The sequence below is a fragment of the Williamsia sp. DF01-3 genome, from assembly GCF_023051145.1.
Lineage (GTDB): Bacteria > Actinomycetota > Actinomycetes > Mycobacteriales > Mycobacteriaceae > Williamsia.
Genome location: NZ_JALKFS010000005.1, coordinates 1 through 57,340, shown reverse-complemented (window position 1 = coordinate 57,340; position 57,340 = coordinate 1). Strand labels below are relative to the sequence as shown.

The 57,340-nt window shown below is 64.8% G+C and carries 52 protein-coding genes and 4 pseudogenes (1 of these 56 cut by a window edge); 28 read left to right on the top strand and 28 right to left on the bottom strand.

Annotation, left to right across the window (positions count from 1 at the left end):
• The 3 genes from MVA47_RS02040 to MVA47_RS02030 form a co-directional block, all read right to left on the bottom strand.
• Window positions 1-412, bottom strand: partial view of an acryloyl-CoA reductase gene (locus tag MVA47_RS02040; protein ID WP_247206456.1) — the 5' portion only. Its footprint begins 611 nt before the window's first position; the window shows 412 of its 1,023 coding nt (coding positions 1-412); the start codon lies at window positions 410-412; its stop codon lies beyond the left edge, outside the window.
• A gap of 145 nt (window positions 413-557) precedes the next feature.
• On the bottom strand, window positions 558-1,517 hold the full coding sequence (locus MVA47_RS02035) for an alpha/beta hydrolase family protein (protein WP_247206455.1): 960 nt from the start codon (window positions 1,515-1,517) through the stop codon (window positions 558-560).
• Window positions 1,518-1,749: 232 nt separating this feature from the next.
• A complete protein-coding gene (locus tag MVA47_RS02030; protein ID WP_247206454.1) occupies window positions 1,750-2,103 on the bottom strand; it encodes a helix-turn-helix domain-containing protein in 354 nt (117 codons plus the stop codon).
• 89 nt (window positions 2,104-2,192) lie between these two features.
• Between MVA47_RS02030 and MVA47_RS02025 the strand changes: the two genes are divergently transcribed.
• Window positions 2,193-3,215: a zinc-binding alcohol dehydrogenase family protein gene (locus MVA47_RS02025; RefSeq protein WP_247206453.1), complete on the top strand. Its 1,023-nt coding sequence runs from the start codon at window positions 2,193-2,195 to the stop codon at window positions 3,213-3,215.
• Between the two features lie 84 nt (window positions 3,216-3,299).
• On the opposite strand, the gene MVA47_RS02020 is transcribed toward MVA47_RS02025, so the two are convergent.
• Window positions 3,300-4,751, bottom strand: coding sequence for an MFS transporter (locus MVA47_RS02020; protein WP_247206452.1), 1,452 nt, complete (start codon window positions 4,749-4,751; stop codon window positions 3,300-3,302).
• Window positions 4,752-5,112: 361 nt separating this feature from the next.
• Between MVA47_RS02020 and MVA47_RS02010 the strand changes: the two are divergent.
• Window positions 5,113-6,326 (top strand): annotated as a pseudogene (locus MVA47_RS02010) (alpha/beta fold hydrolase).
• Between the two features lie 46 nt (window positions 6,327-6,372).
• Here the strand turns inward: MVA47_RS02010 and MVA47_RS02005 are convergent.
• Both MVA47_RS02005 and MVA47_RS02000 read right to left on the bottom strand, forming a co-directional pair.
• A complete protein-coding gene (locus tag MVA47_RS02005) occupies window positions 6,373-7,308 on the bottom strand; it encodes a 3-oxoacyl-ACP reductase (RefSeq protein WP_247206449.1) in 936 nt (311 codons plus the stop codon).
• Between the two features lie 67 nt (window positions 7,309-7,375).
• The gene (locus tag MVA47_RS02000; protein ID WP_247206448.1) at window positions 7,376-7,882 is read right to left on the bottom strand and encodes a nuclear transport factor 2 family protein; all 507 of its coding nucleotides are present in this window, start codon (window positions 7,880-7,882) and stop codon (window positions 7,376-7,378) included.
• A gap of 164 nt (window positions 7,883-8,046) precedes the next feature.
• On the opposite strand from MVA47_RS02000, the pseudogene MVA47_RS01995 reads away from it, so the two are divergent.
• Window positions 8,047-8,939, top strand: a pseudogene (locus tag MVA47_RS01995) (IclR family transcriptional regulator).
• 34 nt (window positions 8,940-8,973) lie between these two features.
• Here MVA47_RS01995 and MVA47_RS01990 read toward each other — a convergent pair.
• Complete coding sequence (locus MVA47_RS01990; protein ID WP_247206447.1) at window positions 8,974-9,477, bottom strand: flavin reductase family protein; 504 nt, start codon at window positions 9,475-9,477, stop codon at window positions 8,974-8,976.
• Between the two features lie 183 nt (window positions 9,478-9,660).
• On the opposite strand from MVA47_RS01990, the gene MVA47_RS01985 reads away from it, so the two are divergent.
• Genes MVA47_RS01985 through bphC form a run of 7 tightly spaced genes read left to right on the top strand, consistent with a single transcriptional unit; the run spans window position 9,661 to window position 17,158 of the window.
• Window positions 9,661-10,530 carry an alpha/beta fold hydrolase gene (locus tag MVA47_RS01985; RefSeq protein ID WP_247206446.1) on the top strand — a complete coding sequence of 290 codons (870 nt, stop codon included), beginning with the start codon at window positions 9,661-9,663 and terminating at the stop codon, window positions 10,528-10,530.
• A gap of 2 nt (window positions 10,531-10,532) precedes the next feature.
• Window positions 10,533-12,236, top strand: a complete 1,704-nt coding sequence (locus tag MVA47_RS01980) for an FAD-binding protein (protein WP_247206445.1) — start codon at window positions 10,533-10,535, stop codon at window positions 12,234-12,236.
• On the top strand, window positions 12,236-13,021 hold the full coding sequence (locus tag MVA47_RS01975) for a 2-keto-4-pentenoate hydratase (protein WP_247206444.1): 786 nt from the start codon (window positions 12,236-12,238) through the stop codon (window positions 13,019-13,021). Before MVA47_RS01980 ends, MVA47_RS01975 begins: the two co-directional genes overlap by 1 nt.
• A gap of 10 nt (window positions 13,022-13,031) precedes the next feature.
• The gene (locus MVA47_RS01970; RefSeq protein WP_247206443.1) at window positions 13,032-13,982 is read left to right on the top strand and encodes an acetaldehyde dehydrogenase (acetylating); all 951 of its coding nucleotides are present in this window, start codon (window positions 13,032-13,034) and stop codon (window positions 13,980-13,982) included.
• Entirely contained in the window at window positions 13,966-14,994 is a 1,029-nt protein-coding gene (gene dmpG, locus MVA47_RS01965; protein ID WP_247206442.1) for a 4-hydroxy-2-oxovalerate aldolase, read from the top strand. The genes MVA47_RS01970 and dmpG overlap by 17 nt, the downstream gene beginning before the upstream one ends.
• Window positions 14,995-15,031: 37 nt before the next feature.
• The gene (locus tag MVA47_RS01960; protein ID WP_247206441.1) at window positions 15,032-16,210 is read left to right on the top strand and encodes an acyl-CoA dehydrogenase family protein; all 1,179 of its coding nucleotides are present in this window, start codon (window positions 15,032-15,034) and stop codon (window positions 16,208-16,210) included.
• 21 nt (window positions 16,211-16,231) lie between these two features.
• The gene (gene bphC, locus MVA47_RS01955; RefSeq protein WP_247206440.1) at window positions 16,232-17,158 is read left to right on the top strand and encodes a biphenyl-2,3-diol 1,2-dioxygenase; all 927 of its coding nucleotides are present in this window, start codon (window positions 16,232-16,234) and stop codon (window positions 17,156-17,158) included.
• A 103-nt stretch (window positions 17,159-17,261) separates the two neighbouring features.
• Here bphC and MVA47_RS01950 read toward each other — a convergent pair whose 3' ends face one another.
• From MVA47_RS01950 to MVA47_RS01940, 3 genes are read right to left on the bottom strand one after another with little or no spacing between them, the layout of a single operon-like run.
• Window positions 17,262-18,053: an SDR family oxidoreductase gene (locus MVA47_RS01950; RefSeq protein ID WP_247206439.1), complete on the bottom strand. Its 792-nt coding sequence runs from the start codon at window positions 18,051-18,053 to the stop codon at window positions 17,262-17,264.
• A 47-nt stretch (window positions 18,054-18,100) separates the two neighbouring features.
• Window positions 18,101-18,355: a hypothetical protein gene (locus MVA47_RS01945; RefSeq protein WP_247206438.1), complete on the bottom strand. Its 255-nt coding sequence runs from the start codon at window positions 18,353-18,355 to the stop codon at window positions 18,101-18,103.
• Complete coding sequence (locus MVA47_RS01940) at window positions 18,333-19,496, bottom strand: Rieske 2Fe-2S domain-containing protein (protein ID WP_247206437.1); 1,164 nt, start codon at window positions 19,494-19,496, stop codon at window positions 18,333-18,335. Before MVA47_RS01940 ends, MVA47_RS01945 begins: the two co-directional genes overlap by 23 nt.
• A gap of 174 nt (window positions 19,497-19,670) precedes the next feature.
• Between MVA47_RS01940 and hsaA the strand changes: the two genes are divergently transcribed.
• Window positions 19,671-20,837, top strand: a complete 1,167-nt coding sequence (gene hsaA, locus MVA47_RS01935; protein WP_247206436.1) for a 3-hydroxy-9,10-secoandrosta-1,3,5(10)-triene-9,17-dione monooxygenase oxygenase subunit — start codon at window positions 19,671-19,673, stop codon at window positions 20,835-20,837.
• A gap of 17 nt (window positions 20,838-20,854) precedes the next feature.
• Here hsaA and MVA47_RS01930 read toward each other — a convergent pair whose 3' ends face one another.
• A complete protein-coding gene (locus MVA47_RS01930; protein ID WP_247210532.1) occupies window positions 20,855-22,399 on the bottom strand; it encodes an FAD-dependent oxidoreductase in 1,545 nt (514 codons plus the stop codon).
• A gap of 160 nt (window positions 22,400-22,559) precedes the next feature.
• On the opposite strand from MVA47_RS01930, the gene MVA47_RS01925 reads away from it, so the two are divergent.
• The 6 genes and pseudogenes from MVA47_RS01925 to MVA47_RS01900 all read left to right on the top strand — a co-directional run.
• A complete protein-coding gene (locus tag MVA47_RS01925; protein ID WP_030165775.1) occupies window positions 22,560-23,174 on the top strand; it encodes a TetR/AcrR family transcriptional regulator in 615 nt (204 codons plus the stop codon).
• Between the two features lie 144 nt (window positions 23,175-23,318).
• On the top strand, window positions 23,319-24,482 hold the full coding sequence (locus MVA47_RS01920) for a steroid 3-ketoacyl-CoA thiolase (protein WP_247206435.1): 1,164 nt from the start codon (window positions 23,319-23,321) through the stop codon (window positions 24,480-24,482).
• Between the two features lie 52 nt (window positions 24,483-24,534).
• Window positions 24,535-26,724, top strand: a complete 2,190-nt coding sequence (locus MVA47_RS01915; protein ID WP_247206434.1) for an acyl-CoA dehydrogenase — start codon at window positions 24,535-24,537, stop codon at window positions 26,722-26,724.
• A 34-nt stretch (window positions 26,725-26,758) separates the two neighbouring features.
• Entirely contained in the window at window positions 26,759-27,628 is an 870-nt protein-coding gene (locus MVA47_RS01910; RefSeq protein WP_247206433.1) for a MaoC/PaaZ C-terminal domain-containing protein, read from the top strand.
• Window positions 27,625-28,269 carry a PaaI family thioesterase gene (locus MVA47_RS01905; RefSeq protein WP_247206432.1) on the top strand — a complete coding sequence of 215 codons (645 nt, stop codon included), beginning with the start codon at window positions 27,625-27,627 and terminating at the stop codon, window positions 28,267-28,269. Before MVA47_RS01910 ends, MVA47_RS01905 begins: the two co-directional genes overlap by 4 nt.
• A gap of 67 nt (window positions 28,270-28,336) precedes the next feature.
• Window positions 28,337-28,417 (top strand): annotated as a pseudogene (locus MVA47_RS01900) (oxidoreductase); the annotation flags it as partial.
• Between the two features lie 133 nt (window positions 28,418-28,550).
• On the opposite strand, the gene MVA47_RS01895 reads toward MVA47_RS01900, so the two are convergent.
• Window positions 28,551-30,212 carry a class I adenylate-forming enzyme family protein gene (locus tag MVA47_RS01895; protein WP_247206431.1) on the bottom strand — a complete coding sequence of 554 codons (1,662 nt, stop codon included), beginning with the start codon at window positions 30,210-30,212 and terminating at the stop codon, window positions 28,551-28,553.
• A 190-nt stretch (window positions 30,213-30,402) separates the two neighbouring features.
• On the opposite strand from MVA47_RS01895, the gene MVA47_RS01890 reads away from it, so the two are divergent.
• From MVA47_RS01890 to MVA47_RS01850, 9 genes and pseudogenes are all read left to right on the top strand, one after another.
• Entirely contained in the window at window positions 30,403-31,596 is a 1,194-nt protein-coding gene (locus tag MVA47_RS01890; protein WP_247206430.1) for an NADH:flavin oxidoreductase, read from the top strand.
• A gap of 83 nt (window positions 31,597-31,679) precedes the next feature.
• Window positions 31,680-33,306: pseudogene (locus MVA47_RS01885) on the top strand (AMP-binding protein).
• Window positions 33,307-33,358: 52 nt separating this feature from the next.
• Entirely contained in the window at window positions 33,359-34,525 is a 1,167-nt protein-coding gene (locus MVA47_RS01880) for an acyl-CoA dehydrogenase family protein (protein WP_247206429.1), read from the top strand.
• Window positions 34,522-35,457: a bifunctional MaoC family dehydratase N-terminal/OB-fold nucleic acid binding domain-containing protein gene (locus MVA47_RS01875; protein WP_247206428.1), complete on the top strand. Its 936-nt coding sequence runs from the start codon at window positions 34,522-34,524 to the stop codon at window positions 35,455-35,457. Before MVA47_RS01880 ends, MVA47_RS01875 begins: the two co-directional genes overlap by 4 nt.
• Entirely contained in the window at window positions 35,457-36,560 is a 1,104-nt protein-coding gene (locus MVA47_RS01870; protein WP_247206427.1) for an acyl-CoA dehydrogenase family protein, read from the top strand. The genes MVA47_RS01875 and MVA47_RS01870 overlap by 1 nt, the downstream gene beginning before the upstream one ends.
• Before the next feature lie 8 nt (window positions 36,561-36,568).
• Window positions 36,569-36,961: a MaoC family dehydratase gene (locus MVA47_RS01865; RefSeq protein WP_247210531.1), complete on the top strand. Its 393-nt coding sequence runs from the start codon at window positions 36,569-36,571 to the stop codon at window positions 36,959-36,961.
• The gene (locus tag MVA47_RS01860) at window positions 36,961-38,136 is read left to right on the top strand and encodes a lipid-transfer protein (RefSeq protein ID WP_247206426.1); all 1,176 of its coding nucleotides are present in this window, start codon (window positions 36,961-36,963) and stop codon (window positions 38,134-38,136) included. The genes MVA47_RS01865 and MVA47_RS01860 overlap by 1 nt, the downstream gene beginning before the upstream one ends.
• Window positions 38,136-38,972, top strand: coding sequence for a MaoC/PaaZ C-terminal domain-containing protein (locus MVA47_RS01855; RefSeq protein WP_247206425.1), 837 nt, complete (start codon window positions 38,136-38,138; stop codon window positions 38,970-38,972). Before MVA47_RS01860 ends, MVA47_RS01855 begins: the two co-directional genes overlap by 1 nt.
• An 80-nt stretch (window positions 38,973-39,052) precedes the next feature.
• A complete protein-coding gene (locus MVA47_RS01850) occupies window positions 39,053-40,108 on the top strand; it encodes a ferredoxin--NADP reductase (RefSeq protein ID WP_247206424.1) in 1,056 nt (351 codons plus the stop codon).
• Window positions 40,109-40,120: 12 nt separating this feature from the next.
• Here MVA47_RS01850 and MVA47_RS01845 read toward each other — a convergent pair whose 3' ends face one another.
• The 4 genes from MVA47_RS01845 to MVA47_RS01830 are packed head-to-tail and all read right to left on the bottom strand — an operon-like array spanning window position 40,121 to window position 43,446.
• Entirely contained in the window at window positions 40,121-40,960 is an 840-nt protein-coding gene (locus MVA47_RS01845) for a mycofactocin-coupled SDR family oxidoreductase (protein ID WP_247206423.1), read from the bottom strand.
• 46 nt (window positions 40,961-41,006) lie between these two features.
• On the bottom strand, window positions 41,007-41,750 hold the full coding sequence (locus MVA47_RS01840) for an SDR family NAD(P)-dependent oxidoreductase (protein ID WP_247206422.1): 744 nt from the start codon (window positions 41,748-41,750) through the stop codon (window positions 41,007-41,009).
• Window positions 41,751-41,752: 2 nt separating this feature from the next.
• A complete protein-coding gene (locus tag MVA47_RS01835) occupies window positions 41,753-42,628 on the bottom strand; it encodes a TIGR03619 family F420-dependent LLM class oxidoreductase (RefSeq protein WP_247206421.1) in 876 nt (291 codons plus the stop codon).
• A gap of 5 nt (window positions 42,629-42,633) precedes the next feature.
• Window positions 42,634-43,446: an SDR family oxidoreductase gene (locus MVA47_RS01830; protein ID WP_247210530.1), complete on the bottom strand. Its 813-nt coding sequence runs from the start codon at window positions 43,444-43,446 to the stop codon at window positions 42,634-42,636.
• Window positions 43,447-43,678: 232 nt separating this feature from the next.
• On the opposite strand from MVA47_RS01830, the gene MVA47_RS01825 reads away from it, so the two are divergent.
• Window positions 43,679-44,440 (top strand): SDR family NAD(P)-dependent oxidoreductase, encoded by a 762-nt coding sequence (locus MVA47_RS01825; protein WP_247206420.1) that lies wholly within the window; start codon window positions 43,679-43,681, stop codon window positions 44,438-44,440.
• Window positions 44,441-44,773: 333 nt separating this feature from the next.
• On the opposite strand, the gene MVA47_RS01820 is transcribed toward MVA47_RS01825, so the two are convergent.
• The 10 genes from MVA47_RS01820 to MVA47_RS01775 all read right to left on the bottom strand — a co-directional run bounded on the left by MVA47_RS01820 (window position 44,774) and on the right by MVA47_RS01775 (window position 54,690).
• Complete coding sequence (locus MVA47_RS01820; protein WP_247206419.1) at window positions 44,774-45,298, bottom strand: PaaI family thioesterase; 525 nt, start codon at window positions 45,296-45,298, stop codon at window positions 44,774-44,776.
• Complete coding sequence (locus MVA47_RS01815) at window positions 45,291-46,715, bottom strand: MFS transporter (protein ID WP_247206418.1); 1,425 nt, start codon at window positions 46,713-46,715, stop codon at window positions 45,291-45,293. Before MVA47_RS01815 ends, MVA47_RS01820 begins: the two co-directional genes overlap by 8 nt.
• Window positions 46,716-46,741: 26 nt before the next feature.
• A complete protein-coding gene (locus MVA47_RS01810) occupies window positions 46,742-47,857 on the bottom strand; it encodes a DNA alkylation repair protein (protein ID WP_247206417.1) in 1,116 nt (371 codons plus the stop codon).
• A gap of 44 nt (window positions 47,858-47,901) precedes the next feature.
• Window positions 47,902-49,779, bottom strand: a complete 1,878-nt coding sequence (locus MVA47_RS01805; RefSeq protein WP_247206416.1) for a propionyl-CoA synthetase — start codon at window positions 49,777-49,779, stop codon at window positions 47,902-47,904.
• Between the two features lie 51 nt (window positions 49,780-49,830).
• A complete protein-coding gene (locus MVA47_RS01800) occupies window positions 49,831-50,706 on the bottom strand; it encodes a metal ABC transporter permease (RefSeq protein WP_023954409.1) in 876 nt (291 codons plus the stop codon).
• On the bottom strand, window positions 50,703-51,410 hold the full coding sequence (locus tag MVA47_RS01795; protein WP_247206415.1) for a metal ABC transporter ATP-binding protein: 708 nt from the start codon (window positions 51,408-51,410) through the stop codon (window positions 50,703-50,705). Before MVA47_RS01795 ends, MVA47_RS01800 begins: the two co-directional genes overlap by 4 nt.
• A gap of 76 nt (window positions 51,411-51,486) precedes the next feature.
• A complete protein-coding gene (locus tag MVA47_RS01790; RefSeq protein ID WP_374474036.1) occupies window positions 51,487-52,416 on the bottom strand; it encodes a metal ABC transporter substrate-binding protein in 930 nt (309 codons plus the stop codon).
• Window positions 52,417-52,471: 55 nt separating this feature from the next.
• Window positions 52,472-53,281: an alpha/beta fold hydrolase gene (locus tag MVA47_RS01785; protein WP_247206414.1), complete on the bottom strand. Its 810-nt coding sequence runs from the start codon at window positions 53,279-53,281 to the stop codon at window positions 52,472-52,474.
• Window positions 53,282-53,294: 13 nt separating this feature from the next.
• On the bottom strand, window positions 53,295-53,720 hold the full coding sequence (locus tag MVA47_RS01780) for a hypothetical protein (protein ID WP_247206413.1): 426 nt from the start codon (window positions 53,718-53,720) through the stop codon (window positions 53,295-53,297).
• A gap of 61 nt (window positions 53,721-53,781) precedes the next feature.
• Window positions 53,782-54,690 carry a LysR family transcriptional regulator gene (locus MVA47_RS01775; RefSeq protein ID WP_247206412.1) on the bottom strand — a complete coding sequence of 303 codons (909 nt, stop codon included), beginning with the start codon at window positions 54,688-54,690 and terminating at the stop codon, window positions 53,782-53,784.
• Window positions 54,691-54,773: 83 nt separating this feature from the next.
• On the opposite strand from MVA47_RS01775, the gene MVA47_RS01770 reads away from it, so the two are divergent.
• Window positions 54,774-55,886: a TDT family transporter gene (locus MVA47_RS01770; RefSeq protein ID WP_247206411.1), complete on the top strand. Its 1,113-nt coding sequence runs from the start codon at window positions 54,774-54,776 to the stop codon at window positions 55,884-55,886.
• A 131-nt stretch (window positions 55,887-56,017) separates the two neighbouring features.
• Here MVA47_RS01770 and MVA47_RS26585 read toward each other — a convergent pair whose 3' ends face one another.
• Both MVA47_RS26585 and MVA47_RS01760 read right to left on the bottom strand, forming a co-directional pair.
• Window positions 56,018-56,533 (bottom strand): HNH endonuclease, encoded by a 516-nt coding sequence (locus MVA47_RS26585; protein WP_374474340.1) that lies wholly within the window; start codon window positions 56,531-56,533, stop codon window positions 56,018-56,020.
• A 13-nt stretch (window positions 56,534-56,546) separates the two neighbouring features.
• Window positions 56,547-57,248: a DUF222 domain-containing protein gene (locus MVA47_RS01760; RefSeq protein WP_281504609.1), complete on the bottom strand. Its 702-nt coding sequence runs from the start codon at window positions 57,246-57,248 to the stop codon at window positions 56,547-56,549.
• Window positions 57,249-57,340 lie beyond the last annotated feature (92 nt).

Genomic DNA, 57,340 nt, shown 5'->3' with positions numbered 1-57,340 from the left:
CGGCGGTCCCGATCGCGGCACCGTCGCGTGGCGAGAGTTCCCCGAGGGCAACCACCCAGTCGGCCGGAACGCGTGCGTACTCGGCGTAGCCGCCGTGGCGGCCGGTGCCGATTTCGTAGCCGTGGGCGAGAACCAGATCGCCGACCGCGAAGTCGGGTGACTTCGATTCCACGACCTCGCCGGTGAGGTCGATGCCGGGAACGATCGGATAGTCGCGTACCACACCGCCTTTCGGCGTCAGAGCGAGTGCGTCCTTGTAGTTGACACTGGAGTACAACACGCGGATGGTGACGTCTCCCGTATCCGCGGTGGGAGTGCCACCTTCGGGCAAGAACGATGCGTCCACGGTCTCGATCGCCGTCTCGATACCGTCGTCGGTCTGCCGCGCCACCAGGGCTGAGAACTGATCCATGAAGCGACGTTAACGCCACCGACGGCACGTCCGGACGACGGGGAGCCCGAACGTACTGAACCGAGACCTGGTCTCCTGAACACAGAACAACGACGTCGGCCGCGACCCAGGAAGCTGGGTCGCGGCCGACGAACTGGTGTGGGGGCTAAACGCCCAGCGAAGGAGCGAGCGTTCCGTACCAGGATTCCTTGAGGCGGTCCTCCCAGTGGGTCCACCAGTGCACACCCTCCGGCGTGATGTGGACCTGCGGGTTGACGCCGGCGACACGAAGGCTCGCGATGTAGAGCTGGCTGCTGATCGACGCCGCCGTCTCCAGCGGCACCATCTGGGAGAACTTGATCGGGTCGAATGACGGGCTCGCCGGGTTGAAGATCGGGTTTGTCCGAGGCGAACCCGCACCTGAGGACACGTATACACGTTTGCCACGCAGGTTTCCGGTGTGCAGCGAGGGATCGTTCGCCGTCCAGGCTCCGGCCGGCCACAGGCCCCACATGTTCACCGGGTTGCCGCCCATCTCGAGGACGGATGCGGCGATGCCTTGTGCAAACCCGGGGGTGCTGACCGTGGGGTAGCCGCTGTACGACGCGACGCCCCGGTAGAAGTTGGGGTGCTTGGAAGCAAGGTTCAATGCGGAGGTGCCGCTCATCGAGAGTCCGGCAATGGCGTTGCGGCGGTTGTCGCTGTTGAACGCCGACTTCAGGTAGGCGGGCAGCTCCCGGGTGAGGAAGGTTTCCCATTTCTGCCGGCCCAGGGTCGGGTCGTCGCGCTGCCAGTCGGTGTAGAAACTCCCGCCGCCGCCGAAGGGGATCGCCACATTCACGTTCTTGCCCGCGAAGAACTGCTGCACATCGGTCTCGATGAGCCAGCCGCTGTTGTTGTTGGGTGCACGCAAGCCGTCGAGCAGGTAGAGGGTGGCGTGGCTGCCACCGCCCGACGCGGGGAGAACGCGAACTGGGATGTTCTTGTTCATCGCGGCGGAGTAGACGTAGACCGTCTGAGGGGCTGCCGACGCAGTGCCGGGCGCCGCAGTCACCGAGACTGCCACTCCGGCCACAAGGGCAAGGGCTCCGGCGACGAACTTTCGCCAGGCGTGCTTTGCGCGCATCAGTTTCCTTTTGTACGTGGTGCCAGTGAATGGCCCGATCCGGACCGGTGCTCTCCCCGGTGCCGCATGCGGCCCGGCGGGGAAGGTAACAGCAAAATAACAGGGCCTTCCGCTGTGCGCACGCCTGGCATCGTCGCTGATGGCGTCGGCGATTGTGAGCTTTGCGAGCGACCTTGCATCACCTGCGGCGCTGTCGATTCCTAAGGCACGATTTACTGCCCGGAAGGGTCGATCACGATGTATGTGAGCCGAAATGTTCGAGGTTTTCTTCCACCCATGTCCGCAGGGATGCAAGCGGTTCACTGGCGCCGCGACCCAGATCGGTGAGCTCGTACTCGACGTGCAGGGGCACCTCGGGCAAAACGGTTCGGGTGAGGAAGCCACCGCTTTCCAGCCGGCGGAGCGCGGCGGTCAGCACCTTGGGACTGACGCCCTGCAGGCGCACCTTCAGTTCGCCGAACCGCAGGGGGCCGTCTTCGAGTGCCCCGATGATCAGCGCGCTCCACTTGTCTGCGAGCAGATCCAGAATCGGCCGGCACGGGCAGGTGGCTGAGTACACATCGCCATGGTCTCGTGTCGCGGTCATCGGAGCTCCTGTGCCTTTTCGCGGTCTGGTTACCAATGGATACTAGTATGCCTTGCGGGTAACTAGGGGGTATTGCATACCGTTGCCCCATGTCCACTACACAGTCGTTCGTCCCGTCCACATCCAGATCGGTCGCCACACTGTCGGCCGGCCCCATCGACGCCGCAGACTCTTTTGTCGAAGTCGACCTGCCGATCGGCGAAATCGGACCGCACGACCTCCTGGTCGCGGTGAAAGCGGTGTCCGTGAATCCGGTGGACGTGAAGCAGCGTGCCGGCAACCAAGAGCAGGGGGAGCCGAAGGTTCTCGGATACGACGCGGCCGGCACCGTGGTGGCCGTCGGCACCGACGTGACACTGTTCGCCGTAGGTGATGACGTGTTCTATGCGGGATCAATCGCGCGGCCCGGGACCAACACCGAGTGCCACGTTGTCGACGCGCGTGTTGTCGGCCGAAAGCCGTCGTCGCTGAGCTACGGGGACGCGGCGGCGTTGCCTCTTACGTCGATCACCGCGTGGGAGGCACTGTTCACCGAGATGCGTCTGACCACCGAATCCACCGGCACCTTGTTGGTGATGGGTGGCGCGGGTGGTGTCGGGTCGGTGATGATCCAGCTCGCGCGGGCTTTGACGGGCGTCAAAGTGCTCGCGACAGCGTCGCGGCCCGAGTCGGTGAAATGGGCCGAGGCCATGGGTGCGCACCACGTCATCAACCATCACCACTTGCGAGAGGAGGCGAAAGCTGTTGCACCGGAGGGGATCAACTGGATCTTCTCACCGTTCTCCGCGGGAAACGTCGAAACGTACGCCGAGATCATGGCTGTGAGAGGTGCTGTCGTGGCGATCGACGAGCCCGAGGGTCTGGACCTGCTACCGCTCAAGTCCAAGAGTCAATCGTGGCAGTGGGAGCTGATGTTCACCGTGCCCCTGCACGCGCCGGATGACCTCAGCCAGCACCACCTGCTCAACCGGGTTGCCGATCTGGTCGATCGTGGTGTCGTAAGAACCACTGCCACGCAGCATTTCTCGCCCCTGGACGCGCGGAACATCCGCGAGGCTCATCGTGCCGTCGAGAGTGGCAAGATGATCGGCAAAGTGGTGGTCGAGGCCTGACCCACAACCGATGATGTGCCCTTGTGGCGAAGATATCCCCAGGTGGGGTCCGCCAGAAGGGCACATCATCGGGATCAGATGGAGTCAGGCGTCGGCGTAGACCGTCCCGCGGCGGAGCATCAAGGTGAGGCCAACGGTCAATCCGGTGCCGACAAGGATCACGATGGCGACGGTGTTGAGCCCGCTGACGGTGGGCGCGACGCTACCGGCAACAGCGGACGACGCCAGGATGGTCGTGGCGATCGACGTGCCGACGCCCTGCCCGGCAGTGCGCACAACGGTGTTGAGACCGGTTGCCTCGCTGGTGTTCTCGACCGGAACCTCCTCCACGATCAGGTTCGGCAGGGCCGTGTAGGCAAACGATGTCGCGATGGACACGGTGACCACCATGACAAACATCCCGACCTTGGAATCGTGGAACATCATCAGCATCACGCCCGACACCCCGTACACCAGGCCGCCGATCAGGAGCGAGACCCGCGATCCCATGGTGCGCGTGATCCGGCCACTCAACGGGGTGAACGCGAACCCGAGGAGTGCTGCGACGAATGCCAGCAGTCCGGCGTCGGTCGGGGTCATGCCCAGGCCGAAGGGCGCGCTCGTGGGCGTCTGCAGCACGAGGGGAACGATCATGTTGCTGATACCGAAGGGACCGGCGGCCAGCGTCAGCGTCGCGAGCATCGTCAACGCGACCTTGCGGTGAGCCAGGAGTCGCACGTTTGCGATCGGATCGGTGACCCGCAACTCCCACACCACCCAGAGCGCCAGCACCACCGCACCACCGATGAGCAGGCCGAGTGTCTTGGCATCACTCCATCCCCAGGCGCCGGACTTGTTGATGGCAAGCAGGATTGCCGCGATTGCCGGGGCGAAGGCGATGGTGCCGAGGAAGTCCACCTTCTGGCTGGTACCGACCGGCCGGCGCCAGGGCAGCACGAACAGCACAAGCAGCAAGGTGAATGCGGCGTAGACGGCCGCGACGATGAAGATCATGTGCCAGCTGGCGTGATCGATCATCAAACCGGCAACGTAGGCGGACGCTGCGCCGGCGGCCACCGCCGTCCCGGAGATCAGGGCGACAGCCACCGGGACCTTCACATTGGGCAGGTGTTCGCGGGCCAAACCGATGCACAGCGGCAGGATGGCGCCGGCGACGCCCTGGATCGCACGGCCGATGATGATGGCACTGATGCTGTCGCCGAGGGCACTGATCAGTGACCCGATGGTGGCGGCGGCGAGGATGAACACCAGAACTCGCTCGCGCCCGTACATGTCGCCGAGCCGACCGCAGACGGCCGCAGAGGCCGCGGCGACCAGCAGAAAGGCTGTCACCGCCCAACCGACCGTCGCAGCGTCGCTGTTGAAGTCGGCGATGATGGTCGGGATCGCGGCGAACACCATCGAGGTCTCGAAAGCGCTGATGATCTCGACCAGGACCAGGATGCCGATGATCACCCCGGTGGAGCGTCGACGGTTGAAGCGTCCGCGTTCGGGCAACGGCTTTGCCGGTGCCGTCGGGTCGGGGATTGTTGTCATGGATGTCCTCCAGGTAGACGTGATCATGTGTGACGAACGCGGCTGTCGCCGACTGCGGCGTATAGGTCTGTGGCGCAGTACATGTGGATTCGATCGGGCGAAGACGGGCTGCCTCCGCCGCGGTGAGCCAAAAGCTACAGTGACGCAGCGCACACAAACTGCTCAGTCCCACTGGCCGGAATCGGATGTTGCTCGGCGCTACGAGTCGTCGCCGCGGCGGCTTGGAGGAGACAGATGAGTCGCCGAGCCGGGCGATGTGTGATGCGGGTACGTCCGATACAGGCAGGTCTCGCTCACCGGGACTGTTCTGATCCCAAAGGGTGGGCGCTGTCACAGTGCCTGCATGAAAAGAGGCGCACAAATGAGTGAAAACCCTGCCGCACGACATCGCCGGAAGGCGGTACCCGTCCGATGGTCGGCGCTGGCCGCCGCTGCAGTGGTCACCTCGGCAGTGGTTTCCTGCTCGTCCGGCACAGACGATGGAACGAAAGGTGATACGGCGCCGGTGAAAGCAGGCCGAGTTTTGTCCGCGGCCGTGGTCGGGGGACCGGTTGCTCTGCGAGATGCGGCCCAGACCACCTTGATCACGTACTCGTCGGAAGACGCGAGCGGGAACGCCATCGTGGTGTCCGGAACGGTTGCGGTACCGAGAACTCCCGCCCCGGCTGGGGTTACCCGGTGATCAGCTGGGCGCATGGAACCACCGGCGTGGCAGATGCGTGCGCACCGTCCGCGGCTTTCGAAGGCGGTCCGACCCAGGCTTATCTCACCGAAGTCGATGCCGCATTGAATGATTGGCTGAGCAAGGGCTTTGCCGTCGTTCGCACCGACTACGAAGGTCTGGGTACTCCGGGGGTCCATCCCTATGTCAACGCCGACTCGGAGGTGAACGCGCTCACCGACATCGTGCGGGCAGCACGTGACCTCGACCAGTCGATCGGCACAGACTGGTACGCGGTCGGCCACAGTCAAGGAGGCCAGGCCGCATTGTTCGCCGCCGCAAACGCTCCCGAACGTGCACCGGAGCTCGATCTGCGAGCTGCAGCGGCCATCGCGCCCGGGAGTGGACTCGATCGACTGCCGGAGTACTTCAAATCGGGTGTGCCCGGAATCGCTGCGGCACAGTCGTTTCTCCCGCTGATTCTCCTCGGTGCACAAGCAGCCGATCCGTCGATTCGTCCCGAGGACCTGCTGACCGAACAGGCTCGTCCGCTCCTCGACTCCGCCAGGACCGGCTGTCTGGACGACATCCGCCGCGTGCCACCGGTGGTGGGCGGCCAGGTGTTCCGGGCCGATGCCGACCTCGGTCCGTTGACGGACTACATGACGAAACAAGAGCCCGCGGCGGTGAAAGTGGTTGTGCCGACGATGATCGCTCAAAGCTCCACCGACGCGGTGGTGCCGAAATCCGGCACCGATGTCCTGGTCGACACCCTGTGTGCTCGAGGCAACCAGATCGACTACCGACTGTACGAGGGCGCCGACCACCGCCAGACCATCGGCGCCTCGTTGAGCGACATCCAGTCTTTCGTCTCTGCGGTGGAAACCGGGGGCCCGGCAGCCGACGGCTGCTGACCGACAACCCTGCCCGTCCGCCCGACGCGGGCGGGCAGGACAGAGGTCACCGCAGAGTGCCTTCGTTGGTGGCCAGGGCGGGCTTCTCCAGCTCGGCCACCCCGTAGGCGGCGTACGTCTCGTACTCTCCGCGGCCCGAGAAGTACGGCGTCAGCAGGCTTGCGAGCTCCTCGGCGGAGAACGCGGAACCGGCTGCGTCGAAACGATTCTCCACCTCAGGGGCGTGCATCAGCGCGACCATCTTGCCGTACACGACAAACACCTGACCATTGATCTCGTCGGACGCGGGGGAGGCGAGATACCGAACCAGGGTGGCCACCCGCTCGGGCGAAAGCGGATCGCTCTCTGCGGCAACGGTGTTCGCGCCGAAGGCATCGGCGGTCATCGCGGTGCGTGCCCGCGGGCAGATGGCGTTGGCGCGCACCCCATAGCGTGACAAACCCTGTGCGGTCGAGAGTGTCAACGCGGTGATGCCCGCCTTTGCCGCCGAGTAGTTCGGCTGTCCGGCCGAGCCGAACAGAAAAGCCTCTGACGACGTGTTGATGACACGCCCGAAGACAGGTTCACCTGCACTCTTGCTCGCTTCGCGCCAGTGGACGGCGGCGGCGCGCGAGGTGGCGGCGTGGCCTTTGAGGTGCACCCGGATCACGTCGTCCCAATCGGACTCGGTCAGATTGAAGATCATCTTGTCCCGGAGAATCCCGGCGTTGTTGACCAGGATGTCGAATGACCCGAATCGGGTGACCGCCTCCTGGACAAGGCGCTCGCCCATCGACCAGTCCGAGACGTCACCGGTGAGCGCGACAGCTCGACCACCGGCGGACGTGATCTCGTCGACCACCAGATGCGCGTTGTCACCCATGTCGTTGACGACCACGGCGGCGCCCGCCTCGGCCAGCGCCAGGGCTTCCGCGCGTCCGAGACCCGCGCCCGCGCCCGTGACCACGGCGACGCGGCCGGCCAGATCGAGTGTGTCCACCATGTTGAGCTCCTCAGTGTGTTGGCTACTGCAAGAAAACTAGTATTCATTCTAGTTTCGGCGCAAGTGGTCAACCTTCATGCTCGGCTCGGACCCCCTCGGCCAGCAACGCGCGTGCGTCGGGGCGGCCGTCGAGCAGGCGCCCGGTCCGGTATGTCACCTTCCAGGTGCCGTCGATCTTCTGCAGCTCCCAGCGGGTCGCGGTCACCCGCAGGACCGTGAAGTGGTCACCATCGCGAATGATCAACTGCGACTTACATGTTGCGACTGCTGTGTCACCATCGACGATGATGTGACCCGGCTCCAATATGTGCCCGCAGCCACCGTCGATCCACGCCTGGTGGGCCTGCGATCTCACCATCGCCGTGATCTCGGCATGTCCGCGCATGACACCGGTGTCCACGTCGTAGACGCCATCTTCGGTCCACAGGCGGGCCACGGCCTCGGCCGAACCGCTGTCGACGGCCGGGCCGTAGGCCGTCATCAACTCGGTGATCGCCAGTTTGTCCTCGAGTAGGGTGACGCGTTCGGTGAGGGTGTGGATGAGAAGGGCCACGTCAGGGGTGGTGCCGGTCATGGATAGGCCTTTCGTTGTGTTGGCCGGAGAGGGCGGGGATTGGCTGCGCCGCCGACAGCGGCTGCCGCGGCACGCTTCCCAGTCACCGGGACTGCTGTTAGTATTACAAGAATTCATTTCAGTTTTGTCCTGGATCTCGCATTCGACCAGGTTATGGAGGCTCGATGACGGTCATTGATTCCGGTGCTGCACACCCCCGCTCTGCCGGTAAGCGGGATCTGCCGCCCTCGATGCTCGAACGAATGACGCTCATCCTCGATTCATTCGGCGGCCCGGCGTCGCGGCTGACTCTCGAAGAAGTGGCCGGGCGCACGCAGCTGCCGCGTTCGACGGTGCACCGCATCCTCGACCAACTCGTCCGGTTGAACTGGGTGGAACACGCCTCTTTCGGCTACCGACTCGGCCGGCGGTCGATGGGTCTCGGCGGAGGGGACGGTGGTCATGCACAGGTGCGTGCGGCGGCCGCGCCTCTGTTGCACGATCTGCACATGCAGACCGGCATGGTGGTCCATCTGTCGGTCCTCGACGGGGGCGAGAGCATCTACCTCGACAAGGTCGGTGGACGGTTCGCTGCATCGCTGCCTTCACGAGTCGGTGGACGCGGGCGGCGTATTCCACCGCCGGCGGAAAGTCGATGCTCGCCTGGCTCGATCCGGAGCGCGTCGACGCGATCTATCAACAGCGTCTGAATCGGTGCACCGACCACACGATCCCTGATCTGCCGACCCTCCATCAGGAACTCAACCGCATCCGACAGCGCAGCGGATTGGCATTCGAGCGCGGTGAGTCCGTGCGCGGCGCCGCGTGCGTCGGAGTGGCGGTCCGCGGATACGACGGCCCGGTTGCGGCGATCTCCCTCTGCGGAGACGCACGGACCGCTCAGCTCAAACGGGTTGCCCCCCTGGTCGTGCGGGCGGTCCGAGAAGTCACGCGCACCCTGTATCCCGAGGCCGGTACCGCTCGCCGGGGGCGCAAAACCCCTCCGATGCCGGACAACACATGGTCGGCAGAGGCCTTGGATCGACTGCTCGCCGTGCAGTCCGGACAGTGGCTGTAGTCGATTCGCCACGCGCGATGACCCAGTCGATGCCTTAGGCACGCAGGAGCTTTGAAGCGGTGTCGAGGCCGAATCCGCCGCGGAAGAAGATCATCGGACGCTCCTCGGTGACCGACTCCAACTCCAGGATTCGGCCGATCACCACGTCGTGATCGCCTGCGGTGTGCACGTCGTGGATCTCGGCATGTACCCGCATCAGCACACCTGGGAGCGACGGCGTCGCCCACTTGCTCAGATCCCAGTCGAGCCCCTCGTACTTGCGCCCGTTGCTCGATCCGAATCGGGAACACAGATCGGTTTGGTTCTCGTGCAGCACGTTGATGCTGAAGCGGCCCGTGTTCCGGATACGGGGCCAAGACCTCCCGCGGTGGTCGGCGCAGAACAGGATCAGGGGAGGCTCAAGCGACACCGAGGCGAACGACTGGCAGGCGAAACCGATAGGTCCCTCGTCGTCCATACCGGCGACCACGGTGACACCGCTTGCGAACTGACCCAGTGCCTTTCGCATGTCGGTCTGCGACATCGTTTCGATCGACATCCGAACACCTCCGGTTCCGTTGTGTGGTCGATGATGAGGTGAGGCTATTGCGGCCGGCCTCGGAAGCCATACCAGGTCTCGCTCAGCGGAAGCGCCAGAATCCGGCTGGCCCTGGCGTGCTGGGGATCTCGCTCAACGAGACCTGGGCTGTGGACGGGGCGCCGGGCTGGCAACGTTCGGCCCATGACGACAGACGTGAGCTACGAGCGCAGTCTGCGGGAGTTGAACACCGATCTCGGGGTGCTCCGGTTCCATGAGGCAGGCGAGGGCCCACCACTGCTGCTGCTCCACGGCTCCGGGCCCGGGGTGACCGGGTGGAGGAACTATCGGGGAGTGCTTCCCGAACTGGCCGAGCATTTCCGTTGCCTGATACTCGAATTCCCTGGTTTCGGGGTAAGTGATCCCGGTGACGGCCACCCGATGTCGATGGCGCAGTCCGCCGTCGGACTCTTTCTCGATGGTCTCGAGATCGATACCGCGCACATGATCGGGAACTCGATGGGCGGGATCGTCGCCACCAAGGTCGCGATCGATGAACCCAGCAGGGTCGACAAGTTGGTCACCATCGGTGGAATGGGCAAGGCCGCCTTTTCTCCGGGGCCCAGCGAGGGAATCAAGCTCCTGATGGAGTTCACCGACAACCCCACCCGCGAAGGATTGGTCCGCTGGCTCCGGTCGATGGTCTATGACCCGGCCGTGATCACCCCTGAACTGATCGACGAGCGCTGGGAGCTGGCGACCGAGCCGACAACCCTCGAGATCGCCCGACGGATGTACAGCAGCAAGGCCTTTGCCGCCACCATGGTCGCGGCAGCGCGCTCAGAGGCGCCGCCGTATTGGTCGCAGCTCGGCAAAATCAAAGCTCCGACGCTCCTGACCTGGGGGCGCGACGACCGGGTGAGTCCGGTCGACATGGCGATCCTGCCGATGCGAGACATCCCGAACAGCGAACTCCACGTTTTCCCGAAGTGCGGGCACTGGACGATGATCGAGGCCCGCGACGCCTGGGTCTCGGCGGTGCTGGCCTTCCTCACCCGCAAGGACAGGACGTAGACATGACCGACAACAACCGGTTCGACACCCGACAGTTCGAGACAGTCGTCGACTTCCTGATCGTGGGGAGCGGCGGCGGTGGCATGGCGGCCGGAATCACCGCCGCGCACAGCGGACTCGACACACTCATCATCGACAAGGGCGCCACCTACGGTGGATCCACCGCCATCTCCGGCGGCGGCATCTGGATTCCCAACGCGCCCACACTCCGGGCAAAGGGTGTAGTCGACAAGCGCAGTTCAATTCGTCGCTACCTCGACGTCATCACCGACGGCAAGGTGCCCGCGGATCGCCTCGACGCTTTTGTCGACAACGGGCCCGCGCTCATGGAACTGCTCGACAAGAGCCCGCACATGAAGCTCTACTGGGTCAAGGGGTACTCGGACTATCACCCCGAGTTCGAAGGTGGGAGCGCGCTGGGCCGCACCATCGAGTGCAAGCCCTTCGACACCCGCGCGCTGAAGGAAGACGAGAAGTTCCAGCGCCCGAACAGCATGAAAGGTCCACTGGGACTCTGGGTCACATCGAAGGACTACCACGACCTCGCCATGGTCAAGAGAACGTGGAAGGGGCGCAGGGCCTCGCTGGTCGCAGCGTGGCGGGTGTCCTCCAACGTGATCCGACGCCGGCACATGGCGACCGGCGGCCGTGCCCTGGTCGCACGGATGCGCATGGTCCTCAAGGACGCAGGCGTCCCCCTATGGCTGAAGACGTCGATGACCGAACTGATCACCGACGACCGCGGAACGGTCATCGGTGTGGTGGCCGAACGTGATGGCACAACCATTCGTATCGGTGCGCGCCGCGGCGTGTTGCTGGCGACCGGCGGTTTCGACCACAACAAAGAGATGCGGGCACAGTACCTGCCCCGACACGGTGTGGCCGACGTCAGTTCGGGTGCCCGAGAGAACGTCGGCGACGGGATCGTTGCGGGACAGCGTCTCGGGGCGGCAGTAGACCTCATGGACGACGCGTGGTGGATGCCATCGGTCCTTCATCCCATGGGTGCAGTCATCCCGTTGGTTTCTGAGCGGTGTATCCCGCCATCGGTGATCGTGAACAGCGCCGGAAAGCGTTTCACCAATGAGTCGGCTCCCTACGTGAACTTCGTGCACGAACAGCTGGAGGGCGGGCACATCCCGGCATGGTTCATCATGGACACCAAGGCCAAGAATCGGTACCCGTTCGCGCAAGTACTTCCGAACGTTCCCTTCCCTCAGGGGTTCTACGACTCCGGCGTCGTGCATAAAGCCGACACGCTGCGTGAGCTGGCCGAAGCGATCGGTGTCCCAGCCGACGCGCTGGTGGAGACGATCGACCGTTTCAACGGCTTCGCGCGCTCAGGTGTGGACGAGGACTTCGGTCGCGGCGAGAGCGCATACGACCGTTACTACGGAGATCCGACGATGAAGAACCCCAACCTCGACGAGATCGTCAAGGGGCCCTTCTACGCAATCCGTTGTGAGGCAGGTGACCTGGGAACCAAGGGTGGTTTGGTGTGCGACGCAGACAGTCGAGTGCTGCGCGAGGACGGAACGGTCATCGACGGCCTGTACGCCACCGGCAACACGTCGGCGTCGGTGATGGGCAACGAATATGCCGGCGCAGGAGCGACGATCGGACCGTCGATGGTGTTCGGCTACATCGCGGCCCGGCATGTGTCGGCGACCGAACGGGGCGCAACGCTCGATTCGGCCACAGCCTGATGCTGATCGATGACGAACGCCTGTCGGCCGCCGACCTCCTGTGGTACGCCGAAGCACACCGCTCGCCGATCGATCCTCTGAGTACGACATTCGAGCAGATCGATGTGGTCGACGCGTACGAGATCGCGCTGATCAACATCGGCAGGCGCCTGGCTGCCGGCGAGACCGTGTACGGCCACAAGGTCGGCCTGTCTTCCGAGGTGATGCAGGCGATGATGGGTGTCGACGAGCCCGACTACGGACATCTCCTGTCGTCGATGGTGTATTCCGAGGACGCCCCGATCGACACCGCGCAATTCTGTTACCCCCGTATCGAAGTCGAGATCGGCTACGTGCTGGGCGAGACCCTTCCTGGCGAGGGCTGCACCGAAGAAGACGTGCTCGCTGCCACCGAATACATCGTTCCGAGTATCGAGCTGATCGATTCACGGATCAGGAATTGGAAGATCGGTCTGGTCGACACCATCGCCGACAATGCTTCGTCCGCAGGGGTCATCCTCGGTGCGGGGAGAGTCCGGCCGTCGGACATCGACATCGGAGGCATCTCAGCGGTGCTCTTCGAGGACGGCGTGGAGATCGCTCACGGAGAGGCGAGCGCAGTTCTCGGGAATCCGACGAAGGCCGTTGCGTGGCTGGCACGCACGGTCGCGGGCTTCGGGGTACGCCTCGAGGCCGGTCACGTCATCCTGCCCGGCTCGTGTACCCGGGCGATCGACGTGCATGCAGGCTCGACCTTCCGGGCCGACTTCAGCGGCATCGGCTCCGTGACAGCGCAATTCAAGTGAGGAAGAACCCATGACCAAGGCGAAGGCCGCCATCGTCGGATCCGGCAACATCGGCACCGATCTGATGTACAAGTTGCTGCGCTCGGACATCATCGAGCCGCGGTGGATGATCGGAGTCGATCCCCAGAGTGAAGGGCTTCGGCGCGCGACCGACGCCGGCATGGCGACCAGTTCGGAAGGCGTCGATTGGCTTCTCTCGCAGGACGAGAAGCCCGACCTCGTCTTCGAGGCGACCTCGGCCTATGTTCACCGTGCAAACGCGCCTCGGTACGCCGAACTCGGTATCACCGCCGTCGATCTGACGCCCGCGGCGCTCGGTCCGGCGGTGATCCCGTCGGTGAACATGGGCGAACACCTCGACGCGCCCAACGTCAATCTCATCACCTGTGGTGGCCAGGCCACGATCCCCATGGTGCACGCGGTGTCTCGTGTTGCTGAGGTCGCCTACGCCGAGATCGTCGCGAGTGTCGCGTCACCGTCTGCGGGGCCTGGAACCCGAGGCAACATCGACGAGTTCACCATCACCACCAGTCGCGGAATCGAGACCATAGGTGGGGCAAAGCGGGGCAAGGCGATCATCATCCTGAACCCCGCCGAGCCGCCGATGTTCATGCGGGACACGGTCTTCTGTTCCATCCCGGCCGACGCCGATCGTGATGCCATCGCGGCGTCGATCTACGAGATGGCGGGCTCGGTGCAGCAGTACGTGCCCGGCTACCGGTTGCGGACCGAACCGCAATTCGACGAACCCAGCGCGGTGAGCGGCGGACTGGCGCGCGTCGAGATCTTTCTCGAGGTGGAAGGCGCCGGCGACTATTTGCCGCCCTACTCGGGCAACCTCGACATCATGACCGCCGCCGCGACCAAAGTCGGCGAGGTTTCGCTTCGAACCTGCTCGCCGGCGCCGTCTGAACCGCCCGAACTGATCTTCCTAAGGAACACTCATGCCCTACAGTCCTGATCTCGACATCCGGATCACCGACTCGTCGTTGCGCGACGGGTCCCACGCAAAGCGCCACCAATTCACCGTTGAGCACGTCAAGGCGGTCGTCGCCGCCCTCGATGGTGCGGGTGTTCCGGTTATCGAGGTGACCCATGGTGATGGTCTGGGTGGGTCGTCGTTCAACTATGGGTTCTCGAAGACTCCTGAGCAGCAGTTGATCCGGGCGGCGGTCGAGACGGCGACGACGGCGAAGATCGCGTTCTTGATGTTGCCTGGTCTGGGGATCAAGGACGATATCCGGGCGGCCCAGGACAACGGTGCGCAGATCTGTCGTATCGCGACGCATTGCACCGAGGCCGATGTGTCGATTCAGCATTTCGGGTTGGCGCGTGAGTTGGGGCTCGAGACCGTGGGGTTCTTGATGATGTCGCACAGTCAACCGCCCGAGGTGCTCGCGAAGCAGGCGCGGATCATGGCTGACGCGGGTTGTCAGTGTGTGTACGTGGTGGATTCAGCCGGCGCACTGGTACTCGACGACGTCAGCGATCGAGTGTCTGCTCTGGTATCAGAACTCGGGGAGGACGCTCAGGTCGGTTTCCACGGACACGAGAACCTCGGACTAGGCGTTGCGAACTCCGTCCTCGCGGTGAAGGCCGGTGCACTCCAGATCGACGGTTCCACTCGCCGATTCGGGGCCGGGGCGGGCAACACCCCGGTAGAGGCATTCGCCGCGGTGACCGAGAAGCTCGGCATCCGAACGGGTATCGACACACTCAGGATGTTCGACGCCGCCGAGGACGTCGTACGGCCGATCATGGACGGCGAGTGCCTCCTGGATCGGATGTCGCTGACGATGGGATACGCAGGCGTCTACTCGAGTTTCCTCAAGCACGCCGACAAACAGGGCGAACGCTATGGGGTCTCCGGCGCGGAAATCCTCATCGAGGCCGGTCGACGCAAGCTCGTGGGCGGACAAGAAGACCAGCTGATCGAGATCGCGATCGGTCTCGCGGAAACAACCTCTGCCTAGGCGTTCGCCGGGTACCTATCAGAAAGCCGAGAACATCATGGGCCAGGTTCTGGACAACATTCAGCAATTCGCCGAGGAGATCCGCGCGGAGGGCGTGGAAGGTGACAAGCTCATGCGGCTGTCGGACACCTCGGCGAAACGATTGCGAGACTCCGGGGTCATCCGCATGCTGCAGCCGAAGGAATACGGCGGATACGAGGCACATCCTCGCGAGTTCGCGGAGACCGCAATGGGTATTGGAGCCATCGACGGCGCGGCCGGCTGGGTGAGCGGCATCGTCGGTGTGCACCCGTGGGAACTCGCCTTCTTCGATCGCAAGGCGCAGGACGAGATCTGGGGTGAGGACCCCGACATGTGGATGGCCTCCCCCTATGCCCCCATGGGTGTGGCGAAGCCTGTAGAGGGCGGCTACATCCTCAACGGGCGCTGGTCGTTCTCCTCAGGTACCGACCATTGCGGGTGGATCATGATCGGCGCCGCCGTCGGCGACAAAGACGGCAACCGGCTGATGCCGCCGCAGAACCTGCACGTGTTGCTCCCGCGCTCGGACTACGACATCGACCCGGACAGCTGGAATGTCGTGGGGCTGCGCGGTACCGGCAGCAAAGACCTCATCGTCAAGGACGCCTTCATCCCCACGTATCGAACTCTCGCCGCAGGCAAGGTGTTCGACGGAACCGCAGCCAAGGAGTTCGGCCGCACCCAGACCCTCTACAACTTCCCGTTCTCGTGCATCTTCCCGCTCGGGATCACCTCGTCCCTGATCGGTATCGCCGAGGGCGCGCTCGCGTGTCACATCAACACTCAGCGCGATCGGGTCACGGTGTCGGGCACGGCGATCAAAGAAGACCCCTACGTTCTGTTCGCAATCGGTGAGGCAGCGGCGGAGATCGCTGCATCAAGGGCGGCGATCCTCGAGACGGTCGACCGATTCTGGGACATGACGGAAAAGGGCCAGGAGGTGTCGTTCGAGCTGCGTGCCATCGGCAGGCGAACTCAAACCGCTGCAGCATGGCGTGTGGTGCGGGCGGTCGACGAGGTCTTTGCACGGTCGGGCGGCGGCGCGTTGCAGCTCAAGACCCCGATGCAACGGTTTTGGCGCGACGCCCACGCGGGCTTGGCGCACGCAATCCACGTGCCGGGGTCGATCTTTCACGCCTCTGCGCTCACCCAGATGGGCGGCGAGCCCCAGGGCCCGCATCGCTCGATGATCTAGACCGGAAACGAAAGGTTCACCATGACCGACATACGAGCACTCGGATACCTGCGGGTCCAGACCCGGGACGTCGACCGCTGGCGCGAACTGACAGTCGACGGATTGGGCATGTCGACGGGTTCGGGTCCGGAAGCCGACGGTCTCTACCTCCGCCTCGACGAGCGGCGTTCCCGCATCGTCGTCTTGCCCGGCGAGTCGGACAAGGCGCTGGCCATCGGCTGGGAGGTACGCGACCAATTTGCCCTGCAGCGTGTTCGCGAGGCGATCGAGAAGGCGGGCATCACGGTGGACGTGTTGTCCGAGAAGGAATCGCTGTATCGCGATGCCGAGCAGGTCATCGCCTTCGACGACCCGTCCGGTACCAGGACGGAGATCTTCTTCGGTCCGGTACTCGACCACAGCCCGGTCGTCACCCCCCACGGCGGCCGGTTCGTCACCGGCACAGAGGGACTCGGTCATGCTGTGCTCCCGACCTCGGCATTCGACGAGACGTACGCCTTCTACACCGAGGTGCTCGGCTTCCTCCCGCGAGGCGCCATCCGCCTCGGCGGTCCCGATGCCCCCGCCCCGGCCCGGAGAGTGCGGTTCCTCGGAGTCAATCAGCGTCACCACAGCCTCGCGCTGTGTCCGGCGCCGGCGAGTCAGGACCCCGGCATGGTGCACCTGATGGTGGAGGTCGACACTCTCGACGCCGTCGGGCAGGCCCTCGATCGTGTGAACAAGTTGGGGTTCAGCCTCTCCTCGACACTGGGCCGCCACACCAACGACAAGATGGTGTCGTTCTATGTGCGCGCACCCGGCGGCTGGGACCTCGAGTTCGGCACCGAGGGCATGCTGGTCGACGAAAGCCATTACACCGCCGAAGAAATCACCGCCGACAGCTACTGGGGTCACGATTGGTCGGGCTCCGAACCCCTTGCCGCCTTTGCGCCACCGGTCGACATCTGACCACCTGCCCACGTCTGACCAAGACAAAGCCTCCCGCTTCGTTCACATCCTCCAGTTGCAACCGGAGGATGTGACCGAAACGGGAGGCTTTGTCAGTCGTGGATCAGCGTCGGCCGAGTAACTTGCGCATACTCTCGGCCGCACCTTTGACGAGTTTGTCGCGGGGAAACCCGTTGCGCTTCTGTGCTGCCTCGTAGTTGCCGCCGGCAACCCACACCGGGCCGTCGGTGAGATGCTCGATCCCCTCGCGGGCAACATCTTCGGGCTCGGCAACGTTCATGCCGGGCACATCGAAGTTCAGTCCGGCCCGGATCATCGCCGGGGTGCGTGTCACCCCGAGCACCAACTCGACCACGTGCACGCCGAACGGCTCGAGCTCCAACCACAGACTCTCGGCGAAGATACGGCCGAACGCCTTGGATGCGGCGTAGATGCTCTGATCTTCTGAGCCCATGTAGCCGGCCAGGGATCCGAGCAACATGATGCCGCCACGCCCGCGTTCTTTCATCTTGGCCCCGAAGTGGTGGGACAGGGTGAGCTGAGACGTGATGTTCAGGTCGATGACACCTTGGAACCCGGCGAGGTCACCGGTGACGAACTCGTGCCCGTAGCTGTTGGCCCCGGCGTTGAAGATCAGCAGGCCCACCTCGATGTCGTCGGTGGCCGCCCGGATCTGGTCGAACGCGTCGGGCGAGAGCAGGTCAAGCGCAAGAGTCCTGACCTCGGCCCCATTGCCGCGCGCTCGCTCCGCGGTCTCCGCGAGGGGGCCCGGCTTACGCGCGATGAGCACCAAATTGAAACCTGCAGTGCTCAGGAGATCGGCGAACGAGGCGCCGACGCCTTCGGACCCGCCGGCGATCACCGCCCACGGACCGTAGTGGTTCTTGTCGATCAAGGACGTACTCCTTCGGGATGATGCGGACGAGAGTGTGGAACGGACTGTCAATGTGATTGCGACAGAGGCCGAACCGGCGTGTCATCGGCCACCGGGACGGAACCGGAGCGGGCGGCGTTCTCGATCACGTCGGTCAGCGTCTGGCATCGCTCCAACGGCGCCCCCACGCGGCGGGCAGCACCACCGGTGAGTTCTCGGCATGCCGCGCGGGCATGGTCGTTCCACTGCACCGAGGTGTGTTCCCAGCTGTTCTTCTGGACGAGAACCGCTGCCTCACACTCAGTGCACTGCAATGGCTGCATCGGAACCGATGGCCTTTCGGGCGACGTTGGCTTCCACTTCCTTCTTCCACGACTCCACCGGACGGGTGGTGTCGAGTTCGAACTCGAAGCGTTCGGTCATCTCCGGGGTCACGTCCGCGACATCGACATAGAACTGCTCGTACCAGCGCCGTAGTTGGTAGACGGGACCGTCCTCCTCGCACAGAAGCGGGTTCTCGATGCGCGTCTTGTTCTTCCAGATCTCGATGTCCTGCTCGAAGCCCTTGGCGATGAACACCCCGAAGTTCTTGGCCATCTCGTCTGCGGCAGCTCCTTCGAGCCGCTTGGACTTCTTGACGATCATTCCGTACTGCAGCACGAACTGGTTTGCACTCACCGGGTAATGGCAGTTGATCAGGATGGACTCCACGTCATGGTCCTCGTACTGGTACACGAGGTCGTCGATCATGAATGACGGGCCGAAGTACGTGGCATCCGAACGACTCCCGAGCATCTTCGGTTGTCCGGAGGCGTGGGGACGCATGTCCTCACGGGCCTCGCCACGCATGAACTGGCTGGCCACATGCCCCTCGAAAACGTTCTTGAAGTAGGTGGGGAACGAGTAGTGGACGTAGAAAAAGTGGGCCATGTCGACGATGTTGTCGACCACCTCGCGGCAGTTGGTGTCGACGGTGACCTGGTACCAGACCCAATCCGACCATTCGTCGCTGAGCGCTCCCTCGATTCGGGGAATGGTGACATCTGCAGGCGGTGGCTTGCCTTCGGGATCGTTCCAGACGAACAGCATGCCGTCTTGGTCGAGCGCCTTCCAGCTGCGCGTCTTCGCGATCGGGGGCACGCGGCGCGCGTACGGGATCTTCTTGCACCGACCGCCCGCACCCCATCGCCAGTCGTGGAACGGGCACGCCACCTCGTCACCCTTGATGGTGCCCTGACTCAGGTCACCACCCATGTGCCGGCAGTATCCGTCGAGGACGGCCAATTTCCCTGAGCTGTCGGCGAATACCACGAGTTTGGTGCCAAATGCCTGGACGGAATGGGGCTGACCATCCTTGAAGGATTCGGAGAGGCCGAGGCAGTGCCAGCCGCGGGCGAATCGCGTGGGTGGGGCCCCCGTGTCGATCTCACGGATCTCACCTGTTTCGGACTGCGAGGTGGTCACGATGCGTCCGTCCTTTCTTGAGGAGTTGCGGCAGAACAGTTGTGAACCGAACGCTAGGTGACCACGGCCACATTCACGGCGGAGGTCTCACTAACCGAGACCTGGTCGCTGCGGTGGCCGGGCCCGTCGGCCTACCATCGCGAAATCACTGCGCTGCATCGATGGAGTTCGAAGATGACAAATGAGACGCTGCGCTCGGTCCGTGACCTGCTGCCCGGGATCGCCGAGCAAGCGCAGGTGGTCGACGAGACACGCCGGGTGTCCGACGACGTGATCGAGGATCTGCAGAACACCGGTGTGCTGAGGATGTTGCAGCCCAGGCGGTATGGCGGATTGGAGATCGATCCGGTCGAGTTCTACGAAGTGGTGCGCGCCATTTCGGGGGCCTGTGGTTCCACGGGCTGGATCGTGTCGGTACTGGGTGTGCACCCGTGGCACCTGGCCCTGTTCGACCAACGCGCACAGGAGGACGTGTGGGGCCGCAACCGACTCGAACTCGTGTCGTCGGCCTACGCGCCGATGGGCCAATTGCTGCCGGTGGAGGGTGGATACGAGCTTTCGGGTACCTGGAAGTTCTCGTCGGGATGTGACCATGCATCGTGGGCGCTGCTCGGTGCTCTGCAGTTCGGGGCAGAGGGCCGGCCGGTCGACTTCATGACCGTGCTCGTTCCACGCGCCGACTACACCATCCACGACGTCTGGGACGTGGTTGGAATGCGGGGCACCGCGAGCAACGAGATCACCGTGACCAAAGCCTTTGTGCCCGAACATCGGACGATCCGCAACTACGAGACGGCCCAACTGCGTGGCCCCGGCCAGAAGATCAACTCAGGTCCGCTGTACCGGCTGCCGTTTGCCACGATCTTCACCTCCGCCGTCGCGGCGCCGATCGTGGGTGTGGTCACGGGGTGCCACGAGTCCTACGTGAGCGTGATGCGTGAGCGGGTGCGGCTCAGTCTCGGCGGCGGACGATTCACCGAAGACCACGTCGCCCAGGTGTCGGTGGCCCGCGCCGCATCCGAGATCGACGCTGCGACACTGCAGATGGATCGCAACGTCCGCGAGATGTGGGACCTCGCGCGCGCCGGGGAGGATCTGCCGATGTGGATGCGACTGCGGGCTCGCCGCGATCAGGTGCGCGCCACCGAGCGGGCGCTCGAGGCGATCGACCTGCTGTTCAAGACCGCGGGAGGCAATTCGCTGACCCGCGGCAACCCCATCGAGCGAGCATGGCGGGACGCCCATGCGGGCAGCGTCCACGTCGCCAACGAACCCGAACGTGCACTGGCACTATATGGCCGCGGCGCATTTGGGCTGCCCGTCGAGGACAATCTCGTCTGACGCCCGCGTGGGATCGGCTATCGGATCATGTGCTGGACGGCCCGATAGGCGAACGCCATCGCGGTCCCGAGAGGTACACCGGGTCCCGGATAGAACCGGCCGCTGAGTGAAGCACTCGTGTTACCGGCCGCGTAGAGACCGTCGATGGCAGAGCCATCCTGACGCAGCGCGCGGCCGTCGACATCGGTTCGCACACCACCCTTGGTGCCGAGGTCGCTGAGGATGATCCGGGCCGCATAGAAGGGTCCGGCGGAGATCGGCCGCAAGGCCGCGTTGGGTGCATCTGCAGCCTTGCTCGGCCGGCAGAAGAACGTGTCGTAGGGGTCTTCGCCGCGTCGGAACTCCTCGTCGACCCCGGCCTCGGCGTAGCCGTTGAACTTCTCGACCGTGCGGCGCAGTGTGCCGGAGGGGACGCCGATCTTGTCTGCGAGCGCCTCGATCGTGTCCGCCTGCACCCACGTGCCGGCGTCGAGATGTTCAGCGGCTGAAGCCTGTGGGATGGAGATGGCCGGCAGCACCGGGCCACCTTCGGCGGAGTCGAAGACGAGATACGAGGGGATGGCGGAGTCGGTGCCCCGGGCGATCATGGCCCGACCGAATTGGTCGTAGGGGAGCGACTCGTTGAGGTACCGTTCGCCCGATCCGTCGACCAGGATGCCGCCGCGCACGCCGACCATGAAAGCGCCGGAGCCGTCTGGCATCTCGATGCCCGGGCACCACCACGCCTCGTCGAGGAGGGCGGTGTCGGCGCCCGTGTCCACTGCCGCCCGGATGAGGTCACCCGTGTTGGCACCGTTGGGGCCCATCGTCCATGCGGCGCGGCCGGGTGTGCCGTTGGCCGCTCGCAATTCCGCATTGCTCTCGATGCCGCCGGCAGCGAGGAGGACGCCGCGGTTGGCGCGGATGGAGAAGGTCTCGCCGCTGGCGGTGACGGCCTCGACACCTGCCACCCGGCCGTCTTCGGTGATGAGGCGGCGGGCTGCGGTGCCGGTACGGAGATCGGCGTTGCCGGTCCCCCGCAACGCCAGGAGCAGACGGCCGATGAGTGCACGTCCACCGATCAGGGTTTCGTCGGGATGTGATCGGCCGGCCCGATCGACACCGGGTTCGGGCCGGATCAGTTCACGTAGGTCGCCGATCTCAGAGCTCGGCAGATCCAGTGGATTGATCGCCCGGCCGGCGTCCATCCTGCCCGGGGCGCGGTAGTAGTCGGGGAACGCGCGCCACTCGAACTCGATGTTCGGATCACGTTCGAGGAAGTCCACGACAACGGGGGCAGTGGACAGGTAGGCCTCCTGGCGATCGACCTCGTTGTCTCCGACCACGGCGCGCAGATAGGTGCGCGCTTTCTCCGGGGTGTCGCCGATCCCGGCCCGTTCCTGCACGGCCGTTGCCGGCAGCCACACAGCGGCGCCCGAATAGGCAGATGTGCCACCGAACAGGCTGGTCTTCTCCAGGACGACCGTGTCGAGGCCTTGTGCCGCCGCCGTGTATGCGCCGGTCAGGGCGCCGCCGCCGGAACCGACGACCAGTACGTCGCATCGGATGGTCCAGTCCTGCATCGTCATTGCCTCCATCGGGTCTGTCGTTCGTTTCACGCAATCCCAATACGCGGGGCATTGCTCCGCAGGTCCCACTCACCGGGAAAAGTGCGCAATTTCCTACGGTGATGAGAGAGTCATTCACCACATGATGTTGGTGTCGCACGACGGGAGATGGACGTTGCCGAGAATTGGCGAGGCGAGGGACGCGGCGGAACCCAGTTCCGACGATCAGCGGGCCCGTCATGTGCGGATGCTCGAGGCCGCGGCCGAACTCGCGACCGAGAAGGAGCTGGCGCGGGTTCAGATGCACGAGGTGGCCAAGCGTGCGGGTGTCGCGATCGGCACGCTCTACCGGTATTTTCCGTCCAAGACGCATCTGTTCGTCGCCGTCATGGTCGAGCAGATCGATCAGATCAGGGACAACCTCGACAGGCGGCCACCTGCGGGTCAGGGTCCGGATGCGATCTACGAGGTACTGGTCCGAGCGACCCGTGCGCTGCTTCGCCGCCCCGCGCTCTCCACTGCGATGATCCAGTCGAACAGCACGGCCAACGCCGCCACCGTGCCGGACGCGGGGAAGGTGGACCGCGTATTCCACCAGATCCTGCTCGAGGCCGCGGGCATCGAGAATCCGTCCGAGGACGATTCCACCGCGGTCCGGTTGATGATGCAGCTCTGGCTGGGTGTCATCCAGTCGTGCCTCAACGGCCGCATCTCCATCCCGGATGCCGAGTCGGACATTCGTACCGCGTGCGACCTCCTGCTCACGCGGTTGTCCACGAACCTGTACTGAAATACATTCTTGACCGCCGCGCTTCGCGGTAGGAAGCACGCCAGGGACGCAGGCCTTTGCGTGCATTGCTGAATCGTCAGAACTAGAATACATTCTAGAAATCTGACGCCGCTCGTTCGGCTCAGGCCAGTCGAAGGAGCCAGAATGAGCAACGTTGTCATCGTGGAAGCAGCCCGCACGCCGATCGGCCGACGCCGCGGAGCGTTGTCGGGGGTGCACCCGGCCGTCTTGCTGGGCGCAGCTCAACAGGCGGTGCTCGACCGGACCGGCCTGCCCGCCGGCGACATCGGCCAGTTGGTCGGCGGCTGCGTCACCCAGGCCGGGGAACAGTCCAACAACGTCACCCGTCAGGCGTGGCTGCACGCCGGCCTGCCGTACACCACAGCCGCGACCACGATCGATTGCGCGTGCAGCTCCTCGCAGCAGGCCGTACACATCGTCGCCGGACTGATCGCCTCCGGCCAGATCGACGCGGGGATCGCCTGTGGCGTCGAGGTGATGAGTCGGGTCTTCCTCGGGCAGGCCAACACTCCCGAAACGGGCAACCCGTACCCCGATGACTGGGCAATCGACATGCGCGATCAGTTCACCTCGGCCGAGCGCATCGCCGAACGACGTGGCATCAAACGCGGGGATGTCGACGCACTCGGCCTCCTCTCGCAACAGCGCGCCGCTGCCGCCTGGGCCGAGGGCCGATTCGAGCGGGAGATCGTGCCGGTCGAGGCGCCCGTCGTCGACAAGCAAGGCACCCCGAGCGGCGAGATCGCCACGGTCACCCACGATGGTGGCCTGCGCGAGACCACCGCCGAGGGGCTTGCGGCTCTCAAGCCGGTCATCGAGAACGGTATGCACACCGCGGGTAACTCGTCTCAGGTCAGCGACGGCGCCGCAGCCGTGATGCTCATGAGCGAGGACAAGGCGGCACGGTCGGGCCTGCGGCCACGGGCCCGTATCGTCGCGTCCACCATGGTCGGCGCCGATCCGTACTACCACCTCGATGGACCGGTCGACTCCACCCGGGCTGTACTCGAGAAGTCGGGAATGTCGTTGGGCGACATCGACATCGTCGAGATCAACGAAGCGTTCGCCTCGGTGGTGCTCTCGTGGGCGCAGGTGCACGAGGCCGACATGGCCAAGGTCAACGTGAACGGCGGAGCCATCGCGCTGGGCCATCCGGTCGGATCCACCGGATCGCGGTTGATCACCACTGCTCTGCACGAACTCGAACGCAGCAACAAGGCCACCGCGCTGATCACGATGTGCGCCGGCGGAGCGCTCTCGACCGCGACCATCATCGAACGCATCTGACAACTCGCCGGGTGCCCGGCGTACACCGCGCACGACAGGAATTTGAAGCATTATGGGAATTGAACTGAGCGACGACCACCGCGACCTGCGCGATTCGGTGCGGGGGTGGGCGGAGCGCCACGTGACCGCCGCGGTGATACGCGACGCCGTCGAAGCCAAATCCGAAGCGCGACCCGTGTTCTGGAACTCGCTGGCGGAGCTCGGCATGCTGGGCCTGCACCTGCCGGAAGAATTCGGCGGAGCGGGAGCCGGATTCGTGGAGCTGGCCATAGTGACCGAAGAGCTTGGTCGTTCGATGGTGCCCGGGCCGTTCTTGCCGACCGTCATCGTCTCGGCTGTCCTGCACGAGGCCGGACGTACCGCTGATCTGGCATCTCTTGTGGACGGCTCCATGTTCGGAGCCGTTGCGCTGCAACCGGGCTCACTGCGACTGATCCGCGACGGCGACACCGTGACACTGGCCGGAAGATCCGGTCACGTTCTCGGTGGTCAGGTTGCAGACCTGTTCTTGGTGGCCGCTGAGGACAACGGCACCCGTGGGTACGTGGTCGTCCGGCGCGACCAGATCTCGGTCACCGAACTGCCCAGTCACGATCTCGTCCGACGAAACGCGCAGATCGAGGCCGAGAACGTGGAACTCTCCCCCGAAGACGTCCTCGATCTCGATCCGCAGCGGGTACTCGACCTCGCGTCGACACTGTTCTCTGCCGAAGCCGCAGGTCTGGCCGGCTGGGCCACCGACACAGCGGCCGAATATGCCCGGATACGACAGCAATTCGGCCGAGTCATCGGTCAGTTCCAGGGTGTCAAGCACAAGGCCGCGCGGATGCTCGCCTCCACCGAACAGGCCCGGGTGACCGCGTGGGACGCCGCCCGCGCTATGGCGCCGTCGACAAATCGATCCGAGGCGTCGTTGGCCGCCGCTGTCGCAGGGGCCGTGGCCCCGGAGGCTGCCTTCACCGTCACCAAGGACTGCATCCAGATCCTCGGCGGCATCGGGTACACCTGGGAACACGACGCTCACCTGTACATGCGGCGCGCCCAATCCCTCCGGATCCTGCTCGGATCCACCGCCACCTGGCAACGACGGGTGGCGAGCCTGACGATCAACGGAGTCCGTCGTGTGCTCGGCATCGACTTGCCTGCGGAGGCAGAGCAGATCCGCGCCGATATCCGTGCGGAGCTGGCCGGTGCCACCGCGCTGGAAGCGGGTCGGCGGTCGCGCTACCTGGCCGACAAGGGGTATACCGCACCACATTTCGCTGCGCCCTGGGGTAAGGGGGCGGACGCCGTGACGCAGTTGGTCATCGCCGAGGAATTGGGCGCGGCGGCTCTGGAGCCGCACGACATGATCATCGGCAACTGGGTGGTCCCTACACTCATCGCCCACGGCAACCACCAGCAGCTGCAGCGTTTTGTGCGGCCGTCGCTGCGGGGCGACATCGTCTGGTGTCAATTGTTCTCCGAACCAGGAGCCGGGTCGGATCTCGCCGGGCTCAGCACCAAGGCCACCAAGGTCGACGGCGGGTGGAGACTGCAGGGGCAGAAGGTGTGGACGTCCGGCGCGCGCGACGCCCACTGGGGCATCTGCCTGGCCCGCACGGACGGCTACGTCGCGAAACACAAAGGTCTGTCGTACTTCCTGGTCGACATCCAGAACAGTCCTGGCCTCGACATCAGGCCACTGCGGGAGATCACCGGCGAGTCACTATTCAACGAGGTGTTCCTCGACGACGTGTTCGTCCCCGACGACTGCCTCGTCGGCGAGCCCGGCGAAGGCTGGAAGCTCGCGCGCACCACGCTGGCGAACGAACGGGTCTCACTGTCGAACGACTCGTCGTTGGGATCGGGTGGCGAAACGCTGCTGAACCTGGCCGCGTCGTTGCCCGGCGGTCTCGACGATGAACAACTGACCGTTCTCGGAAAAGTGCTGTGCGACGCACAGTCCGGCGGTTTGATGGCGCTCCGGACCACACTGCGCTCGCTCGCCGGAGGACAACCCGGTGCCGAGTCGTCCATCGCCAAGCTGCTGGGCGTCGAGCACATCCAGCAGATCTGGGAGGTGGCGATGGAGTGGACCGGACCTGATGCGCTACTCGGAGAACAGGACCGGTGGTCGCCCACGCAGCAGTTCCTGAACTCGCAGTGTCTGTCGATCGCCGGTGGTACCACCAACGTCCAGCTGAACATCATCGCTGAGCGGATCCTCGGTCTACCTCGTGACCCCGCGCCCGGCAAGTGAGGCAACCCGTTCGCACCACAAAGGAGCCCTGACCGTGGGTATCGATCGTCTCGCAGCACTGGCCGCTGAGCCCTCCGTTCGAGAGGTGTCCTGGACCGAGCGGGACGTGTTGCTGTATCAACTCGGGATCGGCGCGGGCGCCGATCCCGTCGATCCGGCGGAATTGCGCTGGGTGTACGAGAAGAACATCAGCGTGCTCCCGACTTTCGCCGTGGTTGCCGGACAGGGTGTTTCGGCGGGAGAAATTGCGCCGCCTGGGATGACCCTGCCGGGAATCGACATCGACCTCCGCAAGATCCTGCACGGCGGTCAGTCGCTCACGATGCACGGCCCGATCCCTGCCTCGGGGTCAGCGTTGCTGTCGTCCCGCGTCGCTGATGTCTGGGACAAGGGCAAGGCGGCGGTCATCGTCTTGGAGCAGGCGGCCGCCGACGTGGACGGGAGCCCGTTGTGGACCAGCGAGATGCAGATCTGGGCCAGGGGTGAGGGCGGATTCGGAGGCCCCGCGGGCCCCGAGACGTCCGCAGTTGCCCCGGACCGTGCGCCGGACAAGGTACTGAGATCGCAGACCACCGCCCGCCAAGCCCTTGTCTACCGTCTCAGCGGCGACATGAACCCTCTGCACGCGGATCCGGATTTCGCCGCGCACGCCGGTTTCGATCGTCCCATCCTGCACGGCCTGGCATCCTACGGCGTGGTCTGCAAGGCCGTCGTCGATGGCATCCTCGGCGGTGATACCGCAGCTGTCCAGACGTTTTCGGCGCGGTTCGCCGGATCGATCTATCCCGGTGAGGCCATCGAGACATCGGTGTGGCGCGAGAACAACCGACTCATCCTGCACTCTGTCTGCCCGGACCGTGATGGTCAGGCGGTATTGACCCACGCCCACATGGAGATCCGATGACCCTTCACCCCACCGTCGGTAATGCGCCTGACGGAACCGTGCTCACCTCGGCGCCTCAGGACCGGCCCGTCGACCGCGCCACGGCTGCGGCGCGTCGGGTCGTGGACGCCCTGTTGCGCACAGACCGGACGAATGCCAATCTGCAACGGGTCGCCGAGGAGCTGGACAACATCGCCGAGCACCTCGAAGAACACTCGCCGGAGATCGCCGAGCGGCTGATCGACATGTGGCACGGCGAGGGCGTCACCCGCCACGACCCGGTCACCGGACCAGAGAATGCGATTGCGCCGCCGCTGACACTGGCCGGCCGCGAGGACGGTTCAGTAGAAGGTGAAGTGACACTGACTTTTCCTTACCAGGGACCACCCGGACACCTTCATGGCGGCGTGGCAGCACTGCTTCTCGACCACACCCTCGGTGTGGCGAATGCCTGGGCGGGCCGTAGCGGTGCCACAGCACAACTCAACGTCCGCTACCACCGTCCTACTCCTCTGTTCGAACCGCTGACCGTGAGCGGCCGGATGGTCGCCGAAGAGGGGATCAAGATCAATACCGTCGGCGACATCCGCACTGCCGACGGCACCGTATGTGTCTCGGTCGAGGCACTGTTCATCGACAAGACGGTGCCGCGCCCTCGATAGGTGCGGGCCGATGAAGGGGTGCTTTCATGGCCACACTGAACGGACGGGTGGCCGTGGGCGCCGGCGCCGGTACCTGACGGGAAACACACTGTTCGTCGACGGCGGCGCGCACATCAACGGCGTGCAGTGGGCGCCGGCTGTCGACTAGGCGCTGCCCTCTGGCAGAGCCTGGTTGCACACAAGTCGGGGTCGTCCGGCCGGATGTGACGCTGCGGGGCATCTTGTGTGCAGCTGGACCCGCGAGGTCCGGCGCCGGCGGTTGACCACCGGCGCCGGAGAACTCACAACGCGATCTGCCTACGCATCATCTTCCCGGTTGCGTTGCGCGGCAACGGCTGATCGGTGATCCGCCACTGCGTCGGGACCTTGTAGTACGAGAGTCGTTCGGCTGCGAAGGCGCGCAATCGGTCCTCGGTGGTGGTCGATCCGGGGCGGGTCACCACCACTGCGGCCACCTCCTGGCCGAGGTCCGGATGCGGTACGCCGACCACCGCGCACTCGGCCACGTCCGGATGTTCGTCGAGGCACTGTTCGATCTCTGTCGGGTAGACATTCTCGCCGCCGCGCAGGATCAGGTCCGATCGGCGACCGGTGAGCCGGAGCCTGCCGTTGTCGATCAAGCCGAAATCGCCTGTGCGAAGCCAGCGCCCGGGGGCGATGGCGGCAGCTGTGGCCTGCTCGTCTTCCCAGTAGCCGAGCATCACGAACGGGCTGCGCACGCAGACCTCTCCCTCGGTCCCGTCGGGCACCGGGTCTCCCGACGCATCGCGGATCTCCATGCTGACGGTGATGATCGGCCTTCCGAGTGTTCCGGGGAAGGCTTCGATGTCGGCTGGGGTCGCGACGGCGATGGCAGTGCTGCACTCGGTGAGGCCGTAGCTGTCGACCAGCGCGCCGCGGGCGAAGGGGAACTTCTCCTGCAAGCGTTCTTTGAACGCCACCGATGACGGCGCGGAAGCCAACGCAAACGACGTCAGGGACGAGAGGTCGTACTTCTCGACGTTGTCGTGCTCGAGGAGCCTGGTGGCCATGGTGGGCACGGCACCCCAATTGGTGACCCGTTCACGCTCGATGAGCGCCAGGACGGTGTCGGCGTCGAAAGCCCCCTGATTCATCACGACCGCGCTGCCGGTCGCCAGGCGCGGGACCACGAGGTTGTGCAGGCTCGCGATGTGGAAGAGCGGCGAGGTCAGCAGGTGGCGTGCAGAACTGGGCGCAGACGGGTCAGGAGTCTGTCCGCGTAGCTCGGCCGTGAACGCCTCGGCGAACCGCTGGTAGTCCACGACCGCGAGCAGGTTGCGCTGCGAGTGCAGAGCGCCCTTGGGGCGCCCGCTGGTGCCGCTGGTGTAGAGGATCACCGAAGGGTCGTCTTCGTCGATGTCGACGCTCGGAAGGTCGACGCCGCTGAACTCCGCGATCAGCGCGGGGAGGTCGTCTTCCATGGTCAGGACGGTGACGGTGTCCGGCAGTTCCGGTAGGGCGGCAGCCCTTTTGGCGTCGACCACCAGTACCTTCGGCCGACTGTGCTCGATCCCGTAGGTGACCTCGCGAGGTACCCACCAGCCGTTCAGGCCAACGGTGATGGCCCCGAGCGCCTGTGTGGCCCAGAAGGTCATGACCCACTCCGGGGTGTTCGCCGCCAGGATTGCGACCCGGTCACCCTTGCCCACCCCGTACCTCTCGGCGAACCCAGCTGCCAGTGCGGCAACTGCAGAAAGATGGTCGGCGTACGAGATCCGCCGGTCGGTGGTGACAAGGTAATCGTTTGTCCCCCATGTCGCCGACAACGGGAGCAGTTCGGCCACGGCGCGCCTGCGGTGTTTCATCACCGACATGCTGGCGCCGAGGATCTCTTCGTCGACCAGCTCGAACGGCCCACCCGGGCCGACCAGGCGGGCCACCACTTGATCAAGATGGTGCTGGAGATCGGTGGACGCAGTCATGCGGAGGCCTTTCGGTAGTACTGCTGTGCTCGCCACGCTCGGGCTGCTCAACGGGACTGGGATTCTGGTCACAAAATGTCATGGCGCCACGTATTCATGGTGACCGTTACCACTCACCGAGACTTGCCTGTTCGGTATCGGTGGGCGGCGATACGGTTCGGCCCAGTCTCGCAGCTGGAGGAATATCATCATGACCACAGAACTCGGGTTTCCCCCGGTGCACGCCGACCCGCTTGCACCGGCAAAATTGGGGCCGATCTCCCTACGTAACCGGGTCATCAAGGCCGCCACCTTTGAGGGTCTGACCCCTAAAGGGCTCGTCTCCGACGAACTGATCGAATTCCATCGCCGACCGGCCGCTGGTGGCGTCGGGATGACAACCGTTGCTTACTGCGCGGTGTCGTACGAGGGCCGGACCTCGCCGGCCCAGATCTACTGGCGTGACGAGGCCATGCCAGGTCTGCGCAGGCTCACCGACGCCATTCACGACGAGGGAGCGGCGGTGTCGGCGCAGATCGGTCATGCCGGCCCGGTGGCAGGCTCGAAATACCTTGGTACGCCGGCTCTGGGCCCCTCCCGGGCCTTCCGGATGACCACACAGAACTTCTCCAAGCCGGCCTCCACGGCGGACATCGCACGGATCGTGGAGGCGCACGCCGATGCCGCACGCCGCGCCATCGAGACCGGTTTCGACGCCGTCGAGCTCCACTTCGGTCACAACTACCTGGTCAGCTCATTCCTGAGCCCACGGGTGAACAAGCGCAAAGACGACTATGGCGGGTCCCTGAAGAACCGGGCGCGTTTTGCCCGTGAGGTCGCTCGCGCGGTGCGCGACGCCGTCGGGGACAGGATCGCGATCCTGGCCAAGCTGAACATGGACGACGGTGTGCCCGGGGGATTCTGGGTCGATGAAGCCATCCAGGTTGCGCAGTGGCTCGAGCAGGACGGATCCCTGGACGCGCTCGAACTCACCGCGGGCAGTTCACTGCTCAACCCGATGTATCTGTTCAAGGGTGACGCGCCTCTGCGTGACTTCGCCGCAGTGATGCCGCAGCCGACCAAACTGGGAATCCAGCTGGTGGGCAAACACTTTCTGAAGGAGTACCCGTACAAGGACGCGTATCTCCTCGACGACGCCCGCCAGATCCGCGAAGCGGTCAAGATGCCCCTGGTCCTGCTCGGTGGGATCACCGGCCGCGAAACCATGGACCTCGCGATGAGGGAGGGGTTCCAGTTCGTGGCCGTCGCCAGGGCGCTGCTCCGTGAGCCCGACCTCGTGAACCGCATTTCCGCTGACACCCACTCGCCAGGCCTGTGTAATCACAACAACAAATGCATGACGGCGATCTACGGCGGCACACACTGTGTGCTGCGTCCACGATGAGGACTGATGTCTTGAACCCGACCACCACCGACGCCGGCACGACAGCAGCCTCATCGACAACCCACCACCCCGACGTCGCCCGGATGCTCATGGAGCGGGTAGGCGACCAGCACCTCGGATTGCGTACCCGCGCCCGGGACTGGACATGGGATGAGGTGGTGCGGGAGAGCGCGGCACGCGGCGCGCTGGCACAGTCGCTGCGACGGCCCGGTCCCTTCCACATCGGGGTCCTGCTGGAGAACACTCCCGAGTTCGTGTTCTGGCTGGGCGCAGCGGCCTTGACCGGGGCCACGATCGTCGGCATCAACCCGACCCGCCGGGGTAGAGAACTCGAGGCCGAGGTCCGCTACGTCGACTGCCAGCTGATCGTCACAGACCACAAAGGACGAGAGAAGCTGGCCGGCCTGGACCTGGGCCTCACCGACGACAGATTTGTCATGGTCGACGCCGATTCGTACATCAACACGGTGTCCGAGCACGCCACCGAACCCTCTGTGGCAGACGACGTCGACGCCACCACGCTGTTTCTGCTGCTGTTCACCTCCGGCACCACCGGGATGTCAAGCCGTGCGGTGCAGTCAGGGTCGGATCACTCGGCTGGCCTACTCGAACTGCGCGAAGTACGACATCGACAGGGACGACGTCTGCTATTGCTGCATGCCGCTGTTCCACGGCAACGCGTTGATGGGTCTGTGGGCACCGGCCCTGTCTCAGGGCGCCACGGTGGCGCTGGTGCCGAAGTTCACGGCCTCGGGGTTCATGTCGGACGTTCGTTATTACGGGGCAACGTATTTCACGTACGTGGGCAAGGCGCTCGGTTACCTGATGTCCACCGAGGAATCGCCCGATGACCACGTGAACACGTTGACCCACGGGTTCGGGACGGAGGCGTCCCCCGGTGACAAGGCCGAGTTCGTCCGCCGCTTCGGGGCGAAGCTGTACGAGGCGTACGGCTCGAGCGAGGGCGCAGGCTCGGTGAAGCTCGATCCCGATGCGCCCGCCGGAGCACTGGGCCGGCCGGCCAACGACAATGTTGTCATCGTAGACCCGGAGACACTCCAGGAGTGTCCGCGCGCAGTGCTGGACGAGCACGGCCATGTCGTCAACCCCGACGTGGCCATCGGGGAGATGATCGACAAGGCCGGTGCCGCGCGATTCGAGGGTTACTACAAGAACGAATCGGCGGTCGCCGAGCGAATTCGCCACGGCTGGTACTGGACCGGTGATCTCGGGTATGTCGACGAAGCCGGCTTTCTCTACTTTGCCGGTCGCAAGGGTGATTGGATCCGGGTCGACGGGGAGAACACCTCTGCCCTGATGATCGAGCACATCCTGCGTCGCCACCCGAAGGTGATCGCCACCGGTGTGTTCGCAGTCCCGGACCCCCGGTCCGGTGACCAGGTGATGGCTGCCGTCGAAGTGGCCGACCTGTCCGACTTCGATCCCGACGAGTTCGCCGAATACCTCTCGGCGCAAGCCGATCTCGGAACCAAGGCGGCACCCCGGTTCGTCCGGATCTCGACCGATCTCCCGGTCACCGGATCGAACAAGGTGCTCAAGCGTGCACTGCAGTCCGAGGGCTGGCGGTGTGAGGAGCCGGTGTTCCACTGGGTGGGTCGAGGAACGCCGCGGTACACGCTGATGACCGACGCCGATCGCCGAGCGCTCGAGCAGGACTTCCGCGACCACGGTCGCGCTCGCTTCCTCTGATTCCACGCCCGACTCGACTCTGTGCCCCTGAACTTCTCGAGGAGAACCAACGATGGATCTGACCGAATCGCCTGAGCAGCAGCAGCTCAGGAAGGAGCTGCGAGCCTACTTTTCCACGCTGCTCCCCGAAGACGAGCGCCGCGCTGCCGGAGAACAGGGCGTGGGCGGTCCGAGATTCCGGGAGATCGTCAAGATGCTCGGAGAGGACGGCTGGCTGGGCATCGGCTGGCCGACGGAGTTCGGAGGCCAGGGTCGGTCGATCGAGGATCAGTTCGTCTTCTTCGATGAGGTGCAGCGCGCGGGATTGCCTTTTCCTTTTGTCACCGTCAACACCGTGGGGCCGACGCTACAGAAGTACGGGACCGAGGAGCAGAAGGCACGTTACCTGCCCGGAATCCTCTCGGGAGACATCGTTTTCGCGATCGGATACACCGAACCCGACGCGGGCACCGACCTCGCGTCCCTCAAGACCCGGGCAGTGCGCGACGGCGATGAGTGGGTGGTGGACGGCAACAAGATCTTCACCTCCGGTGCCAACACCGCCGACTACGTGTGGCTCGCTTGTCGCACCGACCCCGAAGCGCCCAAGCACAAGGGTATTTCGATCCTCATCATTCCCACCGACGACCCCGGTTTCTCGTGGTCACCGATCCCGACGGTCGGGGGACTGATGGTCACCTCGACCTACTACAGCGGAATCCGGGTCGGTGTGGACGCGCTGGTGGGGGATCTCAACGGCGGCTGGCGCTTGATCACGGCCCAGCTTAACCACGAGCGGATCGGACTGGCAGCGCTCGGTGGACGGACGGAAGGACTGTGGACGCAGGTGATCGACTGGGCGCGGGAGTCTGGTGCCATCGAGATTCCATGGGTACAGCAAGAATTCGCGCGTACCCACGCCAAACTGGTGGCGATGCGGCTGATGAACTGGAAGATGACGGCTGCGGTGGCGACCGACACGCTCTCTGGTGCTGACGCAGGAGCGGCCAAGGTGTTCGGCACCGAAACCCACGTCGACGTGTACCGCACGCTGCTGGGCATCCTCGGCGCTGCGGGGAGAATCCGCCCCGACAATCCGGGTGCCATCCTGGCAGGGCAGATCGAGCAGATCTCCCGGCAGGGAGTGGTCAACACGTTCGGCGGAGGTGTGAACGAGGTGCTCCGCGACATGGTCGCCACCATTGGCCTGGGCACCGCGAAACTCGGACGGGACAAATGATCGAGACCCGAGTGCTCGACGAGTTCGTCGGGCGGGAACTGGTCCCGACTGCGTGGGCACAGGACCCGGTGAACGTCCCCATGATTCGGCACTGGGTAGAGGCGATGGGAGACACCAACCCGATCTACCTCGATGACGCCGCCGCCCGCGACACCGGTCGTGCCGGGATCATCGCCCCGCCCAGCATGATCCAGGCGTGGACGATGCGGGGTTACGCGGCGACCGTCTCCGGTGGCTCGGTGTCGGATACTGCCACCCAGCTGCTCGGCGTCCTCGCAGATGCGGGCTTCACCTCCGTGGTGGCAACAGATTCCGAGCAGGAGTTCTTCACCGAACTCCGACCTGGTACCCGGATCAATGTCACCGAGGTGATCGAGTCGATCTCCCCGGAGAAGAAGACCGGGCTGGGCGTCGGACATTTCGTGACCACGCTCAAGACCTACCGCGACGACGACGGCGAGGTTGTTGCCACGCAGCGGTGGCGAACATTGCGGTTCCGGCCCGCGGAGAAACCGAAACCACGACCGCCACGGCCTCGACCGGCGCTCAACCAGGACAACGCCTTCTGGTTCCAAGCCGCCAAGGAGCACCGCCTGGTGATCCAGCGATGTTCGAATTGTCTCACCCTGCGTCACCCGACCGGGCCCATGTGCGGGCAGTGCCGGTCGCTGGAGTGGGACACCATCGATGCGTCCGGCAAGGGCACCGTCTACAGCTTCGTGGTCAACCACCACCCGAAGATCGAAGCCTTCGACTACCCGCTCATCGTCGCGGTGATCGAACTGGAAGAGGGCACCCGGCTGATCGCCAACATGGTCGGAGTGGCCCCGGACGAAGTGACCATCGACATGCCGGTGGAGCTGGAGTGGATCGACGCCGATCCGGACCTGACGCTTCCAGGTTTCCGGCCGTCTGTACCCGAGGAGAACTGATGGACTTCACCTTCAACGAAGAGCAAACCGCGATCGGCGACCTGGCTGCGAACATCTTCTCGCAGAGGTCAGGCATCGACCGCGTCAAGGCTGTCGAGGCCTCCGACGAGCGAATCGACCGCGACCTCTGGCGAGAGCTGGCACAGGCAGGACTCGTGGGAATCGCCCTGCCCGACGAATTCGGTGGTGGTGCCATGGGTTTCAGTGAACTCTGCGTGGTGCTCGAACAGCAGGGACGATACGTGGCACCGGTTCCGCTCTGGGAAACGGCGCTCGCCGCTGCGGCCATCGCGCAATTCGGTACTGCGGAGCAGAAACGGATGTTCGTGGCCCCGGCCGCCGCCGGCGAAATCTTCCTCACCGTCGGCATCGAGGAGTTCGGACCCCACGATCCGACCGAGCCGACGATGAGTGCCCGCGAAGGCGCGGCCGGGTCGTGGACGTTGCACGGCGCGAAAGCGGTTGTGCCGTCAGCGCACGTCGCCGCCGGCGTTGTGGTCTCGGCCGTGACCCCGGCAGGAACGGGTCTCTTCCTTGTCGACCCGGCCGATCCCGCGGTACACGTGCAGAACAACGAGACGACCACCCGCGCGATCGCGGCCAACTTGACTTTCGACGCCGCGAAGGCGCAGCTGCTGGCAAGAGGCGATGCGGTCAATTGGCTCGTCGATCGGGTCGAGGTCGCGCTGGCCGCACTGCAAGTCGGAGTGGGTGCCGGGGCGGTCGAGCAGGCGGTGACCTATCTGAACGGCCGCGAACAGTTCGGTCGTCCGCTGGCGACGTTCCAGGCGGTGAGCCACCAGTTGGCGGACTGCTACATCGATCTCGAGGCCATGCGTGTCACGTTGTGGCAGGCGGCCTGGATGCTGACGAACGGAGCTGCTCCGGGTACCGCCGTGCTGGTCGCCAAGTGGTGGGCGACCGACGCCGGTCAACGTGTGGTGCACCGAACCCAGCACGTCCACGGCGGAATCGGGGTCGACACCGATTACCCGGTGCATCGGCACCTTCTGTGGGGCAAACAGATCGCGGCGTCACTGGGTGGGTCGAGTGCCGACCTCGCGCGGCTCGGAGCGCAGCTTGCGCTGGGCGTGGCCTCGTGATCACCGATATGGCCGTGGGTCACGAACTGCCCGAACTCGTTGTCCCGATCACTCGCACGTTGATCGTGGCGACGGCCATCGCCAGTCGCGACTACCAGGATGTCCACCATGATCCGGCGCTGGCAGTCGAGCGTGGATCCCCAGACGTCTTCATGAACATCCTCACCACCAATGGTCTTGTCGGCCGGTACATCACAGACTGGGCGGGTCCCGGTGCATCACTGCGTAAGGTCGCGATCCGACTCGGTGCGCCCAACTACCCCGGCGACACCATGACCCTTACCGGGAAGGTGATCGCGAACGAGGACGGTGTGGCGTCGGTCCACGTGCGCGGTGTCAACAGCATCGGCGCGCATGTCACCGGCACTGTGACGGTCACCGTCAGCAAAGGAGGCAGTTGATGCCCAGTCCACTGTCCGGGTCGGCGGCCATCGTCGGGATCGGCGCCACTGAGTTCTCCAAGAACTCGGGCCGTAGCGAACTGCAGCTCGCGTGTGAGGCGATCGTGGCCGCTCTGGCCGACGCAGGCATCGACCCATCTGAAGTCGACGGCCTGTCGACGTACACCGCCGAGACAAACGGTGAGGTGCTCGTGGCCCGCAACTGCGGGCTGGGGGAGCTGAAATTCTTCTCCCGCATCGGGTATGGCGGGGGAGCCGCATGTGCCACCGTGCAGCAGGCTGCGATGGCGGTGACAGCAGGCGTCGCAGACGTGGTGGTCTGTTACCGCGCTTTCAACGAGCGATCAGGAGTCCGATATGGGCTGGGCCAACACGATCGCCCCATGGACAGCACTGCAGATCGCGCCGCCTACGCGTGGATGACGCCGCAGGGACTGTCGACGCCGGCGCAGTGGGTCGCGATGTTCGCTCGGCGGTACATGCATGAGCACGGCGCCACCAGTGAGGATTTCGGGCGGGTTGCGGTGGTGGCCCGCAAGCACGCCGCGAACAACCCCGAGGCATGGTTCTACGGCCGGCCCATCACCCTCGACGACCATCAGAACTCGCGCTGGATCGCCGAACCCCTACATCTGCTGGATTGCTGTCAGGAAACCGATGGGGGCCAGGCACTCGTCGTCGTCTCGGCCGAGCGGGCCGCGACCCTCGACAACACGCCGGCGATCATCAAAGGCGCGGCACAGGGCAGCGGCAGGGACCAACACATGATGACCAGCTACTACCGTCCCGACATCACCGGCATTCCGGAGATGGGTCTTGTGGGCCGCCAGCTCTACGCCCAGAGTGGGCTGGGGCCCGAAGACATCGACGCTGCGATCCTGTACGACCACTTCACGCCGCTTGTGCTACCTCAGCTCGAAGAGCTCGGATTCTGCGCCCGGGGCGAAGCGAAGGACTTCATCGCCGACGGCAACCTGGAGGTCGGCGGACTGTTGCCCTCCAACACTCACGGCGGACAGATCGGAGAGGCGTATCTGCACGGCGTCAACGGGATAGCGGAAGCGGTCCGTCTGATCCGGGGCACCTCGACCAATCAGCCCGACGCGGCCGAGAACATCATCGTCACCGCCGGCACCGCGGTTCCGACCAGTGGTCTCGTTCTCGGGGTGGCGTAGTGAGGAGCTGGGAGAACGCGGGCCGGTGGCGAGGAGTCGATCTCGGCACACGCACCGTGTCCTACGACGAACGCGATGCGATCATCTACGCGTTGGCCGTGGGCGCCAAAGCAACCGAGCTGGACCTGGTGTTCGAGGACCGGCTGAGGGTATTGCCGACGTTCGCGCTGACACTCGCGCAGTGGGCCCCGGACGAGCTCGGGTCGCGGGGTGCGTTCGATACCCGCACGGCACTGCACGGGTCACAACAGCTGACGGTACTGGCACCTTTGCCACGCAGCGGCGAGGTGACGCTGTCGGCGTCGGTCGGCAATGTGTGGGACAAGGGCGCGGCAGCGGTCTTCGAGGTCGAGGTGCGCAGTGAGTACTTCATCGCGACATGGTCGTTGTTCGCACCGGGCGCAGGAGGTTTCGGTGGCGAGCGAGGACCGGCGAGACCGGTTGATGCGCAGAGTGATCCGTCATTCGAATCCGTGTTGCACACGCGTGAGAATCAAGCGGCACTCTATCGACTCACCGGCGACCGGCACCACATCCACATCGACCCCGACGCGTCGGAGCGGATCGGTCAGCCGCGGCCGATCATGCACGGACTGTGCACCCTGGCCGCCGGAGCGCTGGAATGCGCCCGTCTGACCGGCGCACATCCGGCAGACCTGGTGAGTCTCGACGGCCGATTCGCAGCGGCACTCCATCCCGGTGAGTCCCCGGTGTTACGGGCCTGGGGCGATGCCTCGGATCTCACGTTCGAACTCGTCAAAGACGGCAGGCCGGCGATCTCGGGAGGCAGGGTGTCGTTTGCCACCACGGCAGGGGTTTCGATCTCGTCCCGTTGAGCGGGAGCGGCGGCGCACCGAAGCGCCCGTTCATCTAGTTTCGGCGAGTCGTGTCCACGCAGGGAGAGGTAACACCGGCGATGACAAATGCTGTAGCTCAGCGTAATTCGCGGTCAGTGATGGTGACCGTTGCGGCCGTGGTCGAGGAGACGGCTGACGCGCGATCGCTGGTGTTCGACGTGCCCGTCGACCGCAGCGACGACTTCAGATACAAGCCAGGGCAGTTCCTCACCCTGCGAATCCCCAGCGACCGGACGGGGTCGGTTGCCCGGTGCTATTCACTGGCCAGTTCGCCGCTGACCGACGACCGACCGAAGGTCACCGTCAAGCGCACCGACGGTGGATACGGTTCGCACTGGCTGTGCGACAACGTCAATGTCGGTGATGTCCTCGAAGTGCTGCCCCCGTCCGGCGTCTTCACCCCGGCGAATCTGGACGACGACTTGCTGCTGTTCGCCGCGGGCAGTGGGGTGACGCCGGTGATCTCCATTCTCAAGACCGCGCTGAGCGGAGGTGCCGGAAAAGTTGTTCTGGTCTACGCCAATCGCGACGAGAACGCGATCATCTTCCGACAAGAACTACGAGATCTCGCAACCCGGTTCGCCGACAGGCTGTTGGTGCTGCACTGGCTGGAGAGTGTGCAGGGCCGGCCGACCGTCGACCAGCTTGTGCCCCTCTGTTCGGCATTCGGGAACCACCGGGTGTTCATGTGTGGTCCCAAACCGTTCATGGACATGGTGCACAAGGCAACCGCGCGATCGGGCATCGCCCGGGGCCGGGTGCACGCCGAGGTCTTCACGTCATTGTCCGGCGATCCCTTTGCCGAGATCGAGGTGCCGCAGCCGTCCGAGGGTGACCACAGCGATGCGCCGACGGTCTCGGTGAGTCTCGACGGTGAAGCGCACGAGCTGAGCTGGCCGCGGTCGGCCACGCTGGTCGACGTTCTGCTGTCCAAGGGACTGGATGTGCCGTACTCGTGCCGCGAAGGCGAATGTGGTTCCTGTGCATGCACTCTTGTCGACGGCGAGGTCGAAATGGGTGAAACGTCGATCCTCGATGATGAGGACATCGCGGACGGCTACATCCTGGCTTGTCAGGCCCGGCCGCTCAGTGAGCACCTCACCATCGAGTTCTGACGCAGCTCCTCGTCAACCGGTGACGCGTGCGGCATTCCCGGCGTCGACCGGAATGACCGTACCGCTGATGTGCGCACTGGCCTTGTCGGTGAGGAACAGCACCACCCGGGTGATCTCGTCGGCATCGAGCCACGGCACCGGCTGGGCGTGCAGTGATGCGAAGACGGGTTCGACGTCCTTGTCGGTCGGATGGTCCAGGTCGGGTCGCATCATCGCGTACAGGGCGTCGTTGTGAATCATCGGAGTCGAGATGTTGCCCGGGGCAATTGCATTCACCGTGATGCCATGCGACGCGAGATCGAGGGCAGCGCTCTTCGTCAGGCCGATGACGCCCCACTTGGACGCGGCGTAGCCGACCATGCTGACGTTCCCCGCTCGGCCGAGCATGGAGGAGATCGTCACGATTCGACCGTAGCCGCGCTTGATCATCCCCGGCGACACGGCGCCGACGGTGTTGAAGACGCCGGTGAGGTTGGACGAGATGACTTCTGACCACTGCTGCTCGGTCATCGACTGGACGGGCGCGGCGACCGAGACGCCGGCGTTGGCCACCGCGATGTCGATCCGTCCCAGCTCTGCTTCGGCCCGGCCGACCAGAGCGTCCATCGCCGGGCGATCGGCTGTGTCGGCTTTGACCGCGATGCACTGTCGCCCGGTGGCTTTCACAAGACGCACGGTCTCGTCGAGGTCGGCTTCGGTGGCCAGCGGGTACGCGACGGAAGCGCTGTCCTCACAGCGGTCACAGATGACGACGTCTGCGCCGCGTTCGGCGAAGGCGATGGCGTGGCTACGGCCCTGGCCGCGGGCGCCGCCGGTGATCAGGGCGACCTGCCCGTCGAAACGCTCTGTCATGTGCTGACTCCTTGTTGTTCGAAAGCTGACGCAGTGGTTTCCGGGCCTACCGCAGTTTGATGATGCCGCCGTCTGCCATCAGAGTCTGCCCGGTCATGTACTTGGAATCCTCGGAAGCAAGAAAGACGACGATGGGTGCGATATCGGTCTCAGGGTCCCCGATACGTCCGAGGGGCACCTTGGCAGCCGATTCGGCGGCCCGCTCGGGGAACGCCTTCTGCCATGCCATGACACCCTCGGTGGCCGCAAACGGGCAGATCACGTTCACTCGGATACCGTCGGCCGCCCACTCGTTGGCGGCGACCCGGCTCACGCCCCGAATGGCTTCTTTGGCTGCGGCATAGGACGTCTGGGTCGGCATTCCTTCCAGACCCGACCCGGAAGCGAAGTTGATCACCGAACCCGAGGCAGCCCTCAGCTGTTCGTAGCAGGCTTGCATGAGGTGCACCATCGGATAGAACCCGGTGTTGAAGGACAACTCGAACATCTCAGCGGTGTGGTCGACCAGCGACGCCTGGCGCGACGCATGGGCGTTGTTGACCAAGATGTCGACCGAACCGAAGTGCGACACGGCGGTGTCGCGAATGGTCACCGCAGCTTGTGGTTTCGAGATGTCCACATTCAGGAAGCGTGCTGACGGGCCGAGGTCGCGTTCCAATTCGTGGCCGCGCTTGTCGTCGATGTCGGCAAACACGACGTTAGCGCCCTGCTCGACGAACACGCGGGTGATGGCACTGCCGATCCCGCCCGCGCCGCCCGTGACAATCGCCGTCTTTCCCTGCAGTTTCATGGTCAGTCCTCCGAAGTGAAGTCGATGTCGAGCGCGATGCAGGCCTCCTGCAACGCCTCGAGCTGGTCGCAGTAGTGGGACACGCCGGTGGCCGAGATACTGACGCTCACGATGGTGGCCCCCATCTCCCTGCGCCGCTCCAGCGATCTGAGGGCACCCGACCGGTTGCCGAGTGGGTCGATGTGACTCGCGGGGAGGACCACCGTGAAGTCGTGGGGCAGTTCGGCGGCGTCGAGGAGCCGCTCGAGGTCCAGCAGCGGCAGGCCGAACGGAACCCATCCGTCTCCGAGCGTGACGGCACGGCGCAGAGAACGGGGAGTGCGTCCGCCGATCCACATCGGAACGCGCGGCTGTACTGCGTGGGGCTCGACGACAACGTTGCCGAAGTCGTAATGAGGGCCGTGGTAGACGGGGTCGGGACGAGAGAGCGAAGCACGCAGCGCGGCGAGGGCGTCGTCGGCGATGCGACCCCGGCCGGCGAATTCTGCACCGAGTGTGTCGAACTCTTCTCTCAGGCTGCCCACGCCGAGTCCCAGCACGAGGCGGCCGCCGCTGACCAGATCGAGGGTGCCGTACCGCTTGGCGATCTCGAGGGGATGGTGATAGCCGAGGACCAGCACCTGGGTGGCGAGTTTGATCCGAGACGTGTGCGCCGCAACGAAACCGAAGGTGGCGAGCGGGTCCCAGTAGGTACCTCCGCGTTCGGCGGCGACGTCGATGGGGACAGCGACATGCTCGCTGCACGTGAGGTGGTGGTAGCCGAGTCGATCGGCCGTCTGGGCGATACGGATCAGCTCTGCGGGCCCGGCGTCACGCTCCCATGCGGATGCGGCGGCCGGGTGCTGGACGACGATGGGTGATGTGATCCCGATACGCATGGCGGTCAGCGCACACCTTCCCGTGCCACCGAGCGCTGGCTGACACCGCTGTGGGTGGCGACATACCGAGCGGGGTACTCACCACCGCCGTGGACGGCGAGGTCTGCACCGTTGACATATGACGCCGATCGGCTCGCGAGGAACAGGCAGGCGTTGGCGATGTCGTCTGGGACGGCCATCCGGCCCATCGGGAGCGTGTTGATGACGGCTGCCCCGCCGTCGTCGCCGTATACCGAGGCCGCGCTCTCGGTGCGAATGAGACCCGTGGTGATGTGATTGATGCGTACGGCAGGCGCCCATTCCAGAGCCAGGGCTCTGGTGAGGACGAGCAGGCCGGCCTTGGCGGCGCTGTATGCGGCAGTGCCCGGCTGGGGGTCGTGGGCCGAGACACTGCCGATGTTGATGATGGAACCGCCCTCGGGATTGGTTTGCATCACCGAGTTCGCGGCTTGGGCGGCGTAAAAGGGCGCGAGGAGATTGAGTGCGAGTATCTTCTCGACAAATCGCGGCGAGACGGTGGCGGCATCGGCATCGGGGGAACCGCCGGCATTGTTCACCAGAACGTCGAGCCCGCCGTGTGCCGCGACGGTGTCGTCGATCAAGCCGGCTGCGTCCGAGGGATCCCGGACATCGGTGGCGCGGAACGATGCCGTTCGGCCGGAGTGGTGCGGCAGCGTGGCGGGGGTGTGCCGACCACAGACCATCACGTCGGCACCGGCCTCTAGGAACGCCGTTGCCACGACGAATCCGATGCCTTTGGTGCCGCCCGTCACGACAACACTTCTGCCTGAGAAGTCCCAGTCGGTACGCGGATCCATCAGCATCCCTTCCCAGTCGGTGCGCTGTCCGGCGCCTGCCACGGACGCTAGATGCTGCGGTGGCCGTGGTTGGTCGCAGTCCCGCCCAGCGGGATCTGAGCAGGGTCTCGGTGAACGGGAGTGCAGGACTCCCGGCCGAGCTCGGCCATTACCGTCCTGGCCCGTGAGATCCCGCGCCCCTGCCCGCGCAGCACGTGAACAGATCTGACAGAACCTTGAAAGGAAGTGCAGCATGGGAACACTCGACGGCAAGGTGGCGCTGATAACCGGAGCAGGTCAGGGGATCGGACAGGGCATCGCACTCGCCTTGGCCAAGGAGGGCGCGGCGATTGCCGTGGCCGGCCGGACGGCGTCCAAGCTGCTCGACACCTGTGCGATGCTGACCGATCTGGGCGCGCGTGCTGAACCGATCGTCTGCGACGTGAGCGATCGCGAGGACATCGCGCGCGCGGTCGATGGCACGGTGGCCGCTCTCGGGTCGGTCGACATCCTGGTGAACAACGCCAACGACTGCAAGCCGGGCCCGATCCTGTCGATCGTCGACGAGGACTACGAACGGTCGTTTGCCACCGGGCCGCTCGCGACCCTACGGATGATGCAGCTATGCCATCCCCACATGAAGGCACGTGGCGGCGGCGTCATCATCAATCTCGTGACCTCAGCGGCAGTGCGCTGGGACGCAAGCAATTACGGCGCCTACGGGTCGATCAAAGAAGGCATGCGGTCGCTCACGCGGGCGGCAGCGTGCGAGTGGGGTGGTGACGGAATCAGAGTCCTGTCGGTCGCCCCGCACGCCGCCTCGCCCGCCCTCGACCGGTGGATGGAGAAGAATCCCGAAGAAGCAGCTGCGTTTGTGGCGGGTATCCCGCTCGGCCGTGTAGGTGACCCCGAGAGCGACATCGGCCGGGCCATCGTCTTCCTGGTGGGGCCAGATGCCGGGTATCTCACCGGAGCGACCATTCCACTCGACGGTGGTCAATCACGTTGGGGATGAACCACATCGGCCAGCGATGATGACAGGGCTCGTCATCTGCAGCAGAGTGCCGACAGTATCCGCCGACAACCGCAGCTCGGTGACCTCTGTCCAAGGTGAAGAAGTGAACCACCGCCCGGTGCCCTGACCGTCACTGATGTAGGTGACCGCCACGGTGGACATCATCCAGTCACCGACAGTCCGCGAGACGCGGGAGCTGAGCCGAGAGCGCATGACGCAATGATGCAGTGACCCAGCGCACAGGTAACTGGAGAGTCTCACTGAGCGGAAGTCGCTGCAAGCCAGAATGAGTGGGTTCTTACTACGAACGTCTGATTGCTCGCGATCGTGTGGTCAGGACGGTATGTCGAAGACGAGCAGTGCACTCGATGCGGTCGCGACAGTCTTGCCGCTCTCATCGGTGATCTCGGCCTCGGCAAACGCCACCCGCCGCCCTGGCTTCTTCACCCAGCCGCGTGCTGTGAGCCGGCCGGATTCGAGGGTGACTCCCCGCATGAAATTGACCTTGATCTCGATGGATGTGTAGCCGGTGCCGCGCGGCAAGGTGGAGTGCACGGCGCATCCCGCGGCCGAATCGAGCAGTGTGCAGATGATGCCACCGTGAACCGCGCCGATCGGGTTGAAGTGAGACTCGTTGGGCTCGAGGGTGAATACGGCCGTGCCCGAGTCCACCGATGCCAACTGGGCGTCGATCAAACCGACGATGGGCGGCGCGGGGATCGTTCCGGCCGCGAGAGCCTGGAGGTAGTCCAACCCTGACATCGTCTGCGACAAGGCAGCGGGTTTCGACGGGTCGTGCCATGTGACGGTCCGTGATCGGGGCTCACCCCACTGTGTGGATGCGAGTGCGTCACCCATGTGAGGGCCTGCTTCGGACGAACACAGCGGTCGGGATGGCCACCACGGCGAACACTGCGGCGGCTACCAGTGCGCAGGTGTGGAATGCCGACTCAAACGCTTCGTCGGCGGGGTGGGTCAGCAAACCTGAAGCGAGCTGCGAGGTGAGTATCGACCCGAGCACGCTTGTGCCGAGTACACCACCCAGCTGGCGGAACATGTTGACCGTGCCGCTGGCCATCCCTGCCTGGGCAGGCGCCACACTGTTCATGGCGGCAGCGGTGGCCGGCGCGATCAGTGAACCGAAGCCGACTCCCAAGACCACCAGTGCCACTGTCAGGTTTGTCCAACCCTCATGCGGATGGACTCGCAGCAGCAGTAATGATCCGAGCGCTGTGATGATCAATCCGGTGGTGAGCATGACCTTGAAACCGATGCGCGGCAACAACCGTGGCGCGATCGCGCTGACGACAACGTAGGTGCCCATCACGGCCAACAAATGCAGCCCGGTGCTCCAGGCGCTCAGCTTTCCTATCCTTTCGAGAAACAACACCGAGATCAGGGACAGTCCGGTGAAACCGAAGAGCACCGTCGCGCTGACCATCATGACGGTGGAGAAGGACGCTGACCGAAAGAGTCGCAGATCAAGCATCGGTGCGTTCGTCGACCGCTCATAGACGATGAAAAAGGCCAAGGCGCAGGCAAATAGGATGATCGCGATGATCGCGTGGGTGGACGTGAAGCCACTGCGTGATCCGTCGATGACCCAGTAGGTGAGCGCGGCGATGGCTGTGGTGGCGGACAGGAGACCGGGAACGTCGAGTCTGGCTCCCTGAACCTTACTGCGTGGCACAACAATCGGGGCGACGGCCACGACCACGAGGGCAGCGATGGCGTTGACGAGGTAGACGGCATTCCAGGAGAATGCCCCGAGTACCGCTCCGGCTGACAGGGGTCCGATCGCGAGGCCGAGGCCGGAGCAAGCAGCCCAGATGCTGATCGCCTCGGTCCGCTCCTTCGGGTCGGGGAAGCCGTTGCTGATGATGGCCAGACTGTTGGGCAATACCAGCGCGGCTCCCACACCGGTGATCGCCTGAGCGGCAAGGATCATGCCGCTGCTGTGCGAGAGGAACGATGAGAGGCTGCCGATCGACATGATCGCGGAGCCGGCGATGAACGCGGTTCGCCTGCCGATGACATCACCGACGGTGCCCGCAGAGAGCACCAGGCTGGCAACCACCAACGCGAAGATGCTCGGGATCCACACCATCGTGGCACTGTCGGCATCGAGATCGGATTGGATGGCGGGCACGGCCGAAATGGTGGCCGTGATGTTCAGGAAGGTCAGCATCATGCCGAAGCACACCGCTGCCAGCGCAAACCACCGGGTGTTGTCGCTGCCGGTCGCCGGCGCGGCAGACTGGCTACTAATAAGCATAGTCAGAAGGTACGGCCTGACTATGGTCAGCGCAAGACAGTGGGCTCTGCGGCGCCGAGAAGATCGAATTCGGCAACACCCATGCGCCGGCCGTTCACCTGCACGGCGAGTTCATGGCGGCCGGGGTGGTACCGGCGGGTGGTGATGGGGACAAACGAATGTGACTTGGTCAAACGTAGGTGTTCACCCGGTCTCATCGTCTTCGTGGCCAACTTGAACACCTTGTGGGTGATGGCGCCGTTGGCCTTGCGGAATCCGATGCTGTAGTCGACGACCACGTTCACCGGCGACTCGCCAGAGTGCGCGAGAGTTATCGCGAACGCGAGTTTGTCCCCGGTGTCAACGGTTGGGTCGACGATCAGCTCGGTGAGGTAGAGGCCGGTCGGCGCATCGAAGCCCAGCAGCGCCAGCGCGTCCGGGTCGCCTTTCTTCACCAGCGTCCGCAACGCGTGCCGCACCAGCTTGCCGGTGTTGGCGTCGGGTGCATTCTGCCAGCGGGCCGCAGTGGAGACCACCAGGTCGGGGTGGTGGCGGCTGAGGTCGTTGACGTGATTGGCCACGGACCGTCGAACGTACTCGCTGGGGTCGCGGTAGAGCGCATCGACGATCGGGAGCGTTGCCGCTGGATGCCGAAGCAATTCGGGTATCCGGCGTGCCCACGGCAGGTATTGCCGGGTTCCTTCGCTCGCGAGCCGCCGCACGTGGTGGTCCGGTGATTCCGCCCATGCGCGCGCCGCGGCAAGGGTGCGGTCGAGATCGGCCAGAAGCATGGTGCGCAAGGCGAACTCGGATGTGAGTCGGGGAGTGAGCTCGGCGAGCAACGCCAGGCCGATGTCGAAGGCTCCGGTTGTCCCTTGTGCGGTGGCACGCAAGGCCACTGCTTCGGTGATCGGCCAGACCATCCACCCGGTGCAGCCAGGCTGGTCGATGAGTTTGTTCACCGCGCTGACAAATCCGGTGAACGGCTCGGGCAGATCATCGATCAGGGCATCGCGGACGAGGTCTGATCGGTTCTTGAGCGCCATGCCGTCGAACTCGGTGACGGTTGCCGACGTGCGGGCGGTGTCGTAGCCGGCGAGCATCAGGCACGTCGTCAAGCCCTCCACCGCGGAGGCGCCCAGGAGTTCGTCGGCGAATGGCATGGTGCAAATCTACGGGTGGCCACCGACACGTCCCGTGACCACGATCATTCGAGTTGGCTCTTCAGCGCCTCGAGAACAGCCGGGTCCTCGATTGTCGATGGCACCGTGAAGGATTCGCGGTCGGCGATCTGACGCATCGTCTTGCGCAGGATCTTGCCCGACCTCGTCTTGGGGAGCGCATTGACGACGGTGACATCGCGGAAGGTCGCGACTGCGCCGATCTGCTCGCGCACCATGGCGACCAGTTCGGAACGGAGACTCTCCGGATCGATGTCGACCCCTTCTTTGAGAACCACATATCCGCTGGGCCGCTGACCCTTGAGTTCGTCCTGTATGCCGATCACCGCGCATTCGGCGACCGCCGGATGTGCCGCGACCACGGCCTCGATACTCCCGGTGGACAGCCGGTGGCCGGCGACATTGATCACGTCGTCGGAACGTCCGAGGACAAACACGTAGCCGTCGGAGTCGATGTATCCCGAGTCGCCGGTGAGGTAGAAACCGGGGAATGCCTTGAGATACGAATCGTTATAGCGCGCTTCGTCATTCCACAGACCGGTGAGAGTTCCCGGCGGAAGCGGGAGTTCGATGACGATGTTGCCTTCGCCGCCTGCCGGAACGACTTTCCCTTCGGCGTCGACCACCTGCACCCGGAATCCCGGCACCGGCACGGTGGGCGACCCGGCCTTGAGTGGCATGGGTTCGAGGCCGCGGAGATTGGCCGCGATCGCCCAGCCGGTCTCGGTCTGCCACCAGTGGTCGACCACCGGGACGGCGAGCACCTTCGTCGACCACTCGTATGTGTCCGGATCGAGTCGTTCGCCGGCGGCGAAGAGTGTCCGAAGCGACGAGACATCGTACTGCGCAATGAGTTTCGCCTCCGGATCCTGCTTCCGGACGGCGCGGATGGCGGTAGGTGCGGTGAACAGCGCCCGCACGCCGTAGTCGTTGATGACCCGCCAGAAAGCGCCCGCGTCCGGCGTGCCCACCGGCTTGCCCTCGTACATCACGGACGTGGCGCCCGCCAGGAGTGGGCCGTAGACGATGTACGAATGGCCCACCACCCAGCCGACGTCGGATGCCGTCCACCACACGTCGCCTGGCGCTATGTCGTAGATGTTGCGCATCGACCACGTCAGTGCCACGGCGTGACCGCCGTTGTCGCGGACGACGCCCTTGGGTTTACCGGTGGTCCCGGAGGTGTACAGGATGTAGAGCGGGTCGGTGGCCGCGACCGGAACAGGTTCTGCGGCAGGCGCTTCGGCAGTCAGCTCATCCCAGTCGAACCAGCCGTCGTGGTCTGCCGCGCTCCCGGCGACCTGCTCGCGATTCTTGACGATCACCGTGCTGGGTGGGTGATCGGACAGTTCGAGTGCTGTGGTCACCATCGGTAAGTACTCCACGGTGCGCCCCGGCTCGAGTCCACCCGAAGCGGTGATGAGCGCAACCGGGCGGGCGTCGTCGATGCGGGTGGCGAGTTCTTTTCCGGCGAACCCGCCGAACACCACCGAGTGCACGGCGCCGATCCGTGCGCACGCAAGCATGGCGATGGCGGCCTCCGGGATCATCGGCATGTAGATGATGACGCGGTCACCGGCGGTGACGCCGCGCTCACGCAGCGCGCCTGCGAATGTGGAGACCTCGGCCAGCAGGTCGGAGTAGGAGAAGGTGCGTGAGACACCGGTCATCGCCGAATCCCAGATCAGGGCCGGCCGATCGCCGTGGCCGGCGTCCACATGCCGATCGAGCGCGTTGAAACTCGTGTTGAGGGTTGCTCCGGGAAACCACTGGTACCGCGTTTCGCTCCGTCGTCCGAGAGCGACGGTTGGCGCGGTGTACCAATCAACAGCTTTGGCCGCATGAAGCCAGAACTCGTCCGGGTCGTCCACACTCTGCGCAAAAGCCTCCGCGTACAGCCCCATCACTCGCCATCCTCTCGCCGATCAGGACGGCCCTGAAGAGCCGGCCCTGCGTCAGGACGCCGCGAGAGCCGTGGAGCGTCGTCGCTGCGCCCGGTTGATCGCCTTGATCAACACGCCCTGGCGAGGTGCGAACAGATAGATGACCGCAAACGCCAGTCCCTGGGCGAGTACCACCATCGCGCCGGGTGCCACGTCCAGGTAGTACGCATAGTAGATCCCCAGGACTGCGCAGGAACAGGCCAAGATCGGTGCGATGATCAGCATCCGGTTGAATCGATCGGTGAGCAGGTAAGCGGACGCACCCGGGATGATCAGCATCGCGACCACAAGAACAACGCCGACGATCTGCAGTGCCACAACACATGTGAGGGCGAGCAGTCCGAGCAGCAGTGCGCCGAGGCGACGAGGGGACAAACCGATCGCATGAGCGTGGGTGGGGTCGAAGGCGAACAGGGTGAGGTCTCGTCGTTTGAGCGTCAGGACCACCACGGCGACCACGGCCAGTCCGAGGATCTGCCACAGGTCCGATTGCGAGACCCCGAGAACGTTGCCGAAAAGGATGTGGTTGAGGTCGGTCTGACTCGGCGTGATCGAGATGAGTACCAGGCCCAGGGCGAACAGTGTGCTGAAGACGATGCCGATCGCGGCGTCTTCCTTGACCCGGCTGGTGTCGCGGACCACGCCGATCAGCAGGACGGCACCGAGGCCGAAGATCAACGCACCCACCGCAAACGGCGCGCCGAAGATGTACGCGAGCACCACACCGGGCAGAACCGCGTGGGACACGGCATCTCCCATCAGCGACCAGCCGATCAGAACGATCCAGCAACTGATCATGGCGCACACCGCAGCCGCGACCGTGGTCGCGAGAAGCATGTTCACCATGAAGTCCTCGGCGAGAGGATCGAGCCACCAGTCGATGATCATGACCGCACCCCCCGTCCCAGCACATCCATACCGAAGGCCAGGGCAAGGCTCTCCGGCCTCAGTACGACGTCGGGCTCGTCGTGCATCAGGACCGTGCGCATCAGCAGTACCGCCTCGTCGCAGAAGGTCTCGAGCGAGCCGAGGTCGTGGGTGGAGATGAGGATCGTCTTTCCCTGTGCGGCCAGGGACCTCAACAGGGCGATGATCGTGGCTTCCGACTTCTTGTCGACGCCTGCGAAGGGTTCGTCGAGCAGCAGGACGTCCGCCTCTTGGGCGATCCCGCGGGCGACGAATGCCCGCTTGCGTTGCCCACCGGACAATCGCCCGATCTGACGGCCGGCCAAGTCGGTCAGCTCGACCTGGGCGAGGGCGTGGTCGACCGCCTCTTTGTCGGCTCGACGTGGCCTGCGGGTGAATCCCTGACGGCCATACCGCCCGGTCATCGCGACTTCGCGGACCGAGATGGGGAATGTCCAGTCGACGTCTTCGGACTGCGGGACGTAGGAGATGAGACCGTTGGCGCGCGCCTCTGCCGGTGTACCTCCGGCGATCTCCACCGATCCGGAGTCGGGTTTCACCAGCCCCATGATGGTCTTGAACAGTGTCGACTTGCCGGATCCGTTCATCCCGATCAGTCCGCAGATGCGCCCCGGCGCAATGTTGATGGAGACGTTGTCGAGGGCGTGCACGTCGCCGTAGAACACGCTGACCCCGTTGATCGCGATGGCGGGGGGCCGTCGTGAGGGGTGCGGCCCGGCTGAGGCTGGGAAGGAAGAGTGGTCATTGGGATCCACCTCGGGTCAGTGCGTTGACGATCGTGTCGGAATCGTGGCGGATGAGGTCGAGATACGTCGGCACCGGGCCATCGGACTCGGACAGCGAGTCGACGTAGAGGACGCCCCCGAAGTCGGCGTCGGTGGCACGTTCGACCTGGCGCATCACCGAATCACTCACGGTGGACTCACAGAACACCGCACGGATGTTGTTCGCGCGGACGAAGTCGATCGTGGACTGCAGTTGCTTCGATGTGCCCTGCTGTTCTGCGTTCACAGGCCATACGTATTTCTCCTGCATACCGGTGTCGCGGGCTAGGTATGAGAAGGCGCCTTCGCAACTGACCAGCGCTCTGCTCTGCGGTGGCAATTTGGCCAATTCGGTGACCATCCGGTCGTGGACCTCCTGCAGCTGCGCCTTGTAGGTGGCGGCGTTCTGGAGGTACTCGGAAGCATGGTCGGGATCGAGTTCGGCGAGTGCCGATGCGATGTTGTCGGCATACGTCTGGACATTCAAGGGAGACATCCAGGCGTGGGGGTTCGCGGTACCGGCTCCGGCGTCATCGCTGATCGGGATGGGTTCGACACCCTTGCTGGCGACCACGTGATCCACATCGAGCCGGTCGACGAACTGCTCGAACCAGGCTTCCAGGTGCAGGCCGTTGTCGATGATGAGGTCCGCTTCCGCTGCCCGTCGCAGGTCGCCCGGTGTCGGTTCGTAGCCGTGGATCTCCGCACCGGCTTTGGTCACCGACTCGACCCGGACATCTGGCCCCGCGATGTTGGCAACGATGTCTTGGAGCACGGTGAAGGTGGTGAGCACCGTGAGCCGGCCATCGTTGCGCTCGCGTTTGCCGACGCACGCACTGAGGGCCAAAACGCTCAGGGCGATGACGAACACCGAGGTCACCCGCACTACCCTGGACCGAGTTCGCATCCTCTCACCTTAGAGTTCGGGTACCCGAACTTTCAACTTCAACCGGTTGGCAGACTCACCCCGCCAGGAAGTCTGCGACCCCTTGGGGCCACTCGCGGAGCTGACCCGGGGTGTCGGCGACGCACAACTGCGCGCCCGGGATCACGGTTGCCAACCGACGTGCGGTGGACAGTGGATGGCCCGGGTCTCCCGACCACGCGAGGACCAGGGTGGGTATACGCAGTGCACGCAGCTCCACGTCCGCCGGCAGATCCGACCGCGCGGCGCCCCGCAGGACCGATGGCAGGAGGGACTCGGGCACAGCGATCGGAGTTCGGGCCTCGGCGAGACCCGACAACACCGCAGGCGGTGGCCCTGCGGAAGCTGCTTCATAGGCGGCCAGCCCACTGCGTTCGATGAGGTCGGCGCCTGCCCGGTAGGCGACAACGTGTGCGGCCCGGACCTGTCCGGCGGTCGGTGGGGTGGTCAACACGAGGTGGTGGAACCGATGGGGTTCGGCGACCGCTGCCCACAGCAGTGTGGCTGTCCCCATGGACGAGCCGATCCCTGCGACCGGCTCGTCGGGGCTCATCGAGTCGAGGAGGCCGAGCAGGTCACGGCCGAGATTCGGCCAGGTGTACTGCTCCGGATCGGCACCGCCCGTCGATCGGCCGTGGCCGCGGGCGTCATACCGGATCAGCCGGTGATCGCGGGTGACCGGCGACCAATCGAACATGCCGACGGTCTCTTGTGCGGTGGCGCTGGACGTCAGCCCATGCGCCCAGATGGCGGTCCGGCCGGGCCTAACGGCGTGGCCCGACTCTGTCCAGGCGAGTTCGGCGTCCCCGACCGCGGTGGTGTGGACGAATGCAGGCAGGCCGCTCACCGGCAGGCCGCCGCTATTTCGACCGGACCTTCTCGCCGAGGGCGTCAACCATCAGTCCCACACCGATGCCCAGCATCCAGACATCCTTGGCAAGCGCAGTGCCCTGCTGGGTGGGGGCCAGAGTGCCTGGTTCCCGCATGCCGGGGGTGTTCAGGTAGAGGCCGAGGAGACCCGCCGAGAAGGCGGTCAGACCCGCGCCGGCAACCGCGGTGGGGACGATGGGGAGCAACAACGCGGCACCGAGTGCGATCTCGCCGGTCGAGACAAACCGGATGAACGCAGGTGGGCTGAGCTTGGTTGCCAGTGGATATGTCCCGGCGGTGAGGCCGTGAAGCTGCGTGGCGGTCTCCTCATCGGCCTGTCGCTTGGCCAGACCCGAACTGAGGATGAATGCGCCGGTGGCGACCCGGGTGGGGATGTGGCGGACTTTGAACTTCATGATGGCTCCTTTCGGCAGCATCCACTGCCTCAGCCGATGGTATTGCCCGACAGCACCTCAGTCAGGGCGAAGCGGAAGACCGGGTGATCGCGAGGTCGACCAAATCCCTTGCTGGCCCGCGCAACCCGCGATTTCGATCCCATACTGCGCGCAACACCCGAGGCATCGCGACGCCGGACACCTCGATGCGGACCAACTTGCCGTCCGCCAGTTCGGGCGCGACGGACAGACTGGAAAGCACGGCAGGTGCGTCGGAACTGAGGACCGCGGCCTTGACGGCAGCTACCGACGTCAGCTCGAGCAACGGATCCGCGGCCTCACCGAGCGCCGCCTCGAAGGTGACCCGCGTGCCCGAGCCGAGCTCACGTTGAACCAGCGGCGTTCGCATCAACTCGGCAGGAGAGATGGCGCGGCCGGCTCGTGCCCAGGGATGATCCGGCCGGGTGATCACCACCAGCTCGTCGTGCGCGACAGCCCGGTGATCCAGACGCGAATCGGTGTGTGGCCCTTCGACAAACCCCACGTCGACGGATCCTGCCAACACATCCCGGATGACATCGGCGGAGTTCATCGGCTGCACCCGTATCCGTGTTTCGGGGTGGAGGCGCCGGAGGGCCAGGGCCCAGGACGGAATCAGATACTCGGCAACCGTCATCGAGGCCGCGACCGTGACCGTGGCGCGCTTGCTGCCCAGCAACGAGTCGATCCCGGCCGAGAACCGTTCCGCCGCGTCGAGCAGACCCGATGCCCACTCCAGCACTGCGACGCCTTCAGGCGTCAGCTCAGTGCCCGACGGCGACCGGCGGAAGAGCACCACACCCAGTTCGCGTTCCACGGCATGGACGCGTGCGCTGATGGCCTGCTGGCTGAGGTTCTGCTCGCGGGCGGCGGCGCTCATACTGCCCTGCCGAGCCACTGACACGACAACGTCGAGGGCGGAGAGGTCGGGGACTCGGGCGGGCAACACCATCTGTCGAGGTTACAAGCCCGACTTGTACCCGGACAACAACAAGTCCTCTACCTGTCTCGACGAGACGAGGTGACCATGAATCCATGACGCCGAACTGGTTCTCTGCAGTGATGGGCACGGGCATCGTGGCCACGTCGGGTGTGGCGTTGCACTCGGCCTGGCCGGCGATGGGAGTTCTCACCACCTCTTTCTGGGTGATCGCGCTGGCCGGCCTTGTGGTCGCGTCGTGCCTGTTCCTCGGAAAGGGGCCCGCCGATCACGCCGCGGATCCCGGTATGGCTCACTTCTACGGCGCCCCAGCCATGGCCTTGCTCACGGTCGGGGCCGGGACGGTTGAACTCGGACCGCAGTTCTTTGGCGACTCGGTCGCAGTGTGGGTCGGCGGTGCGTTGTGGGCGGTGGGTACCGCCGCAGGCGTGTTCACAACCGTGTGGGTTCCATTTCGGACGATCACCGGTACGCAGAGTTCGGCGGACGGTGCCATGCCGAGTTGGTTGATGCCGGTGGTTCCGCCGATGGTGTCGGCAGCCACCGGACCGTTGCTCCTCCCGCACCTGCCGCCCGGCGACATCCGATCAGGACTTCTCGCAACGTGTTACGCGCTGTTCGGGCTGACGTTGATTGTCGGGTTCTTGACGATGACGATGATCTACTCGCGTCTCATCCATCGCGGACTGCCGTCTGTGCAGGTTGCACCGACGGTATGGATCATGCTCGGGATGATCGGCCAATCCATCGCAGCCGCAGTGTTACTCGGGTCGAGTGCCCACCTCGTGTTCGACGGCGAGCAAGCCTCGATCGCAAACGGTCTGCGCATCTTCGGTATCGGCTACGGATTGGTCATGTCGGGGTTTGCAGGGTTCGTATTTGTCCTCGCGGCGCTGATCACCGTGCACAACGTCCGACGGGGACTGACCTTCACGCCCACCTGGTGGAGCTTCACCTTTCCGATCGGAACGTGCGTGACTGGTTCGGCATCACTTGCCGTTGCGGTGGGGTCGACACCCTTGCGCGTCATTGCTGCAGCGTTGTTCGCGCTACTGCTGATCACGTGGGTTGTGGTGGCAGGATGGAGTTCGGTCTACCTGCACAGAACAACCATTCAGCGACAGCACTTTTCACGTCTCGAAGTCGCCAACGCATGTGGCCCTGATCTCGCTCCTGAGCCGGCCCGTGTTGGTAGGGCTGTCGCCTGACCTGTGCCAGTCGGGCAGGCGACAGCCCTTGAACGCGGTTTCACACTATGGAGTTGTCAGGGTGCGTCCGCGGTCCCGGCGATGTGGCGGGTGCGGTGTTGTGCTGGTTTGCGTGAGTCACGCAACCTGAGTCAGGCTGCGAGAGTACGGGTTCGGCGGTTGTAGGCCGGTAGTGGTTGTCGGGTGGGGTCGATATCGGCGGGTGGGATCAGCCAAGGGTGCCCGTCGAGTCCCATGACGATGTCCCAGTCGGTGTGGTGCACGGCCCGATGACACGTCCGGCACAGCAAGCACCCATTGCCCAGGGTCGTCGGCCCTCCGTCAGCCCAGTGCACGATGTGATGACAGTCCGACCAGGTCGCCGGCGCCCCGCACTTGATGCAGCAGGTATCGCGAAGCAATATCGCTTTACGCACAGCTCCGGTGAACAAACGCTTGGGCGGACTCAAATCAATCGGCACCTGCTGCCCGTCCAGGGTGATCGAGGTAATGCTGGCATCACACGCCAACGCCGCTGCGGTTGCTTCGGTGACCGGACCCATCCACCGCAGTGACGCAAGGTCGGGATGATCAGCCGGAACCGTCACCATGACCTCGGTTCTCGGCGCCGAGACGAAACCCTGCCCACCGCCGCCACAATCAAGCAGTTGGTGCAGGGCATCAGCTCGTCGTTGCGTCGTTGCGTCGTTGCGTCGGTGTGCGGGTATCTGCGCTCCCGTCCGGTTCAGGACGCGGCCTGGACCACACGTCCAGCGCGGACATAAATTTTTCTCCGGTCACCGCATCAACATCAAACCTGCCCGACAATCGGCCATCGTCAGTGATCACGTAGTCCACAGTGTTCAAAGAGGCGTCGTTGGCGGCCGGCACCCCACCCTGCTCTCCGGCGACCTCATTACCCATCGCCCGGGCGATCCGGCCGATCTCGGCGGGTGGTGCACCAGAGACCGCATGAGCCAGGAGTTTTCCCTCGACCTCCCACCGGAAGTCGTCACTCACCTCACCGGGGATGCGGCTGCGAACATGGCCGACACCCCGAACTATTGCATCGACGTGCTCGGCGGACAGGAACCCGTCCCTAAAGTATCCGACTGTACGGTCCAACCCCTCCAGGCCGGTGCCGATGCGTAGCCACCGAGCCGCCGCGCCCGGCGCGGCACCGTTGGCCTGCAACACCTTCGACGTGGTCGACCCCAGACGTTTGGCCACAGCCAGGCGGTCGATGACCGCTGCGCCGGCCGCCAACCGCGCCTCCACAGCATTACGCACAGTGATCAGATCTTTCACCACCGCCACCACCCCGGCCGGATCATCCGGAAACTCCACCCCGACGACCTCATCAACCAGATCAACAACAGCCATCACCACACCCCCTCCAAGACAACAACACTGAGACAACAACATTGGGACAGCCGATCACAATGGTGGCGTAGTCACACGTATCTCAGAATCAG

Coding starts and splice junctions, on each gene's coding strand:
- bphC (WP_247206440.1), top strand. CDS start 16,232: ATGACCGACATACGAGCACTCGGATACCTGCGGGTCCAGACCCGGGAC.
- MVA47_RS02025 (WP_247206453.1), top strand. CDS start 2,193: ATGTCCACTACACAGTCGTTCGTCCCGTCCACATCCAGATCGGTCGCC.
- MVA47_RS01790 (WP_374474036.1), bottom strand. CDS start 52,416: ATGCGAACTCGGTCCAGGGTAGTGCGGGTGACCTCGGTGTTCGTCATC.
- dmpG (WP_247206442.1), top strand. CDS start 13,966: ATGCCCTACAGTCCTGATCTCGACATCCGGATCACCGACTCGTCGTTG.
- MVA47_RS01845 (WP_247206423.1), bottom strand. CDS start 40,960: ATGACAGAGCGTTTCGACGGGCAGGTCGCCCTGATCACCGGCGGCGCC.
- hsaA (WP_247206436.1), top strand. CDS start 19,671: ATGACAAATGAGACGCTGCGCTCGGTCCGTGACCTGCTGCCCGGGATC.
- MVA47_RS01815 (WP_247206418.1), bottom strand. CDS start 46,715: ATGCTTATTAGTAGCCAGTCTGCCGCGCCGGCGACCGGCAGCGACAAC.
- MVA47_RS01930 (WP_247210532.1), bottom strand. CDS start 22,399: ATGCAGGACTGGACCATCCGATGCGACGTACTGGTCGTCGGTTCCGGC.
- MVA47_RS01990 (WP_247206447.1), bottom strand. CDS start 9,477: ATGTCGATCGAAACGATGTCGCAGACCGACATGCGAAAGGCACTGGGT.
- MVA47_RS01820 (WP_247206419.1), bottom strand. CDS start 45,298: ATGGGTGACGCACTCGCATCCACACAGTGGGGTGAGCCCCGATCACGG.
- MVA47_RS01945 (WP_247206438.1), bottom strand. CDS start 18,355: ATGCAGCCATTGCAGTGCACTGAGTGTGAGGCAGCGGTTCTCGTCCAG.
- MVA47_RS01905 (WP_247206432.1), top strand. CDS start 27,625: ATGACCCTTCACCCCACCGTCGGTAATGCGCCTGACGGAACCGTGCTC.
- MVA47_RS01835 (WP_247206421.1), bottom strand. CDS start 42,628: ATGCGTATCGGGATCACATCACCCATCGTCGTCCAGCACCCGGCCGCC.
- MVA47_RS01860 (WP_247206426.1), top strand. CDS start 36,961: ATGCCCAGTCCACTGTCCGGGTCGGCGGCCATCGTCGGGATCGGCGCC.
- MVA47_RS01880 (WP_247206429.1), top strand. CDS start 33,359: ATGGATCTGACCGAATCGCCTGAGCAGCAGCAGCTCAGGAAGGAGCTG.
- MVA47_RS01875 (WP_247206428.1), top strand. CDS start 34,522: ATGATCGAGACCCGAGTGCTCGACGAGTTCGTCGGGCGGGAACTGGTC.
- MVA47_RS01825 (WP_247206420.1), top strand. CDS start 43,679: ATGGGAACACTCGACGGCAAGGTGGCGCTGATAACCGGAGCAGGTCAG.
- MVA47_RS01865 (WP_247210531.1), top strand. CDS start 36,569: ATGGCCGTGGGTCACGAACTGCCCGAACTCGTTGTCCCGATCACTCGC.
- MVA47_RS02030 (WP_247206454.1), bottom strand. CDS start 2,103: ATGACCGCGACACGAGACCATGGCGATGTGTACTCAGCCACCTGCCCG.
- MVA47_RS02000 (WP_247206448.1), bottom strand. CDS start 7,882: ATGACCGGCACCACCCCTGACGTGGCCCTTCTCATCCACACCCTCACC.
- MVA47_RS01870 (WP_247206427.1), top strand. CDS start 35,457: ATGGACTTCACCTTCAACGAAGAGCAAACCGCGATCGGCGACCTGGCT.
- MVA47_RS01960 (WP_247206441.1), top strand. CDS start 15,032: ATGGGCCAGGTTCTGGACAACATTCAGCAATTCGCCGAGGAGATCCGC.
- MVA47_RS01800 (WP_023954409.1), bottom strand. CDS start 50,706: ATGATCATCGACTGGTGGCTCGATCCTCTCGCCGAGGACTTCATGGTG.
- MVA47_RS01970 (WP_247206443.1), top strand. CDS start 13,032: ATGACCAAGGCGAAGGCCGCCATCGTCGGATCCGGCAACATCGGCACC.
- MVA47_RS01780 (WP_247206413.1), bottom strand. CDS start 53,720: ATGAAGTTCAAAGTCCGCCACATCCCCACCCGGGTCGCCACCGGCGCA.
- MVA47_RS01985 (WP_247206446.1), top strand. CDS start 9,661: ATGACGACAGACGTGAGCTACGAGCGCAGTCTGCGGGAGTTGAACACC.
- MVA47_RS01975 (WP_247206444.1), top strand. CDS start 12,236: ATGCTGATCGATGACGAACGCCTGTCGGCCGCCGACCTCCTGTGGTAC.
- MVA47_RS01770 (WP_247206411.1), top strand. CDS start 54,774: ATGACGCCGAACTGGTTCTCTGCAGTGATGGGCACGGGCATCGTGGCC.
- MVA47_RS02005 (WP_247206449.1), bottom strand. CDS start 7,308: ATGGTGGACACACTCGATCTGGCCGGCCGCGTCGCCGTGGTCACGGGC.
- MVA47_RS01805 (WP_247206416.1), bottom strand. CDS start 49,779: ATGGGGCTGTACGCGGAGGCTTTTGCGCAGAGTGTGGACGACCCGGAC.
- MVA47_RS01980 (WP_247206445.1), top strand. CDS start 10,533: ATGACCGACAACAACCGGTTCGACACCCGACAGTTCGAGACAGTCGTC.
- MVA47_RS01890 (WP_247206430.1), top strand. CDS start 30,403: ATGACCACAGAACTCGGGTTTCCCCCGGTGCACGCCGACCCGCTTGCA.
- MVA47_RS01840 (WP_247206422.1), bottom strand. CDS start 41,750: ATGAAACTGCAGGGAAAGACGGCGATTGTCACGGGCGGCGCGGGCGGG.
- MVA47_RS01810 (WP_247206417.1), bottom strand. CDS start 47,857: ATGCCATTCGCCGACGAACTCCTGGGCGCCTCCGCGGTGGAGGGCTTG.
- MVA47_RS01760 (WP_281504609.1), bottom strand. CDS start 57,248: ATGGCTGTTGTTGATCTGGTTGATGAGGTCGTCGGGGTGGAGTTTCCG.
- MVA47_RS01850 (WP_247206424.1), top strand. CDS start 39,053: ATGACAAATGCTGTAGCTCAGCGTAATTCGCGGTCAGTGATGGTGACC.
- MVA47_RS01920 (WP_247206435.1), top strand. CDS start 23,319: ATGAGCAACGTTGTCATCGTGGAAGCAGCCCGCACGCCGATCGGCCGA.
- MVA47_RS02035 (WP_247206455.1), bottom strand. CDS start 1,517: ATGCGCGCAAAGCACGCCTGGCGAAAGTTCGTCGCCGGAGCCCTTGCC.
- MVA47_RS01775 (WP_247206412.1), bottom strand. CDS start 54,690: ATGGTGTTGCCCGCCCGAGTCCCCGACCTCTCCGCCCTCGACGTTGTC.
- MVA47_RS01895 (WP_247206431.1), bottom strand. CDS start 30,212: ATGACTGCGTCCACCGATCTCCAGCACCATCTTGATCAAGTGGTGGCC.
- MVA47_RS01915 (WP_247206434.1), top strand. CDS start 24,535: ATGGGAATTGAACTGAGCGACGACCACCGCGACCTGCGCGATTCGGTG.
- MVA47_RS01830 (WP_247210530.1), bottom strand. CDS start 43,446: ATGGATCCGCGTACCGACTGGGACTTCTCAGGCAGAAGTGTTGTCGTG.
- MVA47_RS02020 (WP_247206452.1), bottom strand. CDS start 4,751: ATGACAACAATCCCCGACCCGACGGCACCGGCAAAGCCGTTGCCCGAA.